General features: G+C 48.1%; 60 protein-coding genes (1 of these 60 cut by a window edge). 12 read left to right on the top strand and 48 right to left on the bottom strand.

Annotated elements, in window-relative coordinates:
- Positions 1-107: 107 nt before the first annotated feature.
- Complete coding sequence (locus J2Z18_RS14460) at positions 108-959, top strand: LysR family transcriptional regulator (RefSeq protein WP_007128039.1); 852 nt, start codon at positions 108-110, stop codon at positions 957-959.
- Between the two features lie 252 nt (positions 960-1211).
- Here the strand turns inward: J2Z18_RS14460 and J2Z18_RS14455 are convergent, their stop codons facing one another.
- From J2Z18_RS14455 to J2Z18_RS14445, 3 genes are all read right to left on the bottom strand, one after another.
- A complete protein-coding gene (locus J2Z18_RS14455; RefSeq protein ID WP_210094859.1) occupies positions 1212-2024 on the bottom strand; it encodes an arsenite methyltransferase in 813 nt (270 codons plus the stop codon).
- Positions 2025-2247: 223 nt separating this feature from the next.
- Entirely contained in the window at positions 2248-2691 is a 444-nt protein-coding gene (locus J2Z18_RS14450; protein ID WP_007128042.1) for an NAD(P)-binding domain-containing protein, read from the bottom strand.
- 58 nt (positions 2692-2749) lie between these two features.
- Entirely contained in the window at positions 2750-3199 is a 450-nt protein-coding gene (locus J2Z18_RS14445) for a MarR family winged helix-turn-helix transcriptional regulator (RefSeq protein ID WP_007128043.1), read from the bottom strand.
- 170 nt (positions 3200-3369) lie between these two features.
- On the opposite strand from J2Z18_RS14445, the gene J2Z18_RS14440 reads away from it, so the two are divergent.
- From J2Z18_RS14440 to arsC, 3 genes are read left to right on the top strand one after another with little or no spacing between them, the layout of a single operon-like run.
- A complete protein-coding gene (locus tag J2Z18_RS14440) occupies positions 3370-3696 on the top strand; it encodes an ArsR/SmtB family transcription factor (RefSeq protein WP_007128044.1) in 327 nt (108 codons plus the stop codon).
- Positions 3697-3708: 12 nt separating this feature from the next.
- Positions 3709-5103 carry an arsenic transporter gene (locus tag J2Z18_RS14435; RefSeq protein ID WP_340901458.1) on the top strand — a complete coding sequence of 465 codons (1395 nt, stop codon included), beginning with the start codon at positions 3709-3711 and terminating at the stop codon, positions 5101-5103.
- A 27-nt stretch (positions 5104-5130) separates the two neighbouring features.
- A complete protein-coding gene (gene arsC, locus J2Z18_RS14430; RefSeq protein ID WP_007128046.1) occupies positions 5131-5550 on the top strand; it encodes an arsenate reductase (thioredoxin) in 420 nt (139 codons plus the stop codon).
- A gap of 153 nt (positions 5551-5703) precedes the next feature.
- On the opposite strand, the gene J2Z18_RS14425 is transcribed toward arsC, so the two are convergent.
- The 17 genes from J2Z18_RS14425 to J2Z18_RS14345 form a co-directional block, all read right to left on the bottom strand.
- The gene (locus J2Z18_RS14425) at positions 5704-7059 is read right to left on the bottom strand and encodes an FAD-binding oxidoreductase (protein ID WP_040738091.1); all 1356 of its coding nucleotides are present in this window, start codon (positions 7057-7059) and stop codon (positions 5704-5706) included.
- A gap of 170 nt (positions 7060-7229) precedes the next feature.
- Positions 7230-7688: a DUF2269 family protein gene (locus J2Z18_RS14420; RefSeq protein ID WP_007128048.1), complete on the bottom strand. Its 459-nt coding sequence runs from the start codon at positions 7686-7688 to the stop codon at positions 7230-7232.
- 13 nt (positions 7689-7701) lie between these two features.
- A complete protein-coding gene (locus J2Z18_RS14415) occupies positions 7702-8433 on the bottom strand; it encodes an NAD(P)-dependent oxidoreductase (RefSeq protein WP_007128049.1) in 732 nt (243 codons plus the stop codon).
- Positions 8434-8842: 409 nt separating this feature from the next.
- Positions 8843-9175 (bottom strand): winged helix-turn-helix transcriptional regulator, encoded by a 333-nt coding sequence (locus J2Z18_RS14410; protein WP_007128050.1) that lies wholly within the window; start codon positions 9173-9175, stop codon positions 8843-8845.
- 216 nt (positions 9176-9391) lie between these two features.
- Complete coding sequence (locus J2Z18_RS14405; RefSeq protein WP_007128051.1) at positions 9392-9790, bottom strand: hypothetical protein; 399 nt, start codon at positions 9788-9790, stop codon at positions 9392-9394.
- 497 nt (positions 9791-10287) lie between these two features.
- The gene (locus J2Z18_RS14400) at positions 10288-11040 is read right to left on the bottom strand and encodes a GntR family transcriptional regulator (RefSeq protein ID WP_210094858.1); all 753 of its coding nucleotides are present in this window, start codon (positions 11038-11040) and stop codon (positions 10288-10290) included.
- A gap of 69 nt (positions 11041-11109) precedes the next feature.
- Entirely contained in the window at positions 11110-11892 is a 783-nt protein-coding gene (gene frlD / locus J2Z18_RS14395; protein ID WP_040738094.1) for a fructoselysine 6-kinase, read from the bottom strand.
- Positions 11893-11957: 65 nt separating this feature from the next.
- Complete coding sequence (locus J2Z18_RS14390; protein ID WP_007128054.1) at positions 11958-12971, bottom strand: SIS domain-containing protein; 1014 nt, start codon at positions 12969-12971, stop codon at positions 11958-11960.
- A gap of 111 nt (positions 12972-13082) precedes the next feature.
- Positions 13083-14432 (bottom strand): amino acid permease, encoded by a 1350-nt coding sequence (locus J2Z18_RS14385; protein ID WP_007128055.1) that lies wholly within the window; start codon positions 14430-14432, stop codon positions 13083-13085.
- Positions 14433-14457: 25 nt separating this feature from the next.
- Positions 14458-15276 carry a sugar phosphate isomerase/epimerase family protein gene (locus tag J2Z18_RS14380; RefSeq protein WP_007128056.1) on the bottom strand — a complete coding sequence of 273 codons (819 nt, stop codon included), beginning with the start codon at positions 15274-15276 and terminating at the stop codon, positions 14458-14460.
- A 169-nt stretch (positions 15277-15445) separates the two neighbouring features.
- The gene (locus J2Z18_RS14375; protein ID WP_007128057.1) at positions 15446-16207 is read right to left on the bottom strand and encodes an ABC transporter permease; all 762 of its coding nucleotides are present in this window, start codon (positions 16205-16207) and stop codon (positions 15446-15448) included.
- A gap of 2 nt (positions 16208-16209) precedes the next feature.
- On the bottom strand, positions 16210-16968 hold the full coding sequence (locus J2Z18_RS14370) for an ABC transporter ATP-binding protein (protein WP_007128058.1): 759 nt from the start codon (positions 16966-16968) through the stop codon (positions 16210-16212).
- Positions 16969-16983: 15 nt separating this feature from the next.
- Positions 16984-17331 carry a DUF1048 domain-containing protein gene (locus J2Z18_RS14365; protein ID WP_007128059.1) on the bottom strand — a complete coding sequence of 116 codons (348 nt, stop codon included), beginning with the start codon at positions 17329-17331 and terminating at the stop codon, positions 16984-16986.
- A 13-nt stretch (positions 17332-17344) separates the two neighbouring features.
- Positions 17345-17692, bottom strand: a complete 348-nt coding sequence (locus tag J2Z18_RS14360; protein ID WP_007128060.1) for a DUF1048 domain-containing protein — start codon at positions 17690-17692, stop codon at positions 17345-17347.
- Entirely contained in the window at positions 17689-17997 is a 309-nt protein-coding gene (locus J2Z18_RS14355) for a PadR family transcriptional regulator (RefSeq protein WP_279615609.1), read from the bottom strand. Before J2Z18_RS14355 ends, J2Z18_RS14360 begins: the two co-directional genes overlap by 4 nt.
- Before the next feature lie 439 nt (positions 17998-18436).
- The gene (gene map, locus J2Z18_RS14350) at positions 18437-19183 is read right to left on the bottom strand and encodes a type I methionyl aminopeptidase (protein ID WP_210094857.1); all 747 of its coding nucleotides are present in this window, start codon (positions 19181-19183) and stop codon (positions 18437-18439) included.
- A 5-nt stretch (positions 19184-19188) separates the two neighbouring features.
- Positions 19189-19791, bottom strand: coding sequence for a TetR/AcrR family transcriptional regulator (locus J2Z18_RS14345; RefSeq protein WP_210094856.1), 603 nt, complete (start codon positions 19789-19791; stop codon positions 19189-19191).
- Positions 19792-20084: 293 nt separating this feature from the next.
- Here J2Z18_RS14345 and J2Z18_RS14340 point away from each other — a divergent pair, with 293 nt between their 5' ends.
- The 4 genes from J2Z18_RS14340 to J2Z18_RS14320 all read left to right on the top strand — a co-directional run bounded on the left by J2Z18_RS14340 (position 20085) and on the right by J2Z18_RS14320 (position 23016).
- On the top strand, positions 20085-20543 hold the full coding sequence (locus J2Z18_RS14340) for a DinB family protein (protein ID WP_144869890.1): 459 nt from the start codon (positions 20085-20087) through the stop codon (positions 20541-20543).
- A gap of 87 nt (positions 20544-20630) precedes the next feature.
- The gene (locus tag J2Z18_RS14335; protein WP_210094855.1) at positions 20631-21206 is read left to right on the top strand and encodes a TetR/AcrR family transcriptional regulator; all 576 of its coding nucleotides are present in this window, start codon (positions 20631-20633) and stop codon (positions 21204-21206) included.
- Between the two features lie 252 nt (positions 21207-21458).
- On the top strand, positions 21459-22130 hold the full coding sequence (locus J2Z18_RS30455) for a serine hydrolase domain-containing protein (RefSeq protein WP_210094854.1): 672 nt from the start codon (positions 21459-21461) through the stop codon (positions 22128-22130).
- A gap of 712 nt (positions 22131-22842) precedes the next feature.
- A complete protein-coding gene (locus J2Z18_RS14320) occupies positions 22843-23016 on the top strand; it encodes a hypothetical protein (protein WP_210094853.1) in 174 nt (57 codons plus the stop codon).
- 254 nt (positions 23017-23270) lie between these two features.
- Here J2Z18_RS14320 and J2Z18_RS14315 read toward each other — a convergent pair whose 3' ends face one another.
- The 7 genes from J2Z18_RS14315 to J2Z18_RS14285 all read right to left on the bottom strand — a co-directional run bounded on the left by J2Z18_RS14315 (position 23271) and on the right by J2Z18_RS14285 (position 28052).
- The gene (locus tag J2Z18_RS14315; RefSeq protein WP_210094852.1) at positions 23271-23756 is read right to left on the bottom strand and encodes a DinB family protein; all 486 of its coding nucleotides are present in this window, start codon (positions 23754-23756) and stop codon (positions 23271-23273) included.
- Positions 23757-24111: 355 nt separating this feature from the next.
- Positions 24112-24408 carry a putative quinol monooxygenase gene (locus tag J2Z18_RS14310; protein ID WP_007128069.1) on the bottom strand — a complete coding sequence of 99 codons (297 nt, stop codon included), beginning with the start codon at positions 24406-24408 and terminating at the stop codon, positions 24112-24114.
- A gap of 10 nt (positions 24409-24418) precedes the next feature.
- A complete protein-coding gene (locus tag J2Z18_RS14305; protein WP_144869882.1) occupies positions 24419-25057 on the bottom strand; it encodes a nitroreductase family protein in 639 nt (212 codons plus the stop codon).
- Between the two features lie 23 nt (positions 25058-25080).
- The gene (locus J2Z18_RS14300; RefSeq protein ID WP_210094851.1) at positions 25081-25542 is read right to left on the bottom strand and encodes a MarR family winged helix-turn-helix transcriptional regulator; all 462 of its coding nucleotides are present in this window, start codon (positions 25540-25542) and stop codon (positions 25081-25083) included.
- A gap of 223 nt (positions 25543-25765) precedes the next feature.
- Positions 25766-26974 carry an MFS transporter gene (locus tag J2Z18_RS14295; protein ID WP_210094850.1) on the bottom strand — a complete coding sequence of 403 codons (1209 nt, stop codon included), beginning with the start codon at positions 26972-26974 and terminating at the stop codon, positions 25766-25768.
- Positions 26975-27363: 389 nt separating this feature from the next.
- Entirely contained in the window at positions 27364-27801 is a 438-nt protein-coding gene (locus tag J2Z18_RS14290) for an Rrf2 family transcriptional regulator (RefSeq protein ID WP_007128073.1), read from the bottom strand.
- A gap of 35 nt (positions 27802-27836) precedes the next feature.
- On the bottom strand, positions 27837-28052 hold the full coding sequence (locus tag J2Z18_RS14285) for a hypothetical protein (protein WP_007128074.1): 216 nt from the start codon (positions 28050-28052) through the stop codon (positions 27837-27839).
- A 443-nt stretch (positions 28053-28495) separates the two neighbouring features.
- On the opposite strand from J2Z18_RS14285, the gene J2Z18_RS14280 reads away from it, so the two are divergent.
- Positions 28496-29452 carry an ABC transporter ATP-binding protein gene (locus J2Z18_RS14280; protein ID WP_208604283.1) on the top strand — a complete coding sequence of 319 codons (957 nt, stop codon included), beginning with the start codon at positions 28496-28498 and terminating at the stop codon, positions 29450-29452.
- Positions 29453-29454: 2 nt separating this feature from the next.
- The gene (locus J2Z18_RS14275) at positions 29455-30288 is read left to right on the top strand and encodes an ABC transporter permease (RefSeq protein ID WP_007128076.1); all 834 of its coding nucleotides are present in this window, start codon (positions 29455-29457) and stop codon (positions 30286-30288) included.
- A gap of 180 nt (positions 30289-30468) precedes the next feature.
- On the opposite strand, the gene J2Z18_RS14270 is transcribed toward J2Z18_RS14275, so the two are convergent.
- The 6 genes from J2Z18_RS14270 to J2Z18_RS14245 all read right to left on the bottom strand — a co-directional run bounded on the left by J2Z18_RS14270 (position 30469) and on the right by J2Z18_RS14245 (position 36163).
- Positions 30469-31152 carry a DUF3995 domain-containing protein gene (locus tag J2Z18_RS14270; protein WP_007128077.1) on the bottom strand — a complete coding sequence of 228 codons (684 nt, stop codon included), beginning with the start codon at positions 31150-31152 and terminating at the stop codon, positions 30469-30471.
- Between the two features lie 91 nt (positions 31153-31243).
- Positions 31244-31798, bottom strand: a complete 555-nt coding sequence (locus tag J2Z18_RS14265; protein WP_007128078.1) for a TetR/AcrR family transcriptional regulator — start codon at positions 31796-31798, stop codon at positions 31244-31246.
- Positions 31799-32151: 353 nt separating this feature from the next.
- Complete coding sequence (locus J2Z18_RS14260; RefSeq protein ID WP_007128079.1) at positions 32152-33378, bottom strand: copper amine oxidase N-terminal domain-containing protein; 1227 nt, start codon at positions 33376-33378, stop codon at positions 32152-32154.
- Between the two features lie 289 nt (positions 33379-33667).
- Positions 33668-34396, bottom strand: a complete 729-nt coding sequence (locus J2Z18_RS14255; RefSeq protein ID WP_007128080.1) for a VOC family protein — start codon at positions 34394-34396, stop codon at positions 33668-33670.
- Between the two features lie 356 nt (positions 34397-34752).
- On the bottom strand, positions 34753-35634 hold the full coding sequence (locus J2Z18_RS14250; RefSeq protein WP_208604284.1) for a Vgb family protein: 882 nt from the start codon (positions 35632-35634) through the stop codon (positions 34753-34755).
- 40 nt (positions 35635-35674) lie between these two features.
- Positions 35675-36163: a DUF6022 family protein gene (locus J2Z18_RS14245; protein WP_007128082.1), complete on the bottom strand. Its 489-nt coding sequence runs from the start codon at positions 36161-36163 to the stop codon at positions 35675-35677.
- Between the two features lie 124 nt (positions 36164-36287).
- Between J2Z18_RS14245 and J2Z18_RS14240 the strand changes: the two genes are divergently transcribed.
- A complete protein-coding gene (locus J2Z18_RS14240; protein WP_244152642.1) occupies positions 36288-37043 on the top strand; it encodes a MerR family transcriptional regulator in 756 nt (251 codons plus the stop codon).
- Between the two features lie 244 nt (positions 37044-37287).
- On the opposite strand, the gene J2Z18_RS14235 is transcribed toward J2Z18_RS14240, so the two are convergent.
- The 12 genes from J2Z18_RS14235 to J2Z18_RS14180 form a co-directional block, all read right to left on the bottom strand.
- Positions 37288-38706: a sensor histidine kinase gene (locus J2Z18_RS14235; RefSeq protein ID WP_007128084.1), complete on the bottom strand. Its 1419-nt coding sequence runs from the start codon at positions 38704-38706 to the stop codon at positions 37288-37290.
- A complete protein-coding gene (locus J2Z18_RS14230; protein WP_007128085.1) occupies positions 38703-39416 on the bottom strand; it encodes a response regulator transcription factor in 714 nt (237 codons plus the stop codon). Before J2Z18_RS14230 ends, J2Z18_RS14235 begins: the two co-directional genes overlap by 4 nt.
- A gap of 138 nt (positions 39417-39554) precedes the next feature.
- Positions 39555-41753: a M1 family metallopeptidase gene (locus J2Z18_RS14225; RefSeq protein ID WP_007128086.1), complete on the bottom strand. Its 2199-nt coding sequence runs from the start codon at positions 41751-41753 to the stop codon at positions 39555-39557.
- Positions 41754-41813: 60 nt separating this feature from the next.
- Positions 41814-42182 (bottom strand): YxeA family protein, encoded by a 369-nt coding sequence (locus J2Z18_RS14220; RefSeq protein WP_007128087.1) that lies wholly within the window; start codon positions 42180-42182, stop codon positions 41814-41816.
- A gap of 12 nt (positions 42183-42194) precedes the next feature.
- On the bottom strand, positions 42195-44126 hold the full coding sequence (locus J2Z18_RS14215) for an ABC transporter permease (RefSeq protein ID WP_210094849.1): 1932 nt from the start codon (positions 44124-44126) through the stop codon (positions 42195-42197).
- The gene (locus J2Z18_RS14210; RefSeq protein ID WP_007128089.1) at positions 44113-44880 is read right to left on the bottom strand and encodes an ABC transporter ATP-binding protein; all 768 of its coding nucleotides are present in this window, start codon (positions 44878-44880) and stop codon (positions 44113-44115) included. The genes J2Z18_RS14215 and J2Z18_RS14210 overlap by 14 nt, the downstream gene beginning before the upstream one ends.
- Before the next feature lie 227 nt (positions 44881-45107).
- The gene (locus J2Z18_RS14205; RefSeq protein ID WP_210094848.1) at positions 45108-45947 is read right to left on the bottom strand and encodes a metal-binding protein ZinT; all 840 of its coding nucleotides are present in this window, start codon (positions 45945-45947) and stop codon (positions 45108-45110) included.
- A 224-nt stretch (positions 45948-46171) separates the two neighbouring features.
- Positions 46172-47317: a VanZ family protein gene (locus J2Z18_RS14200; protein ID WP_007128091.1), complete on the bottom strand. Its 1146-nt coding sequence runs from the start codon at positions 47315-47317 to the stop codon at positions 46172-46174.
- A gap of 236 nt (positions 47318-47553) precedes the next feature.
- A complete protein-coding gene (locus tag J2Z18_RS14195) occupies positions 47554-48822 on the bottom strand; it encodes a cytosine deaminase (RefSeq protein ID WP_007128092.1) in 1269 nt (422 codons plus the stop codon).
- Entirely contained in the window at positions 48791-50068 is a 1278-nt protein-coding gene (codB, locus tag J2Z18_RS14190; RefSeq protein WP_007128093.1) for a cytosine permease, read from the bottom strand. Before codB ends, J2Z18_RS14195 begins: the two co-directional genes overlap by 32 nt.
- Before the next feature lie 703 nt (positions 50069-50771).
- Positions 50772-51035 carry a CD3324 family protein gene (locus tag J2Z18_RS14185; protein WP_007128094.1) on the bottom strand — a complete coding sequence of 88 codons (264 nt, stop codon included), beginning with the start codon at positions 51033-51035 and terminating at the stop codon, positions 50772-50774.
- Positions 51036-51198: 163 nt separating this feature from the next.
- Positions 51199-52242 (bottom strand): Cfr family 23S rRNA (adenine(2503)-C(8))-methyltransferase, encoded by a 1044-nt coding sequence (locus J2Z18_RS14180; protein WP_007128095.1) that lies wholly within the window; start codon positions 52240-52242, stop codon positions 51199-51201.
- 425 nt (positions 52243-52667) lie between these two features.
- Here J2Z18_RS14180 and J2Z18_RS31050 point away from each other — a divergent pair, with 425 nt between their 5' ends.
- Entirely contained in the window at positions 52668-52889 is a 222-nt protein-coding gene (locus J2Z18_RS31050; protein ID WP_167324079.1) for a hypothetical protein, read from the top strand.
- On the opposite strand, the gene J2Z18_RS14170 is transcribed toward J2Z18_RS31050, so the two are convergent.
- The 3 genes from J2Z18_RS14170 to J2Z18_RS14160 form a co-directional block, all read right to left on the bottom strand.
- Positions 52857-53261 (bottom strand): helix-turn-helix domain-containing protein, encoded by a 405-nt coding sequence (locus tag J2Z18_RS14170; protein ID WP_007128098.1) that lies wholly within the window; start codon positions 53259-53261, stop codon positions 52857-52859. The two genes, J2Z18_RS31050 and J2Z18_RS14170, sit on opposite strands and share 33 nt — an antisense overlap.
- A gap of 151 nt (positions 53262-53412) precedes the next feature.
- Entirely contained in the window at positions 53413-54642 is a 1230-nt protein-coding gene (locus J2Z18_RS14165) for a VWA domain-containing protein (RefSeq protein WP_040738101.1), read from the bottom strand.
- A 1-nt stretch (position 54643) separates the two neighbouring features.
- Positions 54644-56866: the 3' portion of a DUF5682 family protein gene (locus J2Z18_RS14160; RefSeq protein WP_007128100.1), read on the bottom strand. Its footprint extends 195 nt past the window's final position; only the last 2223 of its 2418 coding nucleotides appear in the window; its start codon lies off the right edge, out of view; the stop codon is at positions 54644-54646.

The raw sequence follows: 56866 nt of genomic DNA, 5'->3' as shown, positions 1-56866 counted from the left end.
GCCTGTTGGCCGTCCTGGATTCATTGTAAGTTTCACTCCGATGCATGTAAAATGGTTAGTAATGAATGTGACATTCAGTAGAAATGAAGCCAGGATGGTGAAGGCGTATGGAAAGTGGAGATTTACGTATATTCTACGCAGTGGCGGAGGAAGGCAGCATCACGCGAGCGGCCCAGCGCCTTCAGTATGTTCCCTCTAACGTCACGGGCCGGATCCGCCAGCTGGAAGAAGGCCTGCGAACATCACTATTTGTCCGAAGCAACCGGGGGATGGAATTGACTCCAGCCGGTAAGATTTTGCTTGGATATGCGCGTGAAATTTTAAATTTGCTGGGTGAAGCGGAGAAATCCGTTCAGGCTGAGGATAAGCCGCGGGGACAGCTGCGAATCGGAGCGATTGAATCCACCGCCGCAGCTTATCTTCCGGAACGCCTCGCCGATTATTATGCTCGATACCCTGAGGTCAATCTGTCCCTGAACACGGGTAATTCCAGCGTACTTATGCAGCAAGTAGTTAACCGTGAAATTGACGGGGCTTTCGTGTACGGCCCTGTAACGCATCCTCAGCTGAAGCAGATCCCTTACTATCAAGAAGAACTGGTGCTGCTCACCGAAGTTGGGGCCGAAAGTCTGCAGGAGCAATTGCACAAGCCAATGCTGATCTTATCGACGGGCTGTACTCACCGGTCCAGAGTGGAGCGCCTTCTGGCAGAAGCCGGAGTCCAACATCCGCGTATCATCGAGTTCGGTTCGCTCGAAGCTGTCATCGGAGGGGTTGCTTCGGGACTCGGTGTAGCTCTCCTTCCGAGGTCCAATGCCGCAATGCTTTCCAAGGAGATCAACATGAAAGCCATGACGCTTCCGAAGTCCTATCGTGAGCTTGTGGTGCATTTTATTTATCACAGGGACGTCCCAGTGAGCAGCGCGCTTCGAGCATTTTTAGAGCTAAATCATCAATAGTGATTTAATCTTCACCTGCTATTTTCTTTTAGAAGGTATTGATTTGTTGTTATCGAACACATAAAAAAGCTCCTGTTTCGCTACAGGAGCATAAATCTTCTCTTAAAGTAAGTCGTTTTTTTCCATGGTCATTACATCAATAAACTTACCAGCCGTGACACCCTGCTTCTCAAAAACGCCAGCTTCCCAATATTCTGTTGTGCGTATAAAACCCAGCCCTTTCCGTTAAACGAAAAAAGTGTTTAGTAATATCTAAGGCTTGATTGCCTTGATTACGGCTGATACGATGTAATCCTCGATATTGGATCCTTGAACCCAATCCTTAATAAAATCTTTGGACTCATCCTTCGGTTCGACGGAGATATCGGTAAATCCGCTTTGTTGAAGCATTGTCTCAATTTCGCTAATTGAAGATGCTCCTGATATGCAACCTGAATAAAGTTCATCTAAGTCGCTTTTTATTTCTGAAGGAAGCTCTGCTGTTGTCACAATATCGGAAATCGCCAGCCTGCCGCCGCTTTTTAGAACACGAAACGAATCATTAAACACCTGCTGCTTATCAGGCGAAAGGTTGATAACACAGTTTGAGATGATGACGTCCACCGTGTTATCAGCGACAGGAAGATGCTCAATTTCTCCCAAACGAAAATCTGTATTCGAATACTCCCCTCTAATAGCATTGTTACGTGCACGGCTAACCATTTCAGGTGTCATGTCAACGCCGATCACTTTACCGGTCTCCCCCACCTGGCGGGACGCTAAGAAACAGTCAAAACCCCCGCCGCTGCCTAAGTCGAGTACGACTTCACCAGGCTTTAATGACGCAACAGCTTGGGGATTGCCGCACCCCAAACCAAGATTTGCACCTTCAGGCACCGCGCTTAGTTCATCATTCGAATATCCAAGCTTACTTGAGATCGAATTGAAGTCGGAAGGTGTACTGCAGCAGCTGGTTGTTTGTATGTCGGTTTGACAACACGAACTAGCATTACCTTCTTGAATAGCCACTTGTTTATAACGGTTACGTACATTTTGGCGAATTTGATCGTTCGTTACTTGATTCATTCGATCATCTCCTTCGAGTAGTTTTTATAAGATCAGCAACAGCTAGGCGTACAACAGGCTATTGAATTCGCAGGTTGCCGTCTCCAAAGAAGTTGGTTCAACACCCCCTCTTTTGGCTTTTTCCATTTCCAGGCTTCCCTACTGGCTCGCTCAACTTCGAGCTGCTGCTGCTTCAAAAGATATTCTTCGTCCCACCAATTTAAATACATAGGTAAGATCCTCCCTATAAATGATTTCTTATTTTCAAATAACGCATTAGCTTGCTTACAACGTATTTTTCGTCCGGCCCCACCCCCCTTAATGTTGCGGAAGCGAAGGAACGCTGTCCTTCCAAACCGACATAATAAAGTCCTGGAGCGGTAAGGCTTATTCCTGCTGTCTGTATCGGTTTTCCCTCAGTGCCAAGAGCCCCTATGGGAAAATACTGAATCACCTCATTTTGTGACGGATAGTGGGTTGCAGCTCCAGATATCCTCATACCTGGCAATGAGGACAACCTTACTGGCGAAAACAGCTTTAAACTATCGTAATAATGCGGCCAAGAACCAGCTGCATGCTCGCCTGCTTTCAAGATCAAAAACTTGAGCCCGTTTTGCTTCAAGTAATACCCGGAAGCCATACCGGCCTGCCCGCCTCCGATAACAATTGATGCTAAAACGGATGCCATTTTAAAGCCCCCCTTCGTTCATTATTTGCATTATACAAGTATTTGAAGGTAAAAAAATTTACCCAATAATGGGTCTGCAGCAATTATCAGATTTAGCCATTGCCTCATTCATTAACTTGATGGAACGAAGGACCGTCTCTTTCTCGAATTCGGTCATAAATGAGAATATTTCATCAAGATAAGCATTCATCTGTTGGTCGATCGTTGTAGCTACGTACTTCCCTTCAACCGTTAAGGAGAGGGTCGATACCCGGCGATCGGCAGGATCAGGTGTCTTTTTAATTAAATTCATTTTGATTAGAGACTGTACTTGTCTGCTGAATGTTGTAATATCGGTCCCCAATGTTTCTGCGATTTGCTGGATCGAAGGATTATGCTGACGGTCGACTTCGAACAAAATATGGCTTTGGACAGGAGTGATGTCATTACCACCCACAGTGCAGCAATTTTTGTTCAATAAGCCGAAACGGCGTGTCATAATCTGAAATAGTTCGCGAGTGCTTTCCATTGTTCTGTTCACCTCTTGATTCATTTATACACGAAACATTTGCAATATGCAAATGTTATTTGGGTAAGAAATCAAAGACTTATCTTTCATTTGATTTTCTACCGGAATCCGAATATTATATAACCGTTTACTTATGTGAGAAATGGTTGATCAGATAAGGAGGTGTTGGTTTGGAGCAAATCTACGAAATGGCTGATAAGTTGAAGCTGCTAAGCGATGGTACCCGTCTCACCATTTTGTCCTTGTTGAGGGACCGGGAATTTTGCGTATGCGAACTCGTTGATATCCTGGAGATTTCTCAACCCGGCGTAAGTCAGCATTTAAGAAAATTAAAATCCCAGGGCCTAGTAAAAGAAGATAAACGCGGTCAGTGGGTATATTATTCCTTGAGTGTAGATGTTCCACCATACATTAGGTCGGTGCTCGAGTATACGCCTAATTCTAAGACCATTCTAACTGCGCTTAACAAAAAAGAAATAACTTCGGTTTGCGAATGAGGCTTTTGCAGCATTCTGAAGTTTTTTCTTGTTGTTTATATAAGTATATGGTTATATAATGATTTCCGTCGTTCATCGATGACACAGACTTTGAAGCAAACGGAGGACGAGATGGCAACTGTTGTATTAGCTAGTATTATTTTTTTGATTACCTTAACCTTGGTTATCTGGCAGCCCAGAAATTTATCCATCGGATGGTCAGCCTGCGGCGGTGCTGTGCTGGCGTTACTTGCCGGGGTAGTTAGTGTCCATGACGTCTGGGATGTTACCCAAATGGTCTGGAATGCCACGTTAGCTTTCGTTGCGATCATCATCATCTCTCTAATCTTAGATAGGATTGGATTCTTTGAGTGGGCTGCCCTACATATGGCAAGAGCTGCTCGTGAAAACGGCATCCGCATGTTTGTATACGTCAGCATTCTGGGTGCTGTTGTCGCTGCCTTTTTTGCGAATGACGGAGCAGCCCTCATTTTGACACCGATCGTATTGGCCATGGTAAGGGCGCTTAACTTTGATGAAAAAAAGGTATTCCCTTTCATTATCGCGAGTGGGTTTATCGCGGACACCACTTCACTTCCGCTCGTCGTGAGCAACTTGGTCAATATCGTATCCGCTGATTTCTTTGGAATCGGGTTCGGGGAATACGCTGGCCGAATGATCATTCCGAATTTATTTTCACTGATCGCCAGCATCTTGGTCCTGTATTTCTTCTTCCGTAAAAGTATTCCGCGGCAGTTTGAAGCCACCCGCTTGAAGGAGCCTGCCGATGCCATCAAGGATCCCTTCATGTTCCGGATGTCTTGGTATGTTCTAATCGTTCTTTTAATTGGGTACTTTATCAGCGAGTTTCTGAATATCCCTGTATCCCTTATAGCTGGTGTCATCGCTCTTATGTTCCTATTACTTGCCCAGCGCAGTCGGGTGGTCCCAACGAAAGAAGTCCTCATAGGAGCCCCTTGGGCAATTGTCTTTTTCTCTATCGGCATGTATGTCGTGGTGTATGGTCTCCGAAATGCGGGACTTACCGATTTGCTCGCAATAGCTATACAAACCGTTGCTGACCAAGGATTATTTGTGGCGACAATGGGTATGGGGTTCATTGCCGCTCTTCTGTCATCGGTCATGAACAATTTGCCTACCGTCATGATTGATGCGCTAGCCATTGATGCTACCCAGACGTCTGGAACGATTCGGGAAGCATTAATTTATGCTAACGTGATCGGCTCTGATTTGGGGCCTAAAATCACGCCGGTTGGTTCATTGGCAACATTGCTATGGCTTCATGTGCTTTCTACCAAAGGGGTCAAAATTTCTTGGGGAACTTACTTTAAGACCGGGATTATTCTCACGGTCCCAACGCTGTTTATAACCTTGCTTGGGCTCTATTTGTGGTTAGCAGTTTTGTAGTTTTTATATAAAAGGAGACGATGATTCGTGGAGAAGAAAACCATATACTTTCTCTGCACCGGCAACTCATGCCGCAGTCAGATGGCTGAAGGTTGGGCTAAACAGCATCTAGGGAGCAGCTGGAATGTATACAGTGCTGGTATCGAAGCTCACGGGCTGAATCCCAATGCTGTTCGAGCCATGAATGAGGTAGGGATCGACATTTCCCACCAAACCTCCGATGTGGTTGATCCGGAAATTCTTAACCAAGCGGATATGGTTGTAACGCTATGCGGGGATGCTGCAAATAAATGCCCTGTTACCCCGCCGACAGTAAAAAGAGTTCATTGGGGATTTGATGATCCTGCGAAAGCTCAGGGCACGGATGAAGAAAAGTGGGCTGTGTTCCAAAGGGTTCGAGATGAGATTGGGGATCGAATACTTAAGTTTGCCGTCTCAGGCGAATAGACAAGTCTCCTTCCCTGCTCGCTGGTTCAATAAAGGCAGCCGATATCATTAACGGCTGCCTTCTTGTTTTATTGAATGGTTGTAGATTATTTTGAATCACTTTATTTTGTAGAAACTAACGACTTTCGATTTGCTCTTATTGATTGGTTATCGTTAAGCTGGAGGAATGCTCTGCGGATTGTTAAATACATTTTTCGGATCATATTTTGCTTTTATTTTTCTCAATCTTGGATAGTTCTTTCCATAATAGACCGGTCCTGAACTCTTAATGCCCTGGTCTGGAACGTTAATATAGGATCCTACGATATAAGGCTGCAATTTCTTTCGGGTGTTTCGGGCCAAAGCGATATTTCTAGCTGCATGAGATGGATTCACCCAAGAGCTGTTCCATTCCACGTAGAACTTAGCTTTGCGCCAGTAGAATGCGGTGGCTCTAGGTGCGATGCGGCTTACGGCGCCGCCCCAATTCAGGAAAAAGAACCCGGCTGGCGTCCCTCCCTCTGCTTTTTCCAGAAACTCGCGCATGACTTTATAGGCTTTCTCTGGAAATGGACGTCTGCCAAAGCCGCTGGAGAACTGGTTGCTGAATCTTTGTGTAAGAACCGGATCGGGGGCGAGCATAAACTTAGTAGCTTCCCTGTATGGCAGATAACGGATGATTTTTTGCGTCGGGGTGCCAACACTAAGAATTGGTTCCAGTTGGGTAAGCGCCTCGCGTTTTGATCCTAGGTAGATCCCCAGCATACTGACATTTCCGCCTTTTTTGGGACCGACGCTTAATTCACTTCCGAGCTTGGTACTGGCGTTCGGAGCCCAAACCTGCCATTTCTTCACGATTTTTTCAAACTGCTCCCATGGCCAGGTGATTCGAAATACTGTGGCTTTGTTTGGAGCACGCAGCACCTTGAATTTGTATTTGGTATAAACGCCGAAGTTCCCGCCGCCTCCCCCACGGGATGCCCATAGAAGGTCGGAATTTTGTTTTTTGTTTGCTCGAATGATTCTCCCCTTGGCGTCTACCATTTCGAGTTCGATTAAATTATCGCTGATGAGACCGGTCGTTCTTTGTAGCGGCCCGATTCCACCACCAGGCGTAATGCCGCCGATCCCTACCGTTGGGCTGTCGCCAAATGGGGCCATATAACCCTGCCGAGCCAACGTATCGACGATTCGGCCAACCTGATTCCCGGTCTCTACTACTGCTGTGCTGCTCTTTTTGTTCAGACGAATTTTCTTCATTTCGCTGACGTCAATGACGATTCCTCCATTGACCTGCGAGAGATTGCCTTCCAAGGCGTGCCTTCCGCTTCGCGGGCGCAAGGGGACTTTATTTTTTCGAGCCCATCGAATGGCATTGGCCACATCTTGTGTTTTCTGAGCAAAAACAAAAACCTTAGGAAATCTGTCCGTATGTGGATCCCAATTTTTGCGTGCTGCTTCATACCCAGGGTCACCCCTAAAAATCACTCGCCCAGTAAGCCTCACATCTGACTTCACGGATCTGTCCATCTCCTTAGAATTAATGAGAAGAATGAATACATTTTTGACATATCGGCGGATGCCATATAATGTATGATGAAAATCTGTGACGTGTATGGGCTGGTGCCCTTAAAATTTCTTGAGGAGATTCTAAGTCATTTTAATGACTCTACGATCGGTTTGTTGTCCCCATCTGCCCTTTAAAATGGCTTCATGACCATAAGCACCAGTATGGCAATCATCAGCAGCTGCGCTGCCGTCTCGATGGGCACGATCTTTTTGATCAGCAGTCCGAATTCGGCGGGTATCTCATTACCCTGGTCGTAATTTTCAGAAATGCTCTTCTCGATCTTGTTCACACGGGGCTCGATCCATCCGTCAATCAGGACGACCGTGAGCAGCGCTAAAAGGATGGATACATTCAGCCACATTTGGGAGAACCCCGTCTTGGTTATGATCATAAGCCAAACCCCGGTTAAAATTAGGACGGTACCGCCGATTTTAGGAAGGATAGAGGGTCTGTTTGCTATACCAGATGCAAAGTGCAGCTGTCCGACGGTCTTGGCCGATCTTCGAATGATGAACAAAACAAAAGTGGGGCCCATGATAGCGATTGAAGCCAATATATGCAAAACGAGCAGGATTCCAAACAAACCCATAGTTCCCTCCTCCTTAGCGCACCGTCGAATGTTGGGTTTGATAGGCTAGACCGATCCTTTTTCCTTTAAACGGTCCTTCGAGCTCAAGATGTTCCAGCATACATGCGACCACATCGTCATAAGCCACATTCAGCTCATGAAATCGACTGAACAAGTAACCGGCAATATCCGTCTCGGAATATTCCTTGATCGTCTCTGGAACCGGAACGGGTAAGGTTTCCGTTGTTACAAGAAGAGGAACCGAATCCGGCTGCTCTCTCGACACTGTCATGGTTCCCGGACACATCATGGACCAATCGAGTCCAGTCTGTTGCAGCCTTTCGAGGTTCCGGTTATGGTTCCTGTATTCAGGTGGAAAGCCGGGTAAATTGTTGCCGATTAGATCTGTATAAGGTATATCCAGCAGGCCGGCTCCCCCCATTACCCATACCCGCCCGGAGAAACTTGGCACCGATTCACATTGGCTAATAATGTTGTCAACGATCCTATTAAATTCGTCTCCCTGCCCCGCATGGCCCGCTGCAAGAATAGCGGCGTCTTGATGCGCGAGCGCCTCACCGACGCTAGCCGGTTCCATCATATCGCCCGCGATAACCTTCACATGCTTGGCGGAATGCTCGCCTAGTTGCTCATAAAGCTTCTCCGAATTTCGCACAAAAGCGGTCATTTCATGACCCATTTTTATCCCTTGTAGCAGCACTCTCTTCCCTGTATTCCCTGTCGCTCCAAACACAACAATTTTCATTGGTTTTTCCTCCTCTTTCGTGTCCCCATTATTTGGTTAGATCAAGCTTAGCATCGCCCTTGCATGATGTTAAGAACCCACTTTAAAGTAGGGTCCTTACTAAAAAGTAAGCATGACAAAAGGACACCAACATGAACATGAAGATCAGGAGGAAATGGGAGCTCTTTTATAGGCAGATTGACGGCAATTCTACAGAATGGGGCATTTAGGATCTAAAACTCGTTAATGAATGCCACGTGCCAAGGGGGGCGAATTCAATTACTTGACTCATACGGTCGTCATTGAGTGGTGCACACTTGAATTAATGTTGTCATTTTGCGACCGCAGGAATAACAAAAGCTGCCCGGGATTCCCGTGACAGCTTTTGTTTGGGGTTATTGAAGCCATGTACAAGGTCATTGAACCACCGTTATGACGCTGAGTCTTCAATATTCCGCTTGTTATGATTTTCTCCCCAAGCACACATGACTTCTGCTACAGGGATCAATGTTTTTCCGTACTCACTGAGTGAATATTCTACTTTTGGAGGGACCGTAGGATGGACCGTTCTATCGACAATGCCTTCCCGTTCCAGATTCCGGAGATGCTGTGAGAGCATTTTTTGTGACACCTCAGGTATGAGCTTCTCCAGATCATTGAATCGCTTATTAGAGTCCATCAAATGCCATAAAATCAGGGGCTTCCATTTGCCGCCTAAAACATGAATGAGTGTCTCAATCGGACATTGACGCTGATGAATCATCGATGGATCATCCCCTTACTTTCAAGTAAGTGCATTACCTAAAATTGCCATAATTGAATTTTACGCTAGCTCTACGATCAAGTCAAACATGAAAACGAAAAAAGGGAATCAGACTTTAACGAATCCAGCCTTCACGACCGCCCTACGATCCATCGAGAATGAGATAAAGTCTTCTTAAGGATCGGATTGGGATCAAGTTATCCTAATCTTTTCCCTTCAAACTTCATCCTTAATCACATAGTTGGAATCCCCTTTAACGGATATGGTATCCAGAGCATTTATGGCTGCTTCAATAGAAGCAATGCGTCTTTCTAGTAGTGTTTTTTGCGGACTGCCTTCTTTAGCGTTTTCATACTGTTTTATTACGGATGGAAGAATACCGGCTATAACCGTTCGAGCTTCAAGGGTGTCGGAAATCTCATATGAAAATTCCGTTCCTTGCCAAGCATGTTCTAGACTATCTAAGGCGATTTTCACTGCATCCCGTCGTTTCTTAATGAGCGATGTGTTCGCTTCTTTCTCGGTCATCCTTTTAAAGCCGTTTTCGAGTTTTCTTAAAGTTGACTGCATCGATTGTATCAGCAATTGTTGGCGTTCTGGGGTTACAGCTTTCATGTTCATCCCTCGCTTTTTATATATTTATCGAGTGGACCTCCGTTCCTGTTGGCTACCCATTTACATTGGGGAAGCTGCTCCCTTCTCTACAAGGTGCCACCGGTTAATAGTGCCGTACCTAGGGACTCCACTAGAATCCCTACTTTTGTTTCCAATATAACTGTACAACATTCATGCAAGTGAGAAGATAAAGCGGGCGTACCATTGATTCTGATTATAAAAAGATTATCAATGTACTTTAATGTTTTAACTAAATCCCTAAAGACACCAATCTAGTCGGCTAAGGAACCAAGATCTTGTTAGTGCCAAAGAAAAAAGCGCTAAAACCTAAGGTTTTAACGCTTGTCTGATTTACTACCGGTCCACTCTTCGTACAACCCATACGGCGGACTCCACTGTATGCGATATCAAAACGGTTCTTAGAAGCTCGCCATCGCCATGCTACGACGATCAGTTCACATTGCACCGTAGCCGGTGGCACCATAATTCCGCAATTATTAATCCGTTTGCTTGTAATCCGCCTGCTTGGCCCGATGCACCGTCAAAGTCACCCGATTGGTTTCACACATGAACGTGGAGAGATGTACGGGCTCGTCCTTGGCATCGAAGGCGATTTTCAAAATCCGAAACAAATTGGCCCCGACATCGCATTCCAGCAGCTTGGCATAGTCCTGTGTCGCGCTAATGACATCGATTTCTTTATCATTGCTTACGATCTCCGTCCCGTATTCCTCGGCCAAAATTTTATACGTGGACTCGTTCATCGCGATCTTCTTCTCCAGATCGGGGAATCGGGTCAGGGAATAATGCGCGATATCGTAGAACAGCGGGCGTTCATTGACATACATGAGACGCTCCAGCTCCAGGACAGGGCTGCTGGCTTCAATCGCAAGATGCCCGGCCACCTCTTCCGTCGCTTCAATGACATTGCTTCGTAGAATGCGGGAATTCGGAATCATGCCAAGCTGGTGGCTGAACTCCGAGAATCCGCTTACAGACAGCAGCTCGTTGTGAAATTTGTTGGAGGCCACAAAGGTCCCCCGCCGTGGAATCCGGGTAAGGGCTCCTTCCCGCACCAGTTCCTCAATCGCTTTGCGGATCGTAATCCGGCTTACGTTATAAATGTCGCACAGCTCTGCTTCCGTCGGTATTTGCTCATCCGGTTTGTAGCGCCCGTGCTGGATGTCATTCTTCAACATCTGCCGGATCTGCATATACAGCGGTTGAGGGGTCGAAGGATTTAAATTCATCGAGCATTCATCCTTATCCATCAATGATCATTTCTTATCCCTCTATTATACATTGATGGTCGCCCTCAGTCACCATGCGGCAAAATAGCTGATGGTTTTCGCGGCCCTTTGCGCGCCTTGCTCCAGGCATTTATCGACCGGAAGCCCGCTCAGCGTCCCGTAAATAAACCCGGCAATAAAAGAATCCCCCGCCCCCAGCGTATCGACGACCTCTACTTCAACGATCCCATGCTTATAAAATTGGACGCCGTCATAAGCCAGCGAGCCGTTGTCGCCCAAGGTGGCCACGACGATTCGGGGACCCCGGGCCTTGATTTCCCTCATCAGATTCCGGATATGCTCGTCATCCTGCGTATAAGACAAAAACGGATAGTCCACATAAGGCGCAAGCGTCGTTACGAGTTCATGGTCCAGCTTATCGGCAAAGTCAAAAGAGGTCAGCAGCCCCTTTTCTTTAAAAAAAGGATAATAGCGGTCAGCATGGCCCCATATTGCGGAATGGACGAGCTGAAACGACTCCGTAAACCGAAGATCCTCCGGACTGAGGGAGAAGCCGGACATTACGCCTTCCTCATAATCTCCCAGCTTTCTTTCGCTGCCTGCCATTTCGACGTAGGTCACCGCAGTGGTCCCTTCTTTGGCCGATACCCTTGACGTATCGACGCCCTTCTCCTGGATCGCCCGGACCATGATCTCCCCATAACGGTCGGTTCCCACCCAGCCAATATAGGCGGTGTCCGCGCCCAATTCAGTCAAATAGACGGCCACGTTCACCGGGTTTCCTCCAGGGTAAGCCTCACCGGTAGACTGATACACGTCCATGCAGTTGTCTCCGACGGTCACGATTCGCATTTTCTCTCACCTTCCCTCTGTTCAAAGAAGAGTGCCGCCTGGTATTGCAGCACTCCCGGTGCATATTAATATTCCATCTTGCGGTAATATCTTCTCAGCGTTAGCGGATGGTTTCTCTCGCGTTCCAGATAGACGCTGATCCGGCTGAGCAGCGCCCAGTTGATGCTGACTGCGAAATGCTTCCGGAACTCTTCGCTGATACCTTCCATGGCAAAATCCTTGGTATCGATGACCGTCAGTCGCTTCGTGACTTTTTCGGCAAAACGTTCTACGCGATCTGTCAGCGGCCGAGTCTCATCCTCGCCCTTCAGCAGGATAACGCTGGTATCTTCCACCACAAGCTCGAGCGTACCGTGGAAGAACTCGGCTGCATGAATCGATTTGGCCTTGATCCACTGCATCTCTTCCAGCACGCACATGGCATAAGAATACGTATTCCCCCACAGGTTACCGGAGCCGACCATCATGTGGTAGTCGGTGTCTTTATGCTCAATGGCAAAAGCTTCCGCCTTGGGGTCGAATGCTTTGACGGCGTCCAGAATAGCCCGCGGAAGCAGGGCTACTTCTTTCGTGAACTGTTCGTATTGAGGGAACTCGTTACGGTTATGCATGAACCGGAATACGACCATATACAGCAGGATGAAAAACGTATCGAAGGAATGCTTCTCCGATCCCGTCGTGATGCAGTGGTCCACCAGCTTGGTGATCGGCGTATCCGGCTCGGCCACCAAAGCAAAGGTTGTTGCCCCCCGAGATTTGCAGTATTCGATGGCCTCGATCGTCTCCTTGGTGGTTCCCGATACCGAGGTGAAGATACATACCGAATCTTTGCTGAAATGCTTGTTGTTCATCACCACGAATTCGGCGGCGATTTCCGCGTGCACGTCGATCGACGAATTGGATTTGAGGATATATTCGTAAGGGTACATCATGGCGATCGTGCCGCCGGAACCGATCATGAAAATGTTGCTGTAACCTTTCCGGCAGATCCCGTCCACAATCTCCTCGATTTGGCTTCGGTATGCCAGCCCTTCTGTTTCAACAAGTCTTAGGAAAAGCTCTTCGTCGAATTTAAACATTGATCGATTCCTCCTGTACCAGAGCAGGCGCGCTCCGATTCTTTATTTGTTATGTCTTGTATTATATTTTGATAATACATTTGTTGCAATCATTTTTTAAATGACAGATCGTTACGCCACGATATGCGGTTTGTTGTCCGGGTCCCTTGTTCGGCCATATTTCTTTTCCCAGTAATAGTAGACGGGCAAGCCGGTTGCGATGACGATCAACGCCGCGATCATCCCCTCAAGTGGAGCCCAGGTAAACGTTCCCCAAGCAAGCCACGCCGCTCCAAGAATGGCCAGAACCGTCGTCACCCTCCAAATAGGCATCCTGTAAATCGGCTTATAATCCTCCCTTTTCCGGCATTTATAGACGGCGGCAAAGTCCAAAATGTTGATGACCAGCTGGATCAGGGTAAAATAACCGAGCAGCGAAGTTAAATCACTGAAAAATACAAGGATGCAGGCATACGTCACCTGGGCCACAATCGAAAAACTTGGTGTTTCATACTTGGGATGGACCTTGGCAAACCGTCGAAAGAACAGCCCGTCCTTGGCCATGGCGTATTCCAGGCGGGGCTGGAACATGATGCACGAGCTTAAGGAGCCTAGGATGACGATGATGGCCGTGACCGCCACGAATGGGGACGCGATGTTGGCCAACCCCGGAATATAGCTGACGGCATCGGACACGGCAGCGCTGGAACCCAGCAATTTGTCAAAAGGCATAAGCCCCGTAATGCACACCGAAAGCAGCGTGTATAACCCCAGGACAATCAGCACCGAGCTAATGAGCGCTTTTGGCAGCACTTTGCCCGGATTCCGGATTTCTCCCGCCATGAAGCAGATCGACGCCATGCCCGTGTAGGCCCAGGTTGTGGCCGAAATGCCGCCAATCAAGCTGCCGCTTGCGGAGCCGGGCCCGGGGGTGTAGGGGAAGTGATCGTAATTCATGTACATCAAACCTAAAACGATCACGATCAGAAACGGAATGATTTTGATCAGCGTAATGACGACTTGAAATCGCCCACCCTCCTTCACGCTCCGGTAGTGAATGGAGGTGATGAACAGAATAATCGCGATCCCCAGCAGTTTGCCGGCGATTCCCGAGAAAAACGGAAAAAAGGTTGCCAGATACGTGACGATCGCCAGCGCCATGATCGAAATGGACGGGGGATCCAGCGCCCAGAACGTCGCCCAGCCATACAGGAAGGCAAGCGGTCGCCAGCCCGCCTTGTTCAGATAAACGTAACCGCTTCCATTTTCGGGATAGGCCGTTGACAGCTCCGCTAGCACCATGACTTGCGGTATGGCGATCACGCCGCCGATAATCCAGGCCAGTATCGATATCGAGGGCAATCCCGCGGCTCTGGCTACGTCTCCGGTCGAGACGAATATCCCGGAGCCGATCGTCGTTCCGACGGCCAAAGCCAAAGCGGACCAAAAGCCCAGCTTTCGTGTAAGTGTGCCATTACTCATCGTGAGTTCCTCCATATCAAGATGATTAGATGCCTATTTCCCGTATTTTCCGGATCGAATGCATGAGTGTATCGTGCGGATCTTGATAATAATGAAATCCCATGATTTCCAACGAACAAGTGCCTTGGTATCCATGCCGTTTAAGACTTTCAAGGTAACCTCTCCAATCCAGCGTCCCCTCGTCCAAGGCCAGATGAGCGTCCGTCGCTCCATCCCCGTCGATCAAGTGAAAATGGCAGAGTTCCTCCAGCGTAGAGAAATAATCCTCTGGTCTCTCCCCGGCGAGCTGCATCGCTACGGTGTCGATCATTCCTTTGAGCGCCGGCGATCGGATCTCGTCCATCATTCGTTGAATGCCTTTGACGTCGGTGATGAGGTTCGATTCGAAGCGGGTTAAAGGCTCCAAAGCAAGCGTGACTCCCTCCCGCTCTGCCACCTTGGACAGCCGACCGATCGAATCGGCGGCATACTTCCAGGACTCCTCGACGGGTACATGAAAGCTTCCGATTCCAGAGGTGACCAGCATCATGTTGGCATCCAATTCCAGCGCTGCGTATACATTTTCGACAAAGTAATCCACGCTTCTCTGCCGCAGCTCCTGATCCGAAGCCGCAAGATTAAACGGATACACGCATTGTTCTGGGGTATAACAAACCACCTTCATGTTCCTTGATTTGAGATCCTTCCTGATGCGCCTTAATTGGCCGATCCCTCCCCGATACACGTAAAAATGGGGCTCGCCTGCCCACAGCTCGATCCGATCCACCCCCAGCTCCGTCATGGATTCAAGAAAATGCTCGAACGGAAAATGCCTGTACGTAATATTCATGCCTGCAATATTCATGGCTCCACCTCCTCTTGAAAACGCTTTATATTGTTATGTCTTGTATTATATTCAACGAATACAATAATTTCAATCCATTTCGCAAAAAAAAATCCCGCCAAGAGTTCCCTAATAAAAGGGATTTCTTAACGGGGTTTGACCGCGATTTTTATTGTAAAGCCTGCAAACATTAAGCTGCTCTCTGATTGTACACACGCATCGCAAAGAAATAAGCGACGAGCATAATGCCGATACACCACGCAAGCGCAATCCAGATATCATTGCCTACCGGTTGATTTGATAATAGCGCACGGATGGTTTCCACGATTGAAGTTACCGGCTGATTTTCGGCAAAAGCGCGAACGACCTTCGGCATCGAATCGGTCGGCACAAAGGCCGAGCTGATAAACGGGAGGAAGATAAGCGGATAGGAAAATGCGCTTGCTCCTTCGACCGATTTACCGGACAATCCGGCAATCGCCGCAACCCAAGTTAAAGCCAGCGTAAACAGAACGAGTATACCGGTTACGGCGAGCCATGGAAGAATCCCTGCCGAAGAGCGAAAGCCCATAATAAGTGCTACGACAATGATGACGATAAGAGAAATGACGTTGGATACCACCGAGGTCAGCACGTGCCCCCACAGCACGGCGGAACGAGCAATCGGCATGGAGTGGAACCGCTCAATGATGCCCCGTTGCTTATCCATAAACAGGCGGTAAGCCGTGTAGGATATCCCGCTTGCAATCGCAATCAGCAGGATGCCGGGCAACAGATAATTCACATAGTTATCCGTATCGGTTTGAATTGCGCCGCCAAACACATAGACAAACAGCAGCATCATCGCAATCGGTGTAATGCAGACCGTGATGATGGTGTCCATGCTCCGAAAAATATGGCGCATGGAACGTCCTAGCATAACGTTCATGTCGCTGAAAAAGTACTTGTTCATCGTTACTTACCCTCCTTATTACCGATGATTGCGAGGAAGATCTCCTCTAATGAAGGTTGTTTTTCCACATACTCCACCTTTGCAGGCGGGAACAGCTTTTTCAGTTCCTCAAGCGTGCCATTGGTAATAATCCTGCCCTCATGCAAAATCGCAATTCGATCGGCAAGCTGCTCAGCCTCTTCCAGATACTGTGTGGTCAGAAATATCGTCGTGCCGCCGTCCGCCAGTTCCTTTACGGTCTTCCAAACCTCGATGCGTGCTTCAGGATCAAGCCCGGTCGTTGGCTCGTCGAGGAAAATAATCCGCGGATTACCCACAAGGCTCAAGGCGATGTCGAGCCTGCGGCGCATCCCCCCTGAATAAGTAGATGCCTTGCGGTCCGCGGCATCTGTCAGGCCGAAGCGTTTGAGCATGTCATCCGCAACCTGACGCGGATGTTTAAGGTGGCGCAGCTTGGCGATCAAAATCAGATTTTCCCGCCCGGTCAATATCTCGTCAACCGCGGCAAATTGCCCGGTCAGACTGATCGCATGCCGCACATTCTCGGGATTTGACGCAACGTCAAATCCGTTTACAACGGCTGTGCCTCCGCCCTGTTTGAGCAGCGTCGTAAGGATTCTGACAATCGTCGTCTTGCCCGCGCCGTTGGAGCCAAGCAGAGCGAAGATTTCACCCCGCCTCACATTAAAATCGACGCCCTTCAGAACCTCTGCGTCCTTGTAAGATTTTCGCAGACCCTTAACTTCAATCGCTGTTTCCATCCCGATCCCCCCTATTTATTTTTTATCCGTATCCTTTTTCGCCGTCTTGTTAGCTCCTTGGCCAATAGATTCTTGATAAATGTCTGCGTACGTTTTTGAATCTTGGATTAGATCATCGCAAAAAGCCGCTACGTCACTGCCCGTTACTTCGAGCACACCTTTCCCTGAAGCCGCGCCTTCCTCAAATAGATCGACAATCCCCGAGAGCAAATCCGTCCCTTCGGTTAGTTCAACTGGGCCGACCTTAAAGAGATACTTTTGAATCTCTTTATAAACAATCTGATAATCCTGCGGAAGCGCTTTGACGCGCGCCACGTGCGCTCGCCACTCTTTTCTGCCTTCGATGATATCTCGGATTCTCATGTCATCCTCCCTCCTATTTGCCTAATTTTTTTGCAATATTATGGTTGAGCTGCTCTCGCCACTTGTCGCGAATAGACTTTGCCCCTTCTTCACCCGCCAGGGCTGAACAGAAGCCTTTGATATCGCCACCCAAAACCTCTTGAACATTTTGACCATCAGCCGCCGTTTCTTCGAGCAGCCCAAGCACACCGTCAAGAATTGGCATGAGGTTGCGGCCGGTGAAATCGGAGTGCGGCCAAAGATATGCATTAATTTGTTCCCATGCCGCTTGATAGTCAGCCGGCAGCTTTTGGGCTCGCGATTCAAAGGCTTTCATTTCCTTCGTCATGTCGCTGCCTGTGATTCTTTCCCAAAAATTCATCGTTTCTCCTCCTTTAATTCGTTGATTTTTGATGATACGAACTCCCATTTTTCCCAGAACTTCCGCAGCTCCTCACGCCCCGCGTCGTTGATCGCGAAGAACTTTCGCGGCGGTCCCATGTCGGAGGGCTTCTTGGTGGTCTCCACCAATTTGTTTTTTTCAAGCCGGATCAGGATGGTGTACACCGTTCCCTCCACAACATCCTTGAAGCCGAGGGCGTTCAGCTGCCGTGTGATTTCGTAGCCGTAGGTTTCTTTGCGGCTTATAATTTCAAGGACACAGCCCTCAAGCACACCTTTGAGCATTTCCGTTAGGTTTTCCAGCACAATCACTCCTTGCTATTCTGTACGACTGGTATGCAGTATTACTTACTACTGCTATAAAGTAACACGTAGTAGCCGCTTTGTCAACGGCTTTTGTTCCGGCAGGGATAACTTCAATGTTGATCATCCGTTTCAACCACGGTTCCCCCTATTTGTTCTTATCATTTTCGGCTAAAAGTGTATGTTCTTATCCTCAAGGTTTTGATAATAAGAACATAACCGTCAAAACAAAAAAAAGCCGCTGCTACTCGGCTTATATGCTTCTATGTACTTGTCGTCAAACAACCTCTAAGGATGTGTCTTCCCAAAAAGTTAGCTAGTTTCCCTAATGGTGCACATACAAAAACGCGAGATAGTCGATGTCTCACGTTTAATAAATGAAACTATTTTTGAATTCGGTTTCTAGTCATAAAAGTAAATTCTATTGTGCAGTCAATATAATCGGACCATCCGCAGTAATGGCGATCGTATGCTCGTACTGTACGGAAAGCGAACCGTCAGCGGTTCTGGCAGTCCATCCGTCGGCATCAATCGTCATATACGGTGCTCCGGCATTTAGCATCGGCTCGATCGTAAATACCATCCCTTCCTTCAAGCGGAAGCCTTTGCCCGGTTTCCCCACGTGCGGATAATTCGGTTCCTCGTGCATCTCCCTTCCCACGCCATGACCGAGCAGATCGCGCACCACCGAAAATCCGTTGCGCTCGGCATGGGTTTGAACCGCATGCATGACATCGCCGATCCGGTTTCCGACTACAGCCTTTTCGATACCAAGATATAAGCATTCCTTCGTTACCTGCATCAATTTACGGGCTTCGTCCGACACCTCACCGACCGCATAACTCCAGGCTGAATCGCCGATCCAGCCATCCGCCTCCGCGACGATGTCGATTGTGACGATGTCTCCTTCCTTGAGCGGCTTCCGGTTCGGAAACCCATGGGCGATGACGTCGTTGACAGACGCGCATGTCGCAAACGGATAGCCGTTGTAGCCCATCGTATAAGCCCTGGCGCCATTCTCCTTCAAAAACCGCACCGCGAACGACTCGATATCGAGCGTTGTGACACCCGGACGGATCATATCTGCAATGGCTTGGTGAAAAGCAGCGACAATGGAGCCCGCTTTTCTCATATCTTCAATTTCAGAGCTCGATTTCAGGATGATCATTCCATTTATCTCCCCTTTGACTGTAAAGCTGAAAAAATCATCTCGACAAACCCTTCCACATCCAACTCGCTCTGCATATTGTGGTGGATGTTCAATGCTGCACAGCCTATAAGAGAGCCAAATATCAGATTTGCTGTTTTCTCCGGGGATTTGGAGTCGATTCCTTCACGAATCATTTCCACAAAAGGCGAGTAGATCCGCTCCTGAAAATCGGCAAACAGCTTGATGAACCGGTTTCCGGGGAAGTGATGAAAATTATCCGCAACCGATTTAAGCAAAATAAATACGGAAGGATCCTGGATGCACTTCCGCAGGAGCAGCCTGGAGAACGACTCAGCTTCATGCGAACGGCCGCCCTCCCCCGTCAAAGCGGGCTGAACTGCCGACTCCGTTCGATTCAGGGCATCCCACAGTAAATCTTCCAAAAGCATTTGCTTATTTTTGTAGTAATGATACACGGTTCCGTAGCCGAGCTCTGCCTTGACCGCAACATCGCGGATTTCCAATTGAATGCCCTTCTCCAAATAAACCTCAGCAGCCGCTTGCATAATTTGGTTCATCCGTATCTCCCGGATCGCATCATTCTGTTCTTTGGTACGTGGTGACATGGCTCCTCCTTTTTTTGACCTGCTGATATGTCTATGTAAAACCAATATACATCATGTGGAAATATAGATCAAGTCATTCGACGCTGCCTTCTGATGGACTGCCCATGACATGCAATATTTGATGATTCTTAATACAATACAAAAAAGCCGCAACTGATGCGGCGATTCTTGTCGTTCGACAAATTTGGATGCAAACATTGTTATCCGTTGCTCACTACTTCATAAATAAGTTACACTGACACATGATAAACCTTTGCCAACCTCTACCTACTCTATTTTTATTGGAGGCTTTTATGAAACTCGCTACCTTTTTTCCTTATCGGAACGACGCAAGAAAGATATTGATTCCTTATTTAAATCAATTAACTGAAGCACAGTGGTATGCAAGGCATCCGGACCACCCGAATTCCATCGCTTGGATCGTTGAGCACATCGCTCGCAGCGAAGACGAATGGATTAACGTGATTGCTCTTAAAGAAGAGCGGCGGCTCAAAGGCGTTCTGGATCACCCACAGCAGATTCTCCAGGCATATATCGACATACGTAACCATACTGACCTCAAACTTAGCGCCATGGAATACGATGAACACGAGCCAGCCGTACAGCTCCCTCATTTTTCAGACGGTTGGGAACCGCCTTCACCGCCGACGCTCCGATGGATCTTCCATCATATTTTCGATCATGAGTCGTACCATATCGGTCAAATCGGCGTCATTGCACGGTTGAACGGATTCGACGGACCGCTTTTCTGACTAGGTGTGTGCTGCTGACAGAACTTATGCATTGTGCTTCAATATGAACGAATTTAAAAATATTCATTCTGAACGGAGCAATGAGTCATGAGCAAGAAAGAAGACATCTTTAAATGCGGGAAGGAGATATTCAGTTCAAAAGGATTCAAGAAGACCAGCATCGCGGAAATTGCGAAATTAGCCGGCATTGGCGTTGGAACGTTCTACAATTATTATTCATCTAAAGAGCAGTTGTTTTTAGAGATCTATATCGAAGAAAATGAGAACCTCAAGAAACGACTTTTCGAATCGCTTGATTTAGAGCAAGAACCGCTGGAGCTGATAAACCAACTGGTAACGAAGAATATCGAGGCCGTTAACACCAACCCAATTTTGAAGGAATGGTACAACCGGGATTTCTATAAGGAACTGGAGCAGTACTACAGGCAAGAAGGCAGCAAAAATCTGGACTCCTTCCGAAGTCTTTACACAGAGCTATTTAAAGCCTGGAAGTCTGCAGGGAAGATCAGAGCGGATATTGATGAAGAGCTACTCCCCGTTTTCTTTGATTCGTTGGTTTACATCGATACGCATAAAGATGAAATCGGTATCCAATACTTCCCTCAAATTATTCAATACCTAGCGGAATTTATTCTGAAGGGCCTAACGGATCATCCTAGATGATTCATGATAGGCCTTTCCTTTAACCGTTGGGTGAATGAATATAAATATATTCATTCTAGCTTCCGTGCACAAATGAAAGTACCGATTCTTAAACGGTAAACAAAACCGAATGCAATCTATTTTGGCAAGCGGTCTATCTTATGAAGTTAATCTAGCGTGCTCTTTGCTGCCCTTCCGACTTTGACATTAAGAATATACTCGAATTTTGAATCAATTGCAGTTAAAAAATAATGGGGTTCGGGTGGTATGAAAATGAATATTAGGAAAGTGGCCATCATTGTAGGAAGTTTATTGATCCTCAGCCTGTTTATTTCCACGCTGGGCGATGGAAGCTCGAAAGCAGAGGGCAATGGAGAATCTGACTTCTCCGAAGTGGATGCGTATATTGCTCGTGAGATGGAAAGGCAAAACCTGCCGGGTCTGGCTCTCGGGATTGTACAGGGGGATCGCATTCTTTACCTGAAAGGATATGGTCAAGCCGATTCTTCGGGCCGTCCTGTAACACCTGAAACGCCTTTTGGAATAGGCTCGATCGGAAAGTCAATTACAGCTATGGCCGTTCTGCAGCTTGCTGAAGAAGGAAAACTTGACATAGATGCACCTATACAGCGCTACATCCCTGCCAAATTCAAAGGTGCACAGTTTATTATTGTACGTCAGTTACTAAACCAAACAAGCGGGTTCTCCCAAATCTCGACTTTTAGCAATACGCTGTCAAGCATCAATGACCAAGATCAAGATGCTCTGGAGAAAAACGCCTTATCTTATGCGGAAAAGTTTTTACAGAATACCACGCAAACCGAACATTCCTATAGGTATTCAAACGCTAATTACGTACTGCTTGGCTATATTGTGCAACAAGTGTCCGGCCAATCGTATGGCGACTATGTAAAGGAACATATTTGTAGCCCACTTTCTATGTAGAACAGCTTCGTTACGCACGATGAAGCAGCCGAGCACGGGTTAGCTACGCCATACCGGCGCATATTTGGGCACAATATTGCTTACGACGGCCCATATATTTTTATTCCAGGGGATGCTCCGGCGGGGTATCTTTATTCCAGTGCAAAAGACATGAGCCATTACTTGATCGCACAAATAAACGGCGGCAGCTTTGAAGATGATTCTGTGCTCTCTCCGGAAGGTGTGCGACTGATGCAGACCGAACCTGTGCCGGGAACGTATGCCATGGGTTGGATGTCGGGCCGCATGAACGGGATGCCGGTTATTGGTCAGCCGGGGGGTTCAATAGGCTTCCAAGCCCAAAACCTATATTGTTCCTGAGCAAGAGCTGGGCGTTATCGTTTTCTCCAACGTACTGGGCGCGATCGATTCCACTTTTCTCAAAACGCATGTCATTACGACTACCGATATTGCTTCTGGTGTCATTAGCATACTGAATGGGCATCCGTTTGAAGGAACATTTCTTAGCATTTCGGTGAAATACTTGCTTATAAATGGACTCATATTCGTGCTAAGCGCTTGGGGAATATACTCGACCGCTCGTACTGCGAAGCGCTGTTTTGGCTTCAAGAAGCCTGATCCTGATACTGCAATATCGATTAAAGTTGTATCGAAAATTGGTCTGGATTTCGCAGGCCCTCTAATCATCCTGATATTGAGCACGACGAAAATCATGCCAGTATGGCATATTGCCACCATCTATCAGCCGGACGTCATTTTATGGGTAAAGATCATGTCTGTGCTTATGGCAATGAAGGGAAGCATGGAATTGACTCAGTTGATTCGGTTGATTCGGTCGATTCGGCTTGACAAAAAAAACGAGCAGCGGTTCAGCAACCAAGGATGACGATCCGGACGCGAACCCTTTGGAGCGAGGTTTCGTTCATCACAACTTTTTCACCCGCCAGACATTACGGTCGGCGGTTGGTGTCGCTGCCAATCTTATTCCCGGGCATTTTTTCGTTGGTATGAGTGCCCTTCTACCAGAAGCATATAACAGCAGCCGTTTCTCGGGTTTCCACCGGGTAACGGCTGCTCATCATCTCTTGAATTTACTTTTCGTTGTTGCAAGAGATATATTCCTCGTCTATATCCAATACATCAACGTGATTTATCGAATAGCCCTCTTCGAATCAGGTTTGCCGTAACCGGCTTCTTTCCGATTTCCCGTGACCATATAGACAACTGACCGATATGGTGAATTTCGTGCGCGATCACGTGCCGCATCACCTCACCGAATGTAAAGTATTCCTGCTCCCCGTCCTGGTTTGTGTCAACCATAATACGGTCTTCCAGGCTATCATTCCAAGCATAGATGAAAGGTGCAATTTCTGCATGGGTCCGATCCGAATAATCCCGTAATCCTTGCACGCTGGCACACTCATCGAACGAAGGAATGTCAAGCTCCTTCCCTTGCAAATCCCCGCACAACCAAGCATATTCGACGGTCACGATGTGATGCAGTGTGTAGAGAATGCTGCCTATGCCTCCGGTCCGTCTTGCCAGTAGCTCTTCCTCGCTCACCGTATCGCACCAGTCAAACCAATCTTTGCGAACTTGCCAGTTATATTCGAATAGTTTCAACATGTCGCCGCCTCCTGAAATAAAGACTTTATTACTCCTAACCATAGTTCGCGATCTAATCGAAATATCCTCCGTCTATGAAGACTTGCTTAGATGCATCCACGCTTTAGGAAACTTACTTCAACTATAGGCTTGAAACATTGACAGCATAATGTCAGTGTTTCAAATGTTCTATGCATTACGTTAACATCAACTATTCGTAATTAGTGTCGATTGCGAATAATCCCGGATCCTTTTCGAATTGCAATCCAAGATTTTGATACGCATAATATCGAGCTGATTCTTTCGCGCATAACGGGATGCAAAAAAAGGTCAACCCTCAAGGGCTGACCTTTTTTTTTGACTTTTGATCTTGAATTTATTTACGGATAGGCTGACCAGAAAAAGCTTGAACATCTAACGGAGCTGCCAGATATTTCGGTGCTTGGGCAACGAACGCCTGAAAGTGGCTGCTTGCATTGTGAGCCCCCACTGCTTCTTGATCTTTCCACTGTTCAACCATCACGTAGGTGTCATCCTCTTCTGTATCCTTCAAGAGCTTATAGGACACATTCCCTGCTTCCGCGCGGGATGACTTTATAAGATCTTGTACGGACTCCAGAAATTCTGCTTCCAGTTCACGGTTTACTTTCATTTTTGCATGAATAATAATCATGTCCATAACCTTACTTCCACTCCGCAACGCGGTCAATTGGAAGACGAGTTGTTCGACGTGCCTCTTTAGCGGCTTTACCTACAGAAATCAGCATAACCGGTACATAACGTTCCTTCTCCATACCAAATGCTTCCGCAATTCTGGATTTGTCATAGCCGCCAATCGGGTTTGTATCATATCCATGGGCACGAGCAGAAAGCATCAGCTGCATGGATACCAAGCCGCAATCAATAAGAATCATTTCGCGGAAAGCTTGTGCTGGTATACGTGCAAAAAGATCCGTATAGTTTGCCATCATTTGATCTTTGATCTCTTGCGGCATATACCCTTTTTCCACAGCGGTCCCCATAATTTCGTCGGCATTGTCAAATGCGTTCATATCCCCGAAAACGGCAATGACAGCAGAGGAAGTCGTAACTTGCGTTTTGTTGCCTGGCGCAAGCTCTTCTAGCGTAGCTTTACCTTCCGGGCTATCGACAACCAGAAATCTCCAAGGCTGAAGATTGACGGATGACGGCGCCAAAGTCGCTTCTTCCAAAATTTCAGTCATTTCCTCGCGGCTGATTTTGACCGCTGGATCGTACACACGCACGGAGCGACGGGAAGTAATAATTTCTTTATAATCATTGTTTAGGGAAGTTACAGTCATGATATTCTCTCCTTTTATCTCTATTATGAGTTAGTCTTGCTTATTTCTTTCATTTGTTGAATCTTGCAGTTCAGCTTCTGTAGAGCTTGAATCATGCCAAGTCGTTCCGATTCCGTAAGATCTGCCTGCAGCTCCTGCATAAATCGGTCTTTCTCCGCTTTAAACATCGCTACCTTTCTCTTACCTTCTTCGGTTAGCTGAACCAGCGTAATCCGATTATCGCTCTCACATCTTGTTCGCAGAAGTATTCCTTCCGCTTCCAGCTGCTGAACATGACGGGTCACCGCAGCCGGATCAATAGACACTGCCTTCTGCAGATCCGATTGGCTAATCTGGCCGCCCGTCAGTTTGCACAGGAGTTCGAGCCGATTGGGACTTACTCCGGCACATCGTTCAAACCGGGTTGCAATATGCTTGTTTAAATGCATTAACAAGTACAGCAGGTCCTCTGTATGACATGTAGAGATGATAAATACCTCCTTCAATTCATTGACTCATCAATGATTGATGGGTCAATAATAAATCTTTATTTATAAAAAATCAAGTCCTTGGGAGAAAAAAATATCGACAACGGTTCTATTCAGGGGCCAGCTTACGGAACTATTCTGCTCCTGATCGTATCAAATTACGTTCCAAAGCGAACCAGCGACTACAGTTTTATAAGTTTGCGCCCGCCGTAAGATTTGTTCATCATGTTTGTTGCGTAGCTTATCCAGAAGCGCCCGAATCGTCTGCGGCGGGCGAGTGACCTGAATGTGCCTCACGCCGCTCCAGGCGCAGGCTCACTGCGAACAAGACGAGTGACAGCGCCGTCATAGCGCCAGCGAAATAGCCGATTTCCTCGGCGGTGGCGAAACGCACGACGGCTCCACCAGCCGACGCACCCAAAGCGCTTCCCACGTAAAGGACGGAAGACTGCAGTGACAGGACGATGCCTGACGAAGGCCCTGACAGCCCGATCAGCCGATGCTGCTGCGCAGGATTGAACATGTAGCCGCTGAAGCCGTAAAGTGCCATTGCACTCACCGCCAGTACAAGAATGCCGGGACGGCCGGCAAAGCCGTTCAACGCCGACAGAAGGAATAGCGAGGCCGTGAGCAGGATCAGCGCCAGCGGGATCGTCCGATTCGGGCCGATCCGGTCCGCGGCGATGCCCCCCGTCCGCACCCCGATGAAGCTGGCGATACCGGTCAGGCACAGCACGACGCTGATCATCCGGCCACCGGCACCGTAGCGGGCGAAAAGTTCGGAAACGTACGTAAAGAGCGAAAAAATTCCGGTAGCCCAAGCGAGCGTTGTCAGCAAGGCGGATAGCAGCTCCGGCTGCTTCAAATACGACAGTCTCTCACGCATGCCGACCGCCCCAGCCGGTGCCACCCGCGGGAACTGCAGCTGGATAGCTAGTGCAGCGAGCAGCGTTACCCCGCCGACGATCCAGAACGTCATGCGCCAGTCGAACGTCAGGGCGACCCACGTCCCGAATGGGACGCCCAGGATCAGGGAGACGGTCTGCCCAGCTACGACGATCGACACCGCACGCCCTCGCTTCTCAGGAGCGGCCAGCGTAGAGGCGGCGGCGACGGCACCCGGCGAGAATAGGCCCGCCCCCAGCGCAGCGACGATCCGCCCGGTCAGCATCCAGCCGTACGAGGAAGCGAACCCGCACACCACGTTTCCGACGGCGAGCAGCAGCAGCGAGCCGAACAACAGTGTCCGGCGCTCCATCCTCCCTGTTAGTGTCGTCAGCAGCGGCGACGACACGGCATAAACGAGCGAGAACGCCGTCACCAGCTGTCCGGCAAGCGCCGTCGACACGTGCAGCGCCGCCGCCAGTGTCGGCAGCAGACCGCCGATCATGAACCCTTCCGTGCCGATCGCGAACGATCCGAGCGCTAACCAAAAAATTCGTTTGTCCATGAAATCCCTCTCCTTAATCTAAAATCGACTCTTCAATGGAACTGAATAAGTTACAATGTGCAATATAAACACGCTTGGTTTGCGGCGACAGCCTGAACTATTCATGCCATCAAAACAACTGAATCAGTTACATTGAATGCCTAGATGCGCCGCTTCCGTTCTAAACTGAACTTGAAATCTTCCTCCCCCTTCTCATTGCAACTGAAATAGTTACTTTGATTAGCGTAGAAAAAGACGCGGATCGGTCTTAATCAAACGGCAAGCCGGATTCCTTGCCGGGGTTCTCGGACCGGCCGGAATCCAAGCCAGCAGTTGTGTCTGATCGGTCCATCATTTCTGACAGCCCACCAGCGAGCGACTCTTCACAGATGTTTGCCGTTGTAGCGGCATCACAGTTTCCCGTGCTCAAGCGCTGATGCGACCAGATCGCCGATTGACTCCTGTGCCAGCCGGAGCTTCAACGCTTCCTCACTGTCCTCATAAACCCGCTGCAGGGCAGGCTGAATGCCGTGGCCGATAATACAGCTGGGGTTCGGCTGGCTGTGGTGCATCTCAAACAGAGGTGTCTGCACAACAGCCTCATACACGTCCAGCAGGCTGATATCTTCCGGACGGCGAGCCAGCTTCCAGCCTGCCCCTGTCCCGCCATGCTGCACGAGTACCAGGCCCGCCTTCGCGAGCTGTCCGAGAATCCGCCTCAGAAAAACCGGGCTCGTTCCCACGCTGTTCGCTATCCGGTCGGAAGGGAAGAATTCGTCCTTTTCCGCCCAATAGGCCAGCCAAGTCAAAATATGAAGCGCGATTGTATAACGGCTAACGATGGCCATGTTCGGCATCCCCTTTCAATAAAACCATTATAGTTTCATTGAATCCCACCAGTCAACGATTTCCTATCCGCATAGGAAATGCACGCATCATATTGATGCGTATCGAGTATCGATAAATTTTCATAATCATTAGTTAAGGTTAGCCGAAATTCTCCATCCAGTATCTTTTCAAGTTCTTTGGCTACAGGCCCAAGCGGATGCCAGGCACCTGCATTATCATCGCCAATCCGCAAAATGTTCTTTTTATCCATTTCAACCAACTCCTCCATAATGTTGTACTACGATAGGAAGACGGCGGAAATAGCAAATGGACGCAAAATTTCTAAAATAAAAATTCATTTGAAATGTGTGGGGTGAAATTGTGTTGGATATTACCGTAATTTCGCGCAAGAAGTTATTGGGGGTTACACGAAAGAAGATGATGTCTCTCTAACAGCTATAAATTTCCTGCCAATCAAAGCATTGGACTAAGGAGCATAGCAGCTTTCTCCGTCCTCCGACGGAGACGAAAACCATTCTACCGCCCGTCACTCCATGGCAACACATTACGATATCTTTAGAGTAACGTCTGTTGATTTACCGTTAAGCACGCTATAAGAATCATCTCATCAAACGATTAAGCAACCAACGAATTCAAACTCTCATGAGGTTCAGACACGCAGCAGCAAAACCATACGAACAGAAAGGGGCAAGAATCTTGAAGCTGATTTATCAATTGGAGCATGTGAATAAAACGTACAAAAAAGGAAAGGTTGTCGCCAATCAAGACATAAGCTTCGACGTTCAACAAGGAGAGATTCTCGGCTTGCTCGGTCCGAATGGCGCAGGCAAATCCACGCTAATCAAGCAGATGGTAGGTCACCTGGCTCCCACCTCAGGTACGGTTCGTTATAAAGGAACCAGCGTACAGACCCAAACCAAACGAGTTGCCCAGGAGGTGGCATACTATTCGCAAGAGCCTCACGCCCTGACCAGTTTAAAAACCTGGGAAGCTTTGTATTTTACGGGAAGATTGCGGGGGCTGACGAAGGAGTCCGCCGTAAAGCAAACAGAGGAATTGTTGGAACGCTTTGGTATGCAGGATCTCCGACATAAGCTGCTGAAAAACGTTTCCGGCGGACAGAAGCGGTTAATCGGGATTGGAACTTGCTTGATCGGCTTTTCCCCCGTCATGATTCTGGATGAGCCGACCAATGAACTGGACCCGAAAAAGAGAAGGCTCGTATGGGATCTGATACAAGAACGTAATTGCCAAGGTGTCACCGTCATCTTGGTAACACACAACGTGCTCGAGGCCGAGCAGGTCGTGGACAGAGTAGCTGTTGTAAATCATGGCAAGCTGCTCGCCATCGATCATGTCAGTGTGTTGAAACAAAGGGTCGATCAGCGGATGAAGCTGGAAATCACGACCTCCTTAGGCGAAAGCGATTATGTTTGCCAAAGCTTAAGTGCACTGGGTCACTGGACCAAAATGGGAGAAAACCGAATCCGGACACTGATTGAGAAGCAAGACGCCAGCCGCGCGATTGACGCCCTGACTGAGAAGCAATTACCGATTGAAGAATACTCGTTGGTTCCGCCGAATCTTGAAGACGTCTATTTTCATATCGATGACGAACAAGCTAAGCCTGCCGATGCGGAGGTGGTCTAAACATGGAAAAAATTCAACCATCCATGCAAAGCCGAGACTTTCAACTGCAAGAAGCGGTCTTTCTCCAAGGGCAAGAGCATCAGGGCTCCGTTCGCCGCCGCATCATGGAATGGCTGATCCTGGCACGCATTCAGTTCACGATCATCCGCGAGGCGTGGGTTTGGATCTTCATTATGGCATGCATGTTTCCATTAACGACGCTGCTGTTTCTCAAATTCTTTACGCTCGACCCAACCCCGGCTGTCATGACCCGCATCATTACGGGGAATATGCTATTCGGCTTAATCGTCATGGGACTCAATTCCATGGCTCAGGAGATATCTTGGCAGAAGCATCAAGGCCACTTCACGTATTATTCGTCACTGCCGATTGCCAAGGTAAACTTCATCTTCGCCAATCTGCTGCGCGGCTTGATCATGAGCGTACCGTCTTTTATCATCCTGGCGATGATTGGCCAACTTGCTTACGGCATACAATTCCACTACAGCTGGGGACTACTCCCTGTTTTGCTGCTCACTGTCTTTAGCGTGGTTGGCGCCGGTGTTCTGATCGGCTTCTGGTCGCCTAGCCATCAATTGACGAATATGCTGGTTCAGGCGTTGATGATGTTCATTTCATTTCTGACGCCAGTCATGGTGGATATGGATCAATTGCCTTCGATCCTGCAGTGGCTCTCTTATATCTTCCCAACCACTTACGCCGCTGAGGCTATGCGGGAGGTGCTGATTTCGGGCTGGTCCGGGTCTGTCGCCTGGAATACGCTTGTACTCTTGCTGTTCTCGCTGATTTCCATCGCATTGATCTTGAAAAAGGTAGATTGGCGTGTTGAGAAGTAGGAAGAGGTAATGCCCATTGCTATGATATGTCAACGAAATCGCCCTTTCTGCTTAAGGCATCGTTTCATACTTCCGAAAGCATTTACAAGCAGCTAAGACGCTGCAAGAGGCAGCTGATCGTTTGATCAGCTGCCTCTATACATGGTTTATCATTGCATCTGAACTCCCTCATGACTCTTCTTAAAAAAAGCTTAGTTTATCAACAAAGTCAAAAACGATGGCCGCAACAAAAATCGCAGAAACGATAATGGTGATCCACGAGAAAATCAGTGTGCCCCGTCGCAAAGCAGAGAGTGAAACGCCTCTTGTTTGCACATAATAGGCTGCTGATAAGCTTGACAAAATCCCCATGATGAAAAACCATGGTTGGTATACAAACAGATCCCACAGCGCATCGACACGCATATCCACGTCTCCGCTAAATGCCGGCGGCATTTTCAAACTTATGAGGCCTGTCAAAAAGAGGACTCTTGTAATGATTCCTGCAGCTCCATGGGCGATTAAAAAGACAGAGCAGATCAGCGTTGGGAATAACAATAATCCTCGGTAAACACTCACTCCACCGATCCATGGAATCCATGAAGGGACAACCCTCCCCCATGGTTTTACGAGTCCCAACAGAATAAACCCGCACAGCATAATAATTACACCAACTACGTAACTTGCTTTATAAATGCCTCCAGTGGGATCAACAATTGGAGCTGAAAGGCCAATGGTTCCTCCTGCGGCCTGATAGAATCGGACGAAAACCGCATACAAGAGAGCCCAGAAGCAGCCAACATAAGCCGCCCATTCTGACGTTTTTGTAAAGCGTGCATACTTTTTCCAACCAATAGCGAAAGATGAATCAACATTACGTACCATTACTCAGCACCCCCTCATTGGTAACAATTGAAAGTCGATTCGCGTAAGCGAAAAGCCCGTCATTGATAACTCCTACTACACCTCGTACTACCTACTCATCTTTTTTAGATGCCTGAATATTGAAAGCCTTCTGTACTTCCCTGTAAAGTTTCACTAGATCTTGCTCCTTAACAGGGGGCAGGAGCTGTTGACTTCCTACATGGAGACTGTAAAATATTAGCGCCATAGTACGAGCACGTTCACGATCTCTGTAGAGAAGGAACATCATCTCCTCAAGGTAATCGATTCGCCTTTGATCAATTCGTTGCTGGTAAGAATGCACAAAGGGTTCCATTAACGCCCAAGCACGCACAGCCACCTCCAGGTTTTGATTCCGGCGTATCGATTTCTCCATGACATATTCGAACTTATCAAGGGGTGAAAGTTGTTGTTCCGCGAACTCAATGGTATTCAGTGTTCGTTCTGTTTCATATAGAGAAAGCAGACTTTCTTTATAGTCCTGCCAACTCTTGAAATGATGGTAGAATGCCCCCTTTGTTACCTTTAAACGTCCTATGAGCGTTTCAATGGTCAGGGAGGCAGCCCCTTCTTCGGATAAAATCAGAAATCCTTCCTCTAACCACTGTCGTTTTTTTTCTGTGACCATTCAAAATTACCCTCCATCCAAAAATTCCCTCAACAAAACCATACCATACGGTATGGTATGTTTCAATGTTTTGTTCCAGCATGATTGGTGCTGCAAACAGCAAAGCGCTGTAAAAGCTACAAAGGAGGCTAGTTCTTGAGTTTTACCGTGGCATCGGCTTGAGCAGGATAGGATTTTTTAAAATCTGACATGATTTCAAGGCTTAGGATATATTTCGTTAAATTGCTGGCGAACCCCTAAAAGCAAAAAAAGTCGCTAAATCAGCGACTTTCAATGGGACTAAATCTCGTCTGCTTGTTGTCTTCAAAGCCCGGAGTCAGGCAAGAGGTGTTTATCATTTCATAAATAGCCGCTTAGTTCATGTCCTTCCAGCTTTTGAAATCGTGAATGGCGAAGCCTGCATAGCTTGCATAGTGCGCCAATTGATTATGGGCGGACTGTAACTCTCTTTCCATCACTTCACTGCTCATAGAATGGAATGAAACCCGCGGCCCCTCTGTGCTTTCGAGCGTCTCTACAGCTACCACAACCTTCTTCTTTAGCGTTGAGGCTTCTCTCAGTATGGCCTGCGCATTGTCCACAATTCCATTGCTGCCTAACGCATGATTTCGATAATTCATGATGACCAGGGAATCGAACTTCTCCAGCAACCATGCGCTCATACTGTAATCCGTCCCCGGTACATTTATCGTATTCAGCCAAAACGGAACGTCGACTGCGATGTTCAAGCCGCTCCCTTTGGTTTCTTTCTCGATCAGTCTCATATTGTCCATCCAGCTTTCAAGGATGATCTTATTGTCCTTTGACCATTCACTTAGCGCATACGGTTCAATATCAAGATGCAATCCCGAAAACCTTGCTTCCGGGCCAACCGAGGAGTTATAGGCTTTCACCCACGTTATAAATTTTTGAATATCCTCCTGCTTAGATGTATAGGCCCATTCGGGACGACCCTCAAGTGCCTCCACTTGAATTCCTTCGCTCTTCGCTTTTCGAATAAAGCTCTCATATACTGCCGGATCAATATCTCTGTCGATCTGAAGATAAATAGACGTTAACCCTTTTGTTCTTGCGAAGATAATAATTTTGTCTTGATCCTGTTTCAGGATGGAACTGTCCCATATCCACGTGCCTTTCGGAACTCGGGCCACTGAAGTCATGATGCTTACCCGATTGCTTGAGGGCTGCCAATCCACAATTGCATGCAAGGCCTCGCTAATGAAGCGAAGCGGGACCATCGTGCGACCGTTTTTAAGGACCGCAGCCCCTTTAAAATCCACTCTTTTTCCATTCACCTGTGCATGATGATCGCCAATCACCAAAATTATGTTGTCACGTTTAAGTGAGATCGTGATTTGTTTTAATTTTCCGTTCCATTTCGCAGTAGCTCCGAGCTTGTCGGAGACAAAAGCAAGGGGAACCATCGTAAGGTTCGTTTTTGGATCGACGTATGGGTGCTCATCTGGGAATTGTGCTTCACGGCCATCCACGGATACTCGGACTTCAGATGCGTAGATAACGGTGTGAAACGCAGCTAAACTTAGCATGATCGCTACAGTGCACACAAGCAATTTTCTCATGGGTGACTTCCTCATCTATTTAAATTTTGTTCTTACTACAAACGCAAGGTCCATAACGAAATGATAAGGTATGTAATAATTGGCACTTCTTATGTATTTTACCGAACCAAAGGCGATGATCCCATAGGTCGCTGCTCCCAACTCTTGAGTCGTTTGAGGCCTCTCAGGCAAGGTTTGCCCTGCAGCGAAGAGCAGCCTTAGCTTCATAGGCGGACTTACGAGTTTAAATACTCGGCAATGGCAGTTATCAGTCGTGACAGAAACTACTTATAGGTATAGGCCATCCCGCTCAGGATGGCCACAATGTATTGTTTACAACACGAATGAAGTAGGGATACGGCTCCAATTGAAACTCCCCTTCGTTAGGATCGAGAATCGTCATTCGAATTGGGTGAACCTCCGGAATCTTCATCGAAGGATACCACCCGATGGCCAAATCCCCCAAGATGAACATACCATGCTCGTCACCGAGCATTTGAAACATCTTTCCGTCCCCGATATAACGCGTGACGTCGAACCGAGAATCAAGGCGCTGGATGGCATCCGATATGCTGCCGTGAAGGGGAAATCCGATCTCGCTGACATTCAGAATGGATTCGTGACCGAACGGTTCAGTCGAGGCATTGTCCATCCGATGCCGAGCGATGAACTCCACCAGATTCCCCGAAGGATCCTCGAAATAGAAGGCATGTGCATCCGTTCCTTCAAAATATGCAATGTCTTCGTTTGCCTGGATTCCTGCGAACGGAAGGGGCGCAGCGGAAAGCACCTCACAACCTTTGGCTTGAAGCCAGCTTTTCGCTTCGCGGATTTGGTTCTCGGGGATATTCATTGCCAGATGGTAGGACGGCAGCACCCCTTCCTCCTCCTCTTGAATGAAAGTCAACCGCGTTTCCCCGACAACGATCGTGATTGAATGCTTCGTTATATCTGCTAAAGCGAATCCAAGTCTTTCTGTGTAGAATTCCTTCATTTCGGCTAACCGGGCGGTTCTCAGTTCCAATTCGATGATTTTCATCTTACTACCTCCTCTAGATAATTGAGTTAGACAGGATTTGCAGCCACACGCTGTCATTAAACAAGACTGGAAGGAGGCGGAAAATGTGACAAAGTAAAAATGCAATTAAGTAAAAGAGACCCACATTGAGCTAGGACAAGAAAGTCTTTTACTCCAAAGAAAAAAGCCGCATATTATGCGACCTGCGAAGCGATTACATCTCGATTAAAAATTTCCCCATCGTGGTTTCCTACGAACGTTTTGCGATTTGTTGCCCAAATTGGGTTTGGGATTCAGGTGACAGCATCTCTCGAGGCTCTGTCAGCTTCTCTGCTGGCCGCCCGCGAGGGGCAGCATGAGATGATCGTCTCATGCTGTTAAGGAGAGATGATGAGACGTCCAATCTGGTTGCACTCTTCAGCGAACCAAATGTCACCCTTTGTGCCAATCGCTATACCGTGGGGCTCGGCGTGATTAGTCGGGATTGGATACTCTGTAATCTTTCCTTGAACCGTAATTCGACCGATTTGGTTTCCACCCCATTCCGTGAACCAAAGATCCCCATTTTCCCCGGATATGATAGCATGGGGCTTGGCATTCGATGTCGGAATCATATATTCCGTAACCTCGCCAGATGTTGTCATTCTTCCGATTTTATTGCTCATGATTTGCACAAACCATAATGCCCCGTCAGGACCGCTCGTAATGCCTACAGGTCCGGAATTTGGTGTTGGAATCGGAAATTCGGTTACATCACCTTCAGTAGTTATTCTACCGATTGAATTCCCTTGATTCTGCGTAAACCATAATGCCCCGTCTGAGCCGGGAACAATAAATGAAGGGAATGTGTCTGAGTTAGGCAACTCAAACTCGGTCATCTCCCCCGACGCAGTTAACCTTCCGATTCTGCCGCTATTCATTTCTGTAAACCAGATGGCACCCTCACGATCTTCGGTTATGCCGAAAGGGGCTGAATTCACGACAGGAAGTTCATATTCTGTAAAATAGCCATCGAGCGACATTCTACCAATCTTATTGGCTTGATACTCGGTAAACCACAAGTCCCCGGTCCGATCCGATATAATCGACATCACTCCGGCACTCTCTGTCGGCAGGGGGAACGAAGTGATCTCGCCTGCGTCATTAATTCGTCCAATCCGATTGCCCCGTTGTTCCGTAAACCACATGGCTCCATCTTTTCCCCTCGTTATTCCGTATGGCCCGGAATCCTGCGTTTTGACTATATATTCATGTATCATGACCTTCACACAAATTACCTCCCCAAAAAGCGATTTATTCTTATTCCATAATCCGTCGAATCCCTTTTGCGATTTGTTCTCTCTCATGTTCGCGCAGCGAATAGAGCACAGGTGCCCTTGGAATATCGAACTTCAGATGAGAATGAGGGATTTCGGTTAACAGAGTTCCAATGGGCTGTTGACCATCCTTACGGCGTATAACGTTCCAGAATATTCTAGATCGTTTATCTTCGGTCCCCCATTTTTCAAGCGAATTACGAAATATCAGACATTTCCCGATTACGAAATCATGTTCCTTGAGGGGCTCCGCTGCAATGAACCCCGCGTCTTCAAGGCTGTCAAATAGTGCGGGCATCAGCTGGTCCAAATACCGTCCATAGGCAGCATCCTCGATTTCGCGAAAAGCGGTCGTTAACTCATCCAACATCGCATCGTATAATGTTTTCCATTCGGATTCGATGTACTGATTACCTGCCACGCAAATTTCCTCAATGGTCATATCAGAACGCAGTACTGGTTTTACGGTCATATAAACTCCTCCTTGAATTGAATTAACTTCATCATACAACATGTAAGCCAACTGGAAGGTTCAAGGAAATTACATGAAGGAAATGAACAAAATATCCAGAATAACATTGCAAAGGTTTTAATGTTTGCGCATTTTTGCCAAAGGTGGGGATCACATGGGCTTTCGCCCCAAAAAGCTTGCAGAAAAATACGGGCTAAGCAGCAACACGCTGCGAAACTATGAAGCAAAGGGGCTGATGCCTCCTGCAGATCGATCTTCCAACGGATATCGTATGTATACAGAACGGCATGAAGCTTTTCTGGCATGTATTCAAGCCATGACAGCCGCATTTGGGATGGAAGTAACCAGCCAGGTCATGCATTGTCTTAGGCGAAATGAGCTGGATGACGCGTTGTGGATCGTCAGGGATCGAGAGGTCATGCTTCATCGGGAAAAAGCAAATTTAGATCAACTAATAAGGGAGCTGAAATCGTATTCTGAAGGTAGTCGAGCTCACGACATTAATCATCATTTCAGCATCCACGAGGTTTCCAGACGGACGGGGGCTTCGAAATCGGCAATCCGTTACTGGGAGCAATGCGGCCTGTTCACTACGGAGCGAGACCCTGATAACGATTACCGGTTTTATCACGAAGCGCATCTCTTTAAAATTCGATTGATTCAGGTGCTGCAGAGCGCTGTTTATTCCGAGGAAACCGTGAACTTGAAGCAATCCGTTGCACGTTTAGATCTAGAGAACATCGAGGATTCGATGAAGGTTTCTGATCGTATCCAAGTTCACTTGAACAAAACGATCAAACTTCAGATGCGCGCTCTCTATTTTCTATATCGCTTGATTGAAACAATAGACAACTCGGAAACAACCGCGGCTGATCATTAATCGGTTCTCCAGTACTGCCGTCTTTATGATTTTATGAATTAACATCATTAAATTTCTACACTTGTACCAATACCGTAAATAGTATAGAAGCCGCAGCTATCATTTCTGATAACTGCGGCTTCCTGGTTAATCAACGATCTTTGACGACCATCGATTTGCTTAACTTGGGTTTGATCTGGGCTTGTTTTTTTCTATTGCCCCATCGTCTAACAGGTATTTCTCTACGCCAAAGGATTTTCGCTTCTTAAGCTTGAAGCAAGATCTCGATTCGCGTTCCGCGAAGTAGCTCGCTGTCCACATGGATTTCGCCACCATGAGCCTTCACGATATCGTTTGCGATGGCCATCCCGAGACCGGATCCCTTATGCAGCTCTCCTGTATGGGTTCCGCGGTAATACCTCTCAAATATCCGTTCCAGCTCCTCTTTCGGGATCCCTTTGCCTTGATCCTCGACAACGATTCGAGCTCTATCGCCTTTCTTTTCGACGCTGACAAGTATGGAAACATCCTCATCGTTATGAACCACCGCGTTGTAGATCAAATTGGTGACCGCACGGCGTATGAGAATGTCATCAGCCTCCAAGAGGATGACTTCCTCGCTGTACTGGAAATCGATATTCCGGTTACCGTAACGGGCATCGTTCAACGTATCGATGACAGCGCTTCGGACGAGGCTGACGATGTTTACTTTTTTCAGATTCAGCTTCAGCCCCTTGTTTCTCAGACGGGTGGAAAGGTTAAGGTCCTCGATCACGTCTTTCAAATAATGCGACTTCTGTTCAATGATTTCCGCGTAATCCCGCATTTCCTCGATTGTAAAATCATAATCCATGTCCCGCATCATTTCGGCATATCCCTGAATCGAAGCAAGGGGCGTTTTGATATCATGCGAAATGTTCGCGATCCATTCCTCTTTCATCCGGTCCAGCCTTTTCCGTTCCAACTCGCTTGCCCGCAGCTCCTCGGTCAGCATGTTGACGTTGTAAAACACATCCTTATAGATGCCCTTCGTTTCGTGTTGTAACTGGTAGTTTTTATGGGCCAACTGCTTAATCCCGTCGATGAGCGCGGAAAGCGGCCGGGTTAACCTCTTGCTGAACAGATAAGCGATGCAGAGTGCAATGAAACCGTCGACGCAAATCACGGTCACGATTCCGATTTGAAGAAAACGTCCGACCTGCCGAATATCATAGGTGAAGATATTCCGCTCCAGATAAGGATCCTGAAAGCCGATCAAATAGCTGAAGCGCTCCCCGTTCCCCTGCTTCTCCCCGATAAATACGGTCGACATCAGTTCTTTTTCCATGTATTTGTAAGTCTGAACGATATCCATCGGCGTATATTTGGTTTTGGCCTCCCGCGGCACACGAAAGCCATAGACCTGATTACCGTTTTCGTCCAGGACTTGAATCCATGCCTGATTGCGCTCAAGCGTCTCCTTCCCCTGCGCGGTTATGCTCATCCCCGATTCGGAAAGAACAATCTCTTGTCCGAAGGAGCGGGTGATGGCCTCGGCTGAATGGTCTCCCTGGCGAAGCGGATCCTTTGGTGATTCATTCTGATATATAAAAAGGCCGACGATCACCAAAAGGTTTATGAAAAGGACGATGACGACAATCAATACGGAGGATGCCAAATATCTCCCCGTCAGCCGCCATTTCATCGCACCGGTTCCTCCACGGCCAGCTTATATCCGAGGCCCTTTACGGTCACCAAAAATTGCGGGCTTGAGGGATCGTCCTCGATCTTCTCCCTCAGCCGCCGAATATGGACCATGACCGTGTTGTCATAACCGAAGGAATCCTCCCCCCACACCTGATCGTACAGGCTTTCCTTGCTTATAATCCGGTTCGGGTGCTTCAGCAAATAGCTAATCAGACCAAGCTCCTTCGGTTTGAGTTCAATAATTTCGCCGTTTTTCTTCAGTTCCAATGTATGTTCGTCAAGCTCGAACGGGCCGGCCTTCAGCGTGTGTTCTTTCGTTTCCTCATCCCGCGCAGATTCCGTTCTTCTGAATCGGGCTTTTATCCGGTAAGCCACTTCCTTCGGACTGAACGGTTTGGTGATGTAATCGTCGCCGCCGATGGCAAATCCAAGTATTTTATCGATTTCCTCGTTCTTGGCTGACAAGAAGAATATCGGCACGTTCGAAACGCTGCGGATTTTTTTGCATACATCATACCCTTCGCCATCGGGGAGCATGATATCTAATATGACGAGGTCGGGCTGCTTGTCTTGAAACCGAATCCAGCCTTCTTCGGCGGAAGAGGCGGCAGACACATGCTCGAAGCCTTCCTTTTTAAGCACGGTTTGCAGAAGCTTGACGATATCCTCCTCATCATCGACGATAAGTATTTTTTGATTTTGCGGCAATCGGTTCAATCTCCTTTCTGTAAGCAAGGAAAAAGACCGGCAGCTAAAAGCTGCCAAGTCTTCATCAATCATCTTCCCCGCTCTTCCAATACTATAACCATATATTGAAATGGGCAATATTGGCCAGAGACTCTATTATTATTCGCCGAAAAATTTCGCTATCGGGTTGGCGATCTTTTTATCTGTTGCGACTTGCCCTGTCTTGTTCAAAACGTAATACTGGTAAAAGTTGCCGCTGAAACCGAGCGATTGCAGCATCTGCTCCGCAAACGGCTCGACCGCGTTATCGCTCAAAGCGTCACCGTTCCAGAAAAAATGCAGCAGCAAGCGGTTTTGATTGTATGGATGCTTAATGACGTATGCGCCAGAAGCTGCTTTTTGGTTCATCCTGCTTTTCCAGTCGAAGCCGATGGCCTTCGATTTCTGGATGATTCCGGGCTTAAGCGCCTGGATGAGTCCGTTCGTTTTCGCGCTGCCGATGGCAATGATGTTGCTGGTTCCGAGCTCCTTTTTCAGCTTTTTCTTGAGTGTTTGTCGGTCGGAAACGACCTCGTAAGGAATTCCCATGATCCCAAGCGTCCGTTCAAGCTGTGCCAAGATCGTCTGCTGCTGCTTTTTCGCTTTGCTGCCAGCCTGATCACTCACCACGATCGTTAACGGTTCGCCTTGCAGCGCCTTATCCACGATGCGGCTCATTGTTTCCGCCGGAAGATTCGAAATTTGGGACAGGGAAGAACGGTACGACGTTTTAAACTGCTCACGCCAATACGAAGCTTCTTCCGCCTCAGACAATCGGTATTCGGGCTTTAGAGCAAACTGCGGATCATGCAGCGCTTTGTCCATTTCCTTTCGCGCTTCCTCTCCTAGCGTATCCTGAATCGTCTGCAAAAGCCCTTTGATCGTCGCGTTTTTGTAATGATACCGCTTGAAATATTCCTGCATGAACGCATCGAATTTGTCCTCGCCCACCATGCGGTACAGCTGGTAGATGGCCTGGCGTCCTTTTTTATAAAAGACCGGGTTGGCCTCGCCCTCCGCTTCGGTATTATTTGAGGCGATTGGCTTGTCTATAAAAGACACATCATCGATTTGGATCGATTGGAACCCGTTCAGCTTATCGCCTTGTTTTTCTGCAAAATATACCATCGAAAAATCGGCAAACCCTTCGTCCAGAAACGACTCACTTTCCGAATCGTTGCCGATTAAAGCATGGAACCATTGATGGGCAATCTCGTGCACAAATGTGGTATCTTGCGCCGGATCGCTATTCGGCCGGATTTGCCCCATTTGGATGACCCGGGCAAACTCCACCGCCACACCTTCAACGTACGACTCCGCGATCCGGAATTCAGGGTAAGGATATTCCCCGTATTTTTCACTAAAAAATTGAATTGCTTTAAAAGCGGTGTCGATGTATTCATCGACGAGTTTTTTCTTGTCCGGCATATTGTCGAAGTAATAATATTCAATGGTCAGGCCGTCACGCGTTACGCGCTCAACCTTATAATTCGGACTGGCAAAAAAGACATGCTCCCGGGTGTTATCGGCAACGGCGGTAACGACTTTCCGGCCGGGCTCTTTCGGGTCCGCCTGAGTGGTGATCGTCCCCGGCATCAGCACTTGATAGGCTTCCGGCACGTTAATATGAACTTCGAAATCAGATGAATCGTAATAATCGGTTTCGAAGGTTTTGCTGTACGGCTTTTTGTCCCATGCATGCTGGTTCTCGTTATAGACCGACATGACCGGGAACCAATGTGCGCCGTTGATGATGTCTTTGTAGTAGGACAGGCGCTGCATGCCGAACGGAATTTTCACCTCAAAACCGATTTCAACCGTCACCGCTTCCCCCGGCTTTAGCTCCTGCTGTAGTTTAACGGACAAGGCCTGATTGCTGTTCGAAAAGGGCACGGGTTTTCCTTCAGCTGCCACGCTTCGGATATCGATGCCGCCAAGAAAATCTTCCGGCTTCTTCTGCGGATTTTCCTTCCGGATCTCCTCGTTGTTTTGCTCAAACATCGAGGTTTGGGTCGCCTTGGATCGGTTGGCGTCGGCAAACGTGTGGAAGACGATTTCCGATAGCGTATCTTTGGACATGTTCCGGTAGGTAACGGTTTCGCTCCCTTTGATGCGCATGTTTTTCTCGTCAAGCCGGGCGTCGATCCTGTATTGGACCTGAGCATGCTGTGCCTGATCTGCCAGAACGGACCGGGCGGATGAAACAGCCGGCGCGGCCCAGGCTTGGGATACTTGAATCAAGGGACTAACTGCAAGCGCGACAATCAACGAGCCAGTCAGCGCTTTTTGAGATACAGATTTGAAGTTTGTTTGAATCATAAGTTTCTCTCCTCATAGGTATGTTTAGTAAACATCATTCGAGTTCCCCGGATGAAGAATCTATTGCCCGGCATTGGCCAGCTTTTGCTTCGCTAGTTCAGGCAGTTCACTGGCCTTTACTTCCTGGTAGGAACTGACTCCATCCCCCTTCACATAAATCCGCAAATATGCGTCCTTGCGCAGCTCCTTGCCTGCCGTAAAGGTGAGGCTTTTTTCCTTTCCGTTAGAATCAAAGCCTTGCAGTGTGTATTCGTACGATACATACTTCTGTCCACTGTCAGACTTATCTTCCATTTCCTTTCCGTCTTGAGTAATCTGCACGTAATATTGCTGCGCGCCGATGCGGTTCAAATTCACGTTTTGGATGAATACGACGAATCCGACCAGTACGATCAATACGACAGCTGTAGCGATAAACCCCTTTTTCATTCCTGTTCACTCCTATTTTCTATTGGTAACGATTTTGCAGTACGCATGCACAGTCAAGAAATAATAGATCAAGTAGATGCCGACATAGACACCCATGCAGGTCACGACCGGAACGACCAGATTGGTCATCATCATTTTCGATAAGGCCGATAGGGCGACGGCGCAGTGGGCAATTCCGAAAGCGAGCGGCAGAGCAAATATGAACATCACTTGCTTGGCGACGGATTTGCGGATTTCCCGTTTCTTGACGCCGATTTTATGCAAAATCATATAACGGGCTTTGTCGCTTCCGGCTTCCGTCAGCTGCTTGAAGTAAATGATGCTGCCCGTCGCTGCCAAGAACACGAGTCCGAGGAATCCGCCCATAAACATTAAGAGGCCGGAGGATTCCATTCCCCGCGAGTAATCTCCGTAAAAGCTTGAAAGCTCCGCTTTCTCCGGTAAAATCCCATCGAGCAGCTCGGTCAGCTCTTTCGCCTTGTCCTGATGCGTGATGCTATAGGCTTCGACAGCCATGGCCTTGGCATTCGGCTTAAGCTCCGCAAACATGTCATCGCTGACGACAATGGTGGAGTAGACCGTTCCAAGATTTAACACGCTGTATTTTTTTAATGTTTTGAATTGGATGGTTTTATGGAATCCTTCTCCCTTCAGCTTGATCGACGAACCGACATACTCCGGCGAAATGCCTTCCAAATAGACTGGTTCAAGCGCTGCGGCTTCGCTGCCTGTAAGGCTTATGGCATCGTCCCGCCCCTGGAGCTTGGCCAGCCGGTTAAAATCTCGGCTTGATATGACCGTAAACGACTGATCCTCCTCCCCTAAAGCGTTATTCAGGCTGGAGGTGTCGGCATCCACCTCGAGGAGAGGAATGGACTCATGGTAAAGCACTTTATGCCCCGCAGCCTGCTTGATCGCCTTATCGGCTTTTGCTGCGGCCGCACTGTCAACCCCGATAAACATATAGCTGTTTGGATTCGCAAGCTCGGCGTTCGTCCGGGTGTTGTAATACGTGCTGTACGCCGTTCCGACCGCCGTCAGCGTCGTTGCGCTTAGCACGGCAATGATCGTGAGCGTCCGCGCGTTGCCCTTCATCCGGTACAGCAGCTGGGAAGTCCCGATCAGGTTCAGTCCACGCCAGTAGCTTGTTTTATGTTTGCGGGCCAGCTTCAGCAGCGTAACCGTCAACGTGTTAAACAGCAGGTATGTGCCCAGGATGACGGATATCAAAATAACGAGCGGAGTGAGCATGAAGCCCATCGCCGCCCATGCCTTGGACGTAAGCAAAATTTGCAGCGCAAGCCAGTAGCCGAACCCGATGAGCGCTACGGATAGTAACGCAATGACCGCGGATGACTTCGGCTCCTTCTCACCCTCCTGATCCGCCCGGAACAGCTCGATCAGCTTAAATCGATAAATTAAGCGATAGCCTTGGACCGATGTGATCAGCGAGATAATCATGAACACCACGAAAGTATTAAAGATTGCAGCCGGGGAAATGGAGAAATCCGCCATGACGGCGTAACCCATCACCTTCATTAAAATCATGACAAAAAACCGGCTAAGCACCGCTCCAAGCGCGATTCCGACAATCAGGGCCAGAATGCCCATCAGGAAGTTTTCATAAAACAGCATCCGTCCGATCTGTTTTTTACGGACGCCCAGCAGCGAGTACAATCCGACCTCTTTTTTGCGCTTGCGCGTGAAAAACGAGTTGGAATACCAGATGAAGACCGCCACGAATACGATCAGCACGACCGCCGCTCCGCTGAAAGCCGAGCTGATCTTCTGCGATCCGTCAGATGCCGTTTGAATGGTGCTGTCGTATTTCAAGGATACGAATGTAAAATAAATGACGATACTGAAAATCATCGATGCGAAGTAAAGAAAGTAATTCGCGAAGTTTTTACGGATGTTTTTCCCGGCAATCTTAAACAGCGTCATGATGTCCACCTCCGAGCATCGCCAACACCTCAAGAATCTGCCCGAAAAATGCTTTTCTGGTCATGCCGTCTTTATGAAGCTCTTTGAACAGCTGGCCGTCGTTAATGAAAATCACTCGGTTGCAGAAGCTCGCCGCATAAGCGTCGTGCGTCACCATCAGGATGGTCGCTTGGTTGTGCTGGTTCAGCCTGCTCAAGCTTTCCAGCAAGCCGGTTGCCGATTTCGAATCCAGCGCGCCGGTAGGCTCGTCCGCCAAGATCAGGCTCGGATTCGTGACGATTGCCCTCGATGCGGCCGCACGCTGCTTTTGTCCTCCTGAAATGTGGTACGGATATTTATCGAGAATCTCGCGAATGCTGAACATATCCGCGATTTCTTCCACCCGCTTTTCGATTTCGGCTGCCGGGACTTTGGAAAGAGCCAGTGGCAGCAGGATATTCTCCTTGACCGTCAGCGTATCGAGCAGATTATAGTCCTGAAAAATAAAGCCGAGTTTATGACGGCGGAAATCGGACAGCTTTTCCTCGTTCATGGAAACGATGTTTTGCCCGTCGATCGTGATTTCGCCGGAACTCGGCGTATCGATGGTCGAGAAGATATTCAGCAGGGTCGACTTTCCCGCTCCGGATGGGCCCATGATGCCGACATATTCTCCTTCACTAATGCTCAGGTTGATATTTTTCAGCGCCGTATATAGGTTTCCTTTCGTGCCGAAGGTTTTGTTTACGTTGTTTGCTTGCAGTATGGTTTTCATGGGATCTCTCCTTAGGCGTCTCGTGAATGTATATCCAATCTTAAAGCTCGTATCTTACACCGTGTTAATCCCAACCTTACAGCAACCTTAAAAATAAACTAAAACCCCTAGGATACGCTTGTAAGAGCGCCTGGGGGTTTTGAATCCGAAACTATTTAAATATAATGAAGCCTAATGTGTTGAAAGCTAATTTCAACTCTCAACGCCGATTCAAAGCAGAGTTGGCGTTAGTGTGCCATCATTTCATGGGCTATGCTGTGTCCATCCATGTCGGACGGGTAATAAGTAGGCCAATTCGTAACTTCTTCAAGTAAAGCCTTGCGATCGTCTCCCCAATATAAATGGAAATGATCCGACTTGCTGGGGTTGATCCGGTGGTCGCTAAACTGAATGTAACGAGGCAGTCCCTCGACTTCTTCCACCGACTTAAATATGTAACGAACCCCGCGGTTACCGGCCTCGTAGGTCAGTATTTCGTATCCATCGGATTGGTACTTCCCTGAACGTTGCTGGCCCTTCGTGAAGAACGTGACAGTGTCTCCTTCAATCACAATGCGTTCCGTATCGGTCTTGTAGCCGACGTCATAATATTCCTTATACTCCTCCGCCGTCATTTTCCCGGAATCCTCCGCTTTATGCGCAAATACCTCATCCAATGTACCATCCAGCAAATATGGATAAACCGATTGCCAGTCTCCTTCCCAATCTGACAGCGTACGGTTCTGTACTTGGCTGTCCTCAAAGAATCCCTTGTAGATCGCCTCTGCTTCCTCATCATGATCATGATGTTCGTGGTTGTGATCATGGTTATGTTCATGGTTATGTTCATGGTTATGTTCATGGTTATGTTCATCCTCCTCGTCATGAACATGATTCGTGTTGCTTTCATTAGTACTGCTGCTTTCTTCAGTACCGCTGCTCTCCTGAGTGCTACTGCTTCCATTCGTACCGCTGACTGCCTCGGTTTGATTCAAAGCGCCACTGTCGTTAGAGCCAGCGCTTTGACACCCGGCAAGCCACAACCCCAATACTGCTAAAATGACTCCAATCCCAAGTTTTAGTTTCATATTCTCCTCCATTTAATTGTAATGTTTACGATTAAAGATTATACGGAGGCTGGATTTCTTTGTCAATGAAAATCGTAATGTTTTTTAATTACATTTCAAAGAATATGCCTACCACGAGGTCATCGACCAGAAAAACCGCACCACGCCGGAGCCCCGATCTTGAGATTGACGAATAACAGTCAATGCGGGGAATGGCCATGGTGCGGTTTAACATCGTTTAAGATTTATTTTTTCCTTGGTACTATATTCGCCACATCGTCAAAGTAAAGGGTTCGTTTCCCTTTCTTGAAGAGGACGACGGTGACATGGATAAATAATATGGCCCACATTATAAACACAAATGCTAATGCAGCCACACTGATCCAAACATGATAAGGATAAAGAATTGAATTCATGTCTAACTTAATGCCATTAAATAGACGCGTAATCCATGTTGCCGCTAAAGGCAAGTAAAGCGCAAAGGATCTTTTTAACAAGGACGGCCACGAAGGTGTTCCCTCACCCACTGTAGTTAGCTTGAATCGCAGTAAATGGGTTCCGATGGTTTTTCCATTCCAAATAAAAGGAACTACAGAGAAAAGAATAATAAACAAAATCGTTGTAAACAGAAATTCTGCAAATTCGCTGGTGATAAAGAAACCAACGGTAAGGCTCCAACTAATCTTGATCAACAGATAATCGACAAGCACAGCCAGTAATTGCGGCAGCGGAGGTACGAGCGGACTTTCCTGCATTTTTTCTGCCTTCGCTATAAGGTTATTTCGAGACGGAAATAGCGCAAGTATGACAGGAGCAATGATGAATCCAAACAAAGCACCCGTGCTGTTTAGTATAAGATCATCGACATCGAAGATACGATATGGACAATTGTAGATTCCGTAGATCCCTGTAATTTGGGTTGTTTCATAGAAAAGGGATAACGCGAACCCCAAACCAAGCGCTTTCTTCCAATTTCGTTTATGCTGAAAAAAATACCTTAGATAAACGCCAAGCGGCAATAATAATAAGAAATTGAATGCCGCCTGCAAAAATACACTGTCCGTAAGTACCCGCGCATAGGTCGATGGCTGTGACCATACGACTGAACGACTATGTATAATTTCCCAAATAAAATGAAATGGGACGAGCGAATAATGAACCGCATCGGGTGATTGCATAGCGCAGGTATTTCGAGTATCCGGAAGAGGCAGGAGAACTAAAAATAATGCCGATAACATATAAAAAACAAAGGAATAAGCCACGATGGATGCCCAAAGACTTAAATGTCCATATTTTCTATAACTATAAACCATCCAAGGAACAATAAGGAAAAAACTCAATATGCAAAAAATAATAAATGCTGTTTTTATGGGAATTAAATATACAGACATACAGGCACCTCTTGAATTGGAAAGATGAATAGATAACCTTATTCTTACGAATTTCTTTCAAAATCCCTTTGCAACTTTGCTTTTCTTGATTAATCTACCCCAAGGGATTATTTTAATTCGGATTCGAAAATAGACTGTAAAAAAGGACTGTACCTCTGCTCTACGTCTGCATTCAAACATAATGAAGGAGACACCCCAGATCGGGGTGCCTTCTTGTTAGAATGCGAATCCTTCAATTATTTATTGAAAGTGACCTTCTCCGAACCGCTCTCAAGAACGATCGACGTGTCCCGCGGCTTCGTTTCCGCGATTTTGCGGCCGCCTCTGAACGAATAAAGCACTGCTGCCTGCTTGCGGATAGCCTCGTATTCGTTCTCCGCTTCAAGAACGATGAAGTTGGCAGGCTTGCCTTCTTCAATACCGTACACATCCTCGATATGCAGTGTTCTTGCACTATTTTTCGTAATAAGATCGATCGAGTTTACGATTTGATCGTAACCAAGCAGCTGCGAAGCATGGATGCCCATATGGAGCACTTGGAGCATATTGCCCGTGCCTAGCGGATACCATGGATCAAAGATGTCATCGTGACCGAAGCACACATTTAGTCCGGCTTCCTGCAGCTCTTTGACGCGGGTCAGCCCTCTTCTCTTCGGATACGTATCGAAGCGTCCCTGCAGGTGGATATTAACCAAAGGATTGGAGACAAAATTCAGGTCAGCCAGCTTCAGCAATCTAAACAATTTGTACGTATAGGCATCATTATATGACCCCATCGCCGTTGTGTGGCTTGCCGTCGTACGAGAGCCCAGTCCGCGTTCGTAGGCTTCTTTGGCGACAACTTCCACGAAACGCGATTGCTCATCATCGATTTCGTCGCAATGGATGTCGATGAGCCGGTCATATTTTTCCGCGAGATCAAAAGCAACCTTCATCGAATCAACGCCATACTCCCTTGTGAATTCAAAGTGGGGAATGCCGCCAACCACGTCAACGCCCATTCTCAGCGACTCTTCCAACAGTTCCGCGCCATTCGGGTAGGAGTGGATGCCTTCCTGCGGAAAAGCGACAAGTTGGATGTCAATATAAGGTGCCATTTCTTCTTTCACTTCAAGCATCGCTTTAACTGCGGTTAAGCTAGGATCGGTCACGTCCACATGCGTCCTTACGTGCTGGATGCCTTGAGCAATCTGCCACTTCAGAGCTGTTGTGGAGCGCGTTTTGACGTCTTCATGCGTCAGGAACGCCTTGCGTTCTGACCAGCGCTGGATGCCTTCGAACAGCGTTCCGCTCAAATTCCATTCCGGCTCACCGGCAGTGAGCGTTGTGTCCAAATGAATGTGAGGTTCAATGAACGGCGGCAGCACAAGCGAGCCGCCCACGTCAATGACTTCCTCGTCCGCTGTTGTTTCCAGCGACTGCGTAATCCGTTCAAACTTCCCGTTCTTCACGACGATATTCCATATGCCCTCTTTACCCCGCAATTTTGCGTTCTGTATAATCATTTGTTTTCCCCTTTTCTGTGGATTCTTTGGCAGGAACGATCAGCATCAATACAATGTAGACCACTGCCGTTCCGATCAGTGCGTTCAATGGCGTTATTCCGGGAGCCAATTGGGCGAAGGCAACGCCGATAGCCCAAGCTGCCATCGCTATCCAGTTTACCTTCTTAAAAGTCATCTCGGCAAACGGTTTATAATTTCTGCGCTTTACAAAGAAGTAGTCCGCGATGATGATGGCACCGATCGACGGAATCGCCGCGCCCAGCACATTTAGGAAACCGACGAAGTTGTTGTACATCCACATGGCCAAGACGGTACCCACGATGCCATTGACAATGACGAAGAACTTTTTCGAAATTTTCGTGATGTTCGCAAAGCCTAGCCCCGAAGCATACAGGGCATTATCGTTGGTCGTCCAGATATTCAGCCCCAGAACGACGATCGCGGGAATGATCAAACCTTGCAGGAACATGACTTCCGAGATATCGGCCTGGTTATAAGCCATTGCGCCGACGGCACCGAACAAGAACATGAGCGAGTTCCCCAGGAAGAACGCGATGACCGTTGCGGTAACCGCCTGCCGGGACGTCTGGGAAAACCGGGCGAAATCGGGCGTCAGCGTTCCTCCGCTGATGAAAGACCCGATACAAATGGTCAATGCCGCTGCCGTGGTGAGCGTCTGGGTCGGCGAGTAATCGAGCAGCCCTTGCAGCCCCCCCAGGGATCCTGCCCCTTCAAACATGGAGTAGCCGCCAAGGATGGTAATGGCCGGAACTGCGATGTAGCCCAAAATGACGAGCGACTTCATGCCGAAGATGGCGGATGCCGTCATGGCGAAACCAAACAAGAAGATCAGCAGGTACACGTTCCAATCCATCGCTTTGGCAACCGGAATCGCGAACATGGCCACGCCGACGCCAAACCATCCGACCTGCGTGAATCCGAGCAGGAACGATGGCAGGTACGACCCTTTTTCACCGAACGCATATTTTGCCAGCAAGTGCGTGGAAAGGCCCGTTTTGGCAGCGATATGTGCCAGTGCTCCCGTATAGATGCCCAGTGCCAAATTACCCGCAAGCACGATGCCTATGAACTCCATGAACGTCAAGCCGACTCCTAACGTCCCCCCTGCCAGCATGCTTGCCGAAAAGAACGTGAACCCTAACATGACGGATAGCGTCTTCCAAAAATGGTTTCTCTGCGTTTTCGGTACCGCTTGCCACGAAAACTCTTGATCTTGTTTGCTCATCAGAATACCTCCAGGTTAAAGTGTCCTGATACCAAAAAAGCAGAAAAAAGAGGCTACTCGTCAAGTCTCAAACTGACAAGTAGCCTCTTCTTTGCATCATAACCCGCGCGAAGACGCAGAGCATCCCCTGATGGGGTATGCACTGAATCACGCGTGATTATAAACATCCGCTGCCCTTGCCAGCCTCTCTGGACTGATTTAAAGGTACCAGTATTCAATTACATTCTATTATTTTGGAAAAACCTACGATTGTCAATGTTATTATTATCCAATGGTCAGGATTCTCTTAAAGGTCATGTTCTTTTTCAGTTGGCAATCTAGAAACGAATAACAAACGTAGCTACCTCCTGATTATCATCGTAAGTGTGAACTTAATTATAGGAATGGACTGCTTAAAAGTAAGCGGAATTCATGATTACAATCGAAGTATCTACGATAACATCCATCACTTCGACCCCCTCTTGGTGCAAAATTTTAATGGCTAACAGCCAGTGAGTCTCTTACATCTAAACGATAGCAGATCGAAAATTCATGATCTATATACAAAACGATGCTGTAATATTTTATATTTGCAAACTTAGAACTAATGCTGCTTAACATGTTAGCGGGTATTGAAAAGTGCAGATTTCTTCTTTTCATTATAAAAATCCCTTCAAGAGTAACACCGCTCGACTAAAGCGCTCTTGAAGGGAAAAGTAGGCATCTATTTCTGATATATTATTTTTCTGATAGCATAGGTTGATAAAAAGAATGATTCTGAGAGTTCCTCGACTGAAGCGCCAGCTAAATATGCTTTCAAAATATCATCATTTCTTTTGTTAATCTCTTTTCGTGCGCCAGACAACTCTCCCCAGACTTTATGTTCATTTTTTCTAGCGGGTATATAGAGGTATTCGCCTTGTATATATTCTTGCAATTTTTCAACCAGTTCCTCCGGCAAGACGACAGCGGCATTAATATATCTCAATTCGACTCACTCCTTGAAATTATAGTTTCAAGCAGCAAAGCCAGTTTCAATTTGGTTGACTACTCCATGCAAATGCTCAAAACCGGCTCTGCATGGAGAATCACATGTGTTATCGTTGTATTTTTAAGGGACATTGGATTCCCCCCCTGATCAGTTGGTCGACTTATTCAATTTTACCGTTTGATCCATGCAGTTGGCCGCATGCTGCGTTAATGTCTGATCCGAATTGGGTCCGCACGGTGACATGGATTCCCTTTGACTTCAAGACTTTAAGGAACATGTTGATACTGTTCTGATCCGACTCTGCAAAACTTTGCGATGTAGCGTCAGTGGAATTGTAAGGAATTAGATTGACATGATATAAATGTTCCCATGACCCTCTGCTACGCAACAAATCAGCAACTGCTTCAGCATGTTTCGTTGAATCGTTAATACCCCTTAGCAGGATATAAGCAATGTAGACCTTTCGTTTCGTTTGTTGGATATGCTCATCCAACACGGTCAGAACTTCCTCCAATGGAAAATGATTGTTAATTGGCATTAACTCGCTTCGCTGATCATTAAACGGTGAATGTAGGGAAAAGGTTAAATTAATCTGCGGAAATTCCTTCGTCAACTTTTTTATTCCCGGTATTAAACCTATGGTAGAAACCGTAATTCTTCGATGTCCTAAACCGAAAAGCTTAGGAACCGTCAGTACATGCAATGCATCAAATACATATGGGTTTGCAAGCGCCTCTCCCATTCCCATAAAGGACACACTGTCTAAGGGATACTTATTCAGAGTAAAGTAAAGGAGTTGATCCGTTATTTCATCCGTTGTAAGATTCCTCTTCAAACCGAGTGTTCCCGTAGCACAAAAGGTACAACCAAATCCGCAACCGCACTGCGAAGAGATGCAATAGGATTCCCATCCCGTCTTATAACTTAACCTTACGGACTCAATGTATTCATTTCCAGAGATGGCAAACAGTATTTTGCTAACTTGATTGGATTTCTGCTCCATTTTTGGTGTGATGCTTAACACATTGTTTCCAAGCTCTTTGATTAATTCATTTCTTAATGGTTTAGGCAAGTTGTTCATTGCTTCAAAAGTTCGAATCTTGTTTTTGAAGATTGCCTCAGTTATTTGCGAATATCTATAATTCGGTTGCTTTAGAGCCGATAAGATCTTACGTATTTTTTCATACTTAGATAGATGCTTCATTTCAATCTCCCTTTAAACGGAGAAAACGCAAAAAAGCACCAGCTTACCGGTGCTTTTTTGCGTACATTAACCTAACTATACCTATACAAAAATAAGAGACTTCCTATAAAATAAGTCACGAATTGTATATATGCATAGAAGGATAAAGTTCCGGTATCTGATTTGTTATTTTGTGAACCTGATCAAACATCGCCTTAAATGACAGGTTCACATATACATCTACAATTTCAGAAACAGTCATTACTTTATCCCTCCCATTCCATTCATTTTTGCAATCACATGAAAAACTTAACACAATATATATCTTACGGTCAAGAAGCTTCATTTACGTTATTTTTGCCTCCTTTGGTTCCGCAACATTACTTCCCAGAAATCGAGTAAAGGGATGGTAAGCCATTCATGGCTGTTTACTCCAACTCCGTGAGATGCTGCCTCCGTCCAGCAATATCGTTAAGTTCCAAAAGCAGTTCTACGTCTATCCGACGGCAGGTTCAGAGCGCTTTTTATGGAATTTTGTATTTAATGAAATGTATTCCTCTATTAACAAGCAGACATTTTATATAGCTGACTTCCGAGCCTATATGATCTTGTTCAGAACTCACCATCCCTGCCTCCTAATCATCGATATTCGCTTGTTTTCTAATTGACTGAACCGTGTGTGTGAATGCTTCTGCAGCTTTATATGCATCTAATGCATGTTGAAGACGTTTTACTTGTTGATTCAGCTCATTGCTGTTATCTCTTGCCTTTATTGTTGCACGCGCAACCTCAATAAGCTCTTCTTTTGCTGCTTTTATCGCACGATGATGAGCTTTTTCAATGAGTTGCACTGCCATATGAGTATAAATCGTTGCAAACTCTTTATCGCCAATCTGCTGCTCACGGGCAGCCAAATCGCTCTCACTGATTACCCAATCTCCGGAGTCATTTTTCGAAGCGGATAAACGCCCGTCATTAATCATGTTAAGAATGGTTTTGTAATGAACCCCAAGTAAAGACGCTGCTTCTTTAGCATTCATTATTACTCAGCTCCTTATCCATAGTTATCCATATATTAAGGGATAATATGATGTAAGTAAACAGAAATAATAAGGTCCTGGTTTCTTTTCACAGATCGGCATAATGAAGAAAGCCGCTCAAGTGAGCGACTTTCTTTGAAGTGCATGTTAATCAGGCTTTAATCAACGTTTTCGCTAGCTCGCTCATATCGCGGCCCTGCAGCGCACCTGCCACCAGCTCTGGCAGCATGCCTGGCGTGCAAGCGAAGCATGGCGTGCCGTCCCGGGATAGCTGTCTCGCCAGCCGTTCGTCATAGAACGGCCGTCCGCTATCCGAGAGCGATAGCAGGCATAGTGTCCGCACACCCGATTCACGCATCTCCCGCATGCGGCGCACCAAGGCTGCTTGATTGCCGCCTTCGTAAAGGTCGGTTACCAAAATAAACAGCGTTTTTTTCGGCTCCTCGATAAACGACTCGCAGTACGCGACCGACTTGTTGATGTCCGTTCCCCCGCCAAGCTGGACGCCGAACAACATATCGACGGGATCATCAGCGCACTGCTCCGTCAGGTCGACTACTTCCGTATCGAACACAACGACGCGGGTATCCAGCGCCGGCATGCTGGCGAAGATTGCGCCCGTTACCGACGCCCAGATGACCGACTCCGCCATGGAGCCGCTCTGGTCAATATCGAGAATGACGGTCCATTCCTTATTGCGCCGGGCCCGGTCGAAATAATAAAATTTTTCGGGAATCAGGATGTTCCGCTCCCGGTCGTAATGCTTCAGGTTGCGCCGAATCGTCCGCTTCCAATCCAGTCCACTGAGCGAAGGCAGCGGCGTATGCTGCCGTTTGTTCAACGCTCCGGTCACGGCCCGCCTCATGTCTTCCTGTAAGCGGGCCATCAGGTCATCAACGACGGCCTTGACGAGGAGGCGCGCGGTCTCCTTTGTCCGCTCAGGAATTTTGCCCTTGAGCGCCATCAACGTTCCAACCATCTGAATGTCCGGCTTTACCGATGCCAGTAGCTCCGGCTCGAACAACAGCTGCTTCCATCCCCTGCGCTCGATCGCGTCGTTCTGGATGATGGAGACGACATCCTCGGCAAACAGGCTGCGTACGTCACCGAGCCAGCGGGACAGGTTAACCGAGCCTCTTCCTCCACCCGCTCCGCGGCCAGAGCTGCTACCCGAGCCCCGTCCCGAACCGCCGCTGGAGTAGCTGGCGTCCGTGTCGTCGTAAATCGCTGCCAGCGCGGCATCCATGATTGCTTCTTCTTCCGTCAACTGCAAGGCCTCGCTTCCCGTCAGCTCTTCCAGCTTACCCTGAGCGGCCTCACCAAGGATCAAGCGCCAGCGGGATACGGAGGGTTCCAGTCTTTCTTTCGTTTGATCGGTCATGTTAAAAGTCCCCAAAATCGAATTCATTCAATTCATCCAGCATCTTGTCTTCTTCCTCCTTCAGATCCCCCGTCAATATTTCAGCCGCCTGCTCTGCATGTACGCCCCATAGTTCCCCCAGCGTCTCGGCGATCATCGTTTTTTCGTGCGGCGAGAAGGAGCTGAACGCCCGGCGCAGGAATACGAGCGCCCGCTTGAATTGCTCATCGTCCAGCGAAAGAATGTAATCGTTCAGCTGCTCCCACAGGCTCATTCGAGACAGCAAGGCGTAACGGTTACGCATGGACAGCCCTTCGAACCAGCCTGCCCCGAGGTCGGACGGAATGCCCGGCGACAGCCGCCGCGACACTTCCGCAGCGCACTGATCCGCATCCATCTCCCCTCGTTCCAGCAGCAAGGCGCAGGCGAAGCCGGAGAGCTTCGGATTACGGTCGTCCCGCTCGGACAGCGCGTTTAGTCCAGCCAACCAGAGCGGCACGTCGACAATTTCATCATGCTCCTGCGCGATCCGGTTCAAGTCACCCATGGCGGCGACCATGTCGTACGCCGCCTCGTCGCTGCAATTAGCCGAATCGGACAGGTACAGACAGGCTCGATAGAACAGCTGTTCCAGCAGCGGCACGAGAGGCGCAGTGTCCGCACGGCGAATATCGCCGTAGGCGATGATTCGCGACAGTTCAGCCGCAGCGGCCGCGATCTGCGCCACGTCGCGGCTGTCTGCAGCCAGCGACTGCAGCACACGGCGGCCGTCCTCCATTTGGGCGGTCATGCCGCACCGTACGGAGACGCCGATCAGCTCGGATGCCTCCGCGATGGAGGTGCAGCCTTCCAGCTTTTCCCTCAGACGATGGGCACAGGCGATTTCGATCGTTTCGCCTAGCAGAGTGGACTCGATTACCCGGATCTCAGCCTCCGGGGTCCATTGAATAATCCAATCCTCGGCCCAGACAGCACGGTCCCCGGCAGCCGGACGGGATTGGACGAACGGAATTTCCAGCAGTTCCAGACGGCGAAACAGAAAAGATCGGTGCAGGTCGAGGAAAGCAGCCTCCTCCGACGAAACCCGGCGATTCTCGCGCAGGTCGAGCGACAAGTCGGTCGCGACGGCGGTCTTGTATTGCGTCAGCTTGAGCCGCTTCAGCTCGCGGTTCAAGTCATCCTGCAGCGGCGTCTGGCTGACGCCTTCGGCTAGGGAGCCAATCTCCGTTCCAACGTCAACGCGGGCCAGCGCCTCGGCCACCACCGACAGCTCGCCGCGTCCGAGCAGCGTTTGCGCCGCGTCACGCAGCTCCATCAGCGTCGGGGCGCTTCCGCCGTGCAGCGAAGCCAGCCCTTCGGCCAACCGCACCGCTTCGATGACCTCGGCGGTGGAGCGGTGCGTGCCGGATACCCGCAGAAGACGGGCAACACTCGAGTGGTATAGTATCGGCAGCTCCTCAGGCCGCCCGTTCTCCATCGCCTCCCACATCATCTGGTAGTAATGCGGAGCGGTGTTGCCAGCCCCGTAGCCTGACAGGCTGGACAGCCGATAATACGAATACGGCATCAGCGTCAGCTTGGTCCGGCGCGAAGGTATCGCTGCCAGCTCTTCGTCGCTCATCGTACCCGACGAAGGATATTCCAATGCAGCCGCATGGTACGCGCCACAGACGACCACGATCTTCGCTGGATCATGCCCCGATTCGATCGTTTTCATAATCTGCCGCCGCATATAAGCTTCCCGCACTTGGTTGTATGCGAACTCTTCCGGCTGCTCGGCCCGCTCTCGCTCTTCACCGAGACTTCGTATCTCTGCGGAAAAGGTCAGGATGGATTCCCGGTACGCATCCGAATTGGCGTTGTGCTCATAATGCCGTTCCCAATATGATTCGTAATCGTGCTCGCCGGCCAATTCGGCGATTCGTTCGTAAACGGAGCGTTCCGATAACGAGTTCTCTGGTCCGGCTGTCGACGTGCCTGTAGTAGGCACCATTTCCTGCGGTAGCGCTCCCTGGGCCAATGACGACTCGCTGCCCATCCCTTCCGGCACGAGGCTCTTCCGGCGGGCGCGTTCTTCCTCATTGCGCCGCCGCAGATCCTCCAGAGCAATTGTCGCGTCCGACGGCAGATCGATCAACTCGCAGTGTGCTCCGTTCTTGGCAGCCCACCGCATCGCCTGCAGCTCCGGTGAATAGACGGCGAACGGCCACAGCGCCGTCCGGACAGGCATTTCATCCGTAAAGGC

This window comes from Paenibacillus lactis (assembly GCF_017873605.1).
GTDB classification, from domain to species: domain Bacteria; phylum Bacillota; class Bacilli; order Paenibacillales; family Paenibacillaceae; genus Paenibacillus_AQ; species Paenibacillus_AQ lactis.
The sequence above is the reverse complement of the archived record's forward strand: the minus strand, read 5'-3'. Positions and strand labels throughout refer to the sequence as shown.

Excerpts from the sequence above, each read along its gene's own strand:
- J2Z18_RS14460 (WP_007128039.1), top strand. The coding sequence starts at position 108 with ATGGAAAGTGGAGATTTACGTATATTCTACGCAGTGGCGGAGGAAGGC.
- J2Z18_RS14455 (WP_210094859.1), bottom strand. The coding sequence starts at position 2,024 with ATGAATCAAGTAACGAACGATCAAATTCGCCAAAATGTACGTAACCGT.
- J2Z18_RS14450 (WP_007128042.1), bottom strand. The coding sequence starts at position 2,691 with ATGGCATCCGTTTTAGCATCAATTGTTATCGGAGGCGGGCAGGCCGGT.
- J2Z18_RS14445 (WP_007128043.1), bottom strand. The coding sequence starts at position 3,199 with ATGGAAAGCACTCGCGAACTATTTCAGATTATGACACGCCGTTTCGGC.
- J2Z18_RS14425 (WP_040738091.1), bottom strand. The coding sequence starts at position 7,059 with ATGGACAGATCCGTGAAGTCAGATGTGAGGCTTACTGGGCGAGTGATT.
- J2Z18_RS14420 (WP_007128048.1), bottom strand. The coding sequence starts at position 7,688 with ATGGGTTTGTTTGGAATCCTGCTCGTTTTGCATATATTGGCTTCAATC.
- J2Z18_RS14415 (WP_007128049.1), bottom strand. The coding sequence starts at position 8,433 with ATGAAAATTGTTGTGTTTGGAGCGACAGGGAATACAGGGAAGAGAGTG.
- J2Z18_RS14410 (WP_007128050.1), bottom strand. The coding sequence starts at position 9,175 with ATGATTCATCAGCGTCAATGTCCGATTGAGACACTCATTCATGTTTTA.
- J2Z18_RS14405 (WP_007128051.1), bottom strand. The coding sequence starts at position 9,790 with ATGAAAGCTGTAACCCCAGAACGCCAACAATTGCTGATACAATCGATG.
- J2Z18_RS14400 (WP_210094858.1), bottom strand. The coding sequence starts at position 11,040 with ATGAATTTAAATCCTTCGACCCCTCAACCGCTGTATATGCAGATCCGG.
- frlD (WP_040738094.1), bottom strand. The coding sequence starts at position 11,892 with ATGCGAATCGTGACCGTCGGAGACAACTGCATGGACGTGTATCAGTCT.
- J2Z18_RS14390 (WP_007128054.1), bottom strand. The coding sequence starts at position 12,971 with ATGTTTAAATTCGACGAAGAGCTTTTCCTAAGACTTGTTGAAACAGAA.
- J2Z18_RS14385 (WP_007128055.1), bottom strand. The coding sequence starts at position 14,432 with ATGAGTAATGGCACACTTACACGAAAGCTGGGCTTTTGGTCCGCTTTG.
- J2Z18_RS14380 (WP_007128056.1), bottom strand. The coding sequence starts at position 15,276 with ATGAATATTGCAGGCATGAATATTACGTACAGGCATTTTCCGTTCGAG.
- J2Z18_RS14375 (WP_007128057.1), bottom strand. The coding sequence starts at position 16,207 with ATGAACAAGTACTTTTTCAGCGACATGAACGTTATGCTAGGACGTTCC.
- J2Z18_RS14370 (WP_007128058.1), bottom strand. The coding sequence starts at position 16,968 with ATGGAAACAGCGATTGAAGTTAAGGGTCTGCGAAAATCTTACAAGGAC.
- J2Z18_RS14365 (WP_007128059.1), bottom strand. The coding sequence starts at position 17,331 with ATGAGAATCCGAGATATCATCGAAGGCAGAAAAGAGTGGCGAGCGCAC.
- J2Z18_RS14360 (WP_007128060.1), bottom strand. The coding sequence starts at position 17,692 with ATGAATTTTTGGGAAAGAATCACAGGCAGCGACATGACGAAGGAAATG.
- J2Z18_RS14355 (WP_279615609.1), bottom strand. The coding sequence starts at position 17,997 with ATGCTCAAAGGTGTGCTTGAGGGCTGTGTCCTTGAAATTATAAGCCGC.
- map (WP_210094857.1), bottom strand. The coding sequence starts at position 19,183 with ATGATCATCCTGAAATCGAGCTCTGAAATTGAAGATATGAGAAAAGCG.
- J2Z18_RS14345 (WP_210094856.1), bottom strand. The coding sequence starts at position 19,791 with ATGTCACCACGTACCAAAGAACAGAATGATGCGATCCGGGAGATACGG.
- J2Z18_RS14340 (WP_144869890.1), top strand. The coding sequence starts at position 20,085 with ATGAAACTCGCTACCTTTTTTCCTTATCGGAACGACGCAAGAAAGATA.
- J2Z18_RS14335 (WP_210094855.1), top strand. The coding sequence starts at position 20,631 with ATGAGCAAGAAAGAAGACATCTTTAAATGCGGGAAGGAGATATTCAGT.
- J2Z18_RS30455 (WP_210094854.1), top strand. The coding sequence starts at position 21,459 with ATGAATATTAGGAAAGTGGCCATCATTGTAGGAAGTTTATTGATCCTC.
- J2Z18_RS14320 (WP_210094853.1), top strand. The coding sequence starts at position 22,843 with ATGCCAGTATGGCATATTGCCACCATCTATCAGCCGGACGTCATTTTA.
- J2Z18_RS14315 (WP_210094852.1), bottom strand. The coding sequence starts at position 23,756 with ATGTTGAAACTATTCGAATATAACTGGCAAGTTCGCAAAGATTGGTTT.
- J2Z18_RS14310 (WP_007128069.1), bottom strand. The coding sequence starts at position 24,408 with ATGATTATTATTCATGCAAAAATGAAAGTAAACCGTGAACTGGAAGCA.
- J2Z18_RS14305 (WP_144869882.1), bottom strand. The coding sequence starts at position 25,057 with ATGACTGTAACTTCCCTAAACAATGATTATAAAGAAATTATTACTTCC.
- J2Z18_RS14295 (WP_210094850.1), bottom strand. The coding sequence starts at position 26,974 with ATGGACAAACGAATTTTTTGGTTAGCGCTCGGATCGTTCGCGATCGGC.
- J2Z18_RS14290 (WP_007128073.1), bottom strand. The coding sequence starts at position 27,801 with ATGGCCATCGTTAGCCGTTATACAATCGCGCTTCATATTTTGACTTGG.
- J2Z18_RS14285 (WP_007128074.1), bottom strand. The coding sequence starts at position 28,052 with ATGGATAAAAAGAACATTTTGCGGATTGGCGATGATAATGCAGGTGCC.
- J2Z18_RS14275 (WP_007128076.1), top strand. The coding sequence starts at position 29,455 with ATGGAAAAAATTCAACCATCCATGCAAAGCCGAGACTTTCAACTGCAA.
- J2Z18_RS14270 (WP_007128077.1), bottom strand. The coding sequence starts at position 31,152 with ATGGTACGTAATGTTGATTCATCTTTCGCTATTGGTTGGAAAAAGTAT.
- J2Z18_RS14265 (WP_007128078.1), bottom strand. The coding sequence starts at position 31,798 with ATGGTCACAGAAAAAAAACGACAGTGGTTAGAGGAAGGATTTCTGATT.
- J2Z18_RS14260 (WP_007128079.1), bottom strand. The coding sequence starts at position 33,378 with ATGAGAAAATTGCTTGTGTGCACTGTAGCGATCATGCTAAGTTTAGCT.
- J2Z18_RS14255 (WP_007128080.1), bottom strand. The coding sequence starts at position 34,396 with ATGAAAATCATCGAATTGGAACTGAGAACCGCCCGGTTAGCCGAAATG.
- J2Z18_RS14250 (WP_208604284.1), bottom strand. The coding sequence starts at position 35,634 with ATGATACATGAATATATAGTCAAAACGCAGGATTCCGGGCCATACGGA.
- J2Z18_RS14245 (WP_007128082.1), bottom strand. The coding sequence starts at position 36,163 with ATGACCGTAAAACCAGTACTGCGTTCTGATATGACCATTGAGGAAATT.
- J2Z18_RS14235 (WP_007128084.1), bottom strand. The coding sequence starts at position 38,706 with ATGAAATGGCGGCTGACGGGGAGATATTTGGCATCCTCCGTATTGATT.
- J2Z18_RS14225 (WP_007128086.1), bottom strand. The coding sequence starts at position 41,753 with ATGATTCAAACAAACTTCAAATCTGTATCTCAAAAAGCGCTGACTGGC.
- J2Z18_RS14220 (WP_007128087.1), bottom strand. The coding sequence starts at position 42,182 with ATGAAAAAGGGGTTTATCGCTACAGCTGTCGTATTGATCGTACTGGTC.
- J2Z18_RS14215 (WP_210094849.1), bottom strand. The coding sequence starts at position 44,126 with ATGACGCTGTTTAAGATTGCCGGGAAAAACATCCGTAAAAACTTCGCG.
- J2Z18_RS14210 (WP_007128089.1), bottom strand. The coding sequence starts at position 44,880 with ATGAAAACCATACTGCAAGCAAACAACGTAAACAAAACCTTCGGCACG.
- J2Z18_RS14205 (WP_210094848.1), bottom strand. The coding sequence starts at position 45,947 with ATGAAACTAAAACTTGGGATTGGAGTCATTTTAGCAGTATTGGGGTTG.
- J2Z18_RS14200 (WP_007128091.1), bottom strand. The coding sequence starts at position 47,317 with ATGTCTGTATATTTAATTCCCATAAAAACAGCATTTATTATTTTTTGC.
- J2Z18_RS14195 (WP_007128092.1), bottom strand. The coding sequence starts at position 48,822 with ATGATTATACAGAACGCAAAATTGCGGGGTAAAGAGGGCATATGGAAT.
- codB (WP_007128093.1), bottom strand. The coding sequence starts at position 50,068 with ATGAGCAAACAAGATCAAGAGTTTTCGTGGCAAGCGGTACCGAAAACG.
- J2Z18_RS14180 (WP_007128095.1), bottom strand. The coding sequence starts at position 52,242 with ATGAAGCATCTATCTAAGTATGAAAAAATACGTAAGATCTTATCGGCT.
- J2Z18_RS31050 (WP_167324079.1), top strand. The coding sequence starts at position 52,668 with ATGCTGCCTCCGTCCAGCAATATCGTTAAGTTCCAAAAGCAGTTCTAC.
- J2Z18_RS14170 (WP_007128098.1), bottom strand. The coding sequence starts at position 53,261 with ATGAATGCTAAAGAAGCAGCGTCTTTACTTGGGGTTCATTACAAAACC.
- J2Z18_RS14165 (WP_040738101.1), bottom strand. The coding sequence starts at position 54,642 with ATGACCGATCAAACGAAAGAAAGACTGGAACCCTCCGTATCCCGCTGG.